Source organism: Pseudomonas sp. BF-B-26 (genome assembly GCF_019956495.1).
Lineage (GTDB): Bacteria > Pseudomonadota > Gammaproteobacteria > Pseudomonadales > Pseudomonadaceae > Aquipseudomonas.
In genome coordinates, this window is the sequence record NZ_JAHBDP010000100.1 from 1 (window position 1) to 40,512 (window position 40,512).

Annotated in this window: 47 protein-coding genes; 17 read left to right on the forward strand and 30 right to left on the reverse strand. The window is 58.1% G+C overall.

The genetic code is table 11. The features are described from left to right. Window positions 1–182 precede the first annotated feature (182 nt). Entirely contained in the window at window positions 183–584 is a 402-nt protein-coding gene (locus tag KGB03_RS22720; protein ID WP_218537206.1) for a DUF5329 domain-containing protein, read from the reverse strand. 564 nt (window positions 585–1,148) lie between these two features. On the opposite strand from KGB03_RS22720, the gene KGB03_RS22725 reads away from it, so the two are divergent. Both KGB03_RS22725 and KGB03_RS22730 read left to right on the forward strand, forming a co-directional pair. After that, window positions 1,149–1,346, forward strand: coding sequence for a hypothetical protein (locus KGB03_RS22725; RefSeq protein WP_218537207.1), 198 nt, complete (start codon window positions 1,149–1,151; stop codon window positions 1,344–1,346). A 115-nt stretch (window positions 1,347–1,461) separates the two neighbouring features. Beyond that, the gene (locus tag KGB03_RS22730; protein ID WP_223529096.1) at window positions 1,462–2,175 is read left to right on the forward strand and encodes a metallophosphoesterase; all 714 of its coding nucleotides are present in this window, start codon (window positions 1,462–1,464) and stop codon (window positions 2,173–2,175) included. A gap of 89 nt (window positions 2,176–2,264) precedes the next feature. Here the strand turns inward: KGB03_RS22730 and KGB03_RS22735 are convergent, their stop codons facing one another. Continuing rightward, window positions 2,265–2,462 carry a YbdD/YjiX family protein gene (locus tag KGB03_RS22735; protein WP_007900300.1) on the reverse strand — a complete coding sequence of 66 codons (198 nt, stop codon included), beginning with the start codon at window positions 2,460–2,462 and terminating at the stop codon, window positions 2,265–2,267. Window positions 2,463–2,476: 14 nt separating this feature from the next. Next, the gene (locus KGB03_RS22740; protein ID WP_024164521.1) at window positions 2,477–4,534 is read right to left on the reverse strand and encodes a carbon starvation CstA family protein; all 2,058 of its coding nucleotides are present in this window, start codon (window positions 4,532–4,534) and stop codon (window positions 2,477–2,479) included. 839 nt (window positions 4,535–5,373) lie between these two features. On the opposite strand from KGB03_RS22740, the gene KGB03_RS22745 reads away from it, so the two are divergent. Further along, window positions 5,374–6,741, forward strand: coding sequence for a cache domain-containing protein (locus KGB03_RS22745; protein WP_111452180.1), 1,368 nt, complete (start codon window positions 5,374–5,376; stop codon window positions 6,739–6,741). A 33-nt stretch (window positions 6,742–6,774) separates the two neighbouring features. Continuing rightward, window positions 6,775–7,407 (forward strand): response regulator, encoded by a 633-nt coding sequence (locus KGB03_RS22750; RefSeq protein WP_033057767.1) that lies wholly within the window; start codon window positions 6,775–6,777, stop codon window positions 7,405–7,407. A 220-nt stretch (window positions 7,408–7,627) separates the two neighbouring features. On the opposite strand, the gene KGB03_RS22755 is transcribed toward KGB03_RS22750, so the two are convergent. The 4 genes from KGB03_RS22755 to KGB03_RS22770 form a co-directional block, all read right to left on the reverse strand. Beyond that, window positions 7,628–8,974: a glutamine synthetase family protein gene (locus KGB03_RS22755; protein WP_192407835.1), complete on the reverse strand. Its 1,347-nt coding sequence runs from the start codon at window positions 8,972–8,974 to the stop codon at window positions 7,628–7,630. 24 nt (window positions 8,975–8,998) lie between these two features. Continuing rightward, a complete protein-coding gene (locus KGB03_RS22760; protein WP_008154577.1) occupies window positions 8,999–9,553 on the reverse strand; it encodes a helix-turn-helix domain-containing protein in 555 nt (184 codons plus the stop codon). 25 nt (window positions 9,554–9,578) lie between these two features. Continuing rightward, window positions 9,579–10,868 (reverse strand): NAD(P)/FAD-dependent oxidoreductase, encoded by a 1,290-nt coding sequence (locus KGB03_RS22765; protein ID WP_218537213.1) that lies wholly within the window; start codon window positions 10,866–10,868, stop codon window positions 9,579–9,581. A 352-nt stretch (window positions 10,869–11,220) separates the two neighbouring features. Beyond that, complete coding sequence (locus KGB03_RS22770; RefSeq protein WP_008154569.1) at window positions 11,221–11,439, reverse strand: hypothetical protein; 219 nt, start codon at window positions 11,437–11,439, stop codon at window positions 11,221–11,223. Window positions 11,440–11,608: 169 nt separating this feature from the next. Between KGB03_RS22770 and KGB03_RS22775 the strand changes: the two genes are divergently transcribed. Together KGB03_RS22775 and osmE are read left to right on the forward strand one after the other, a co-directional pair. Then, window positions 11,609–11,848 carry a hypothetical protein gene (locus KGB03_RS22775; RefSeq protein WP_033057722.1) on the forward strand — a complete coding sequence of 80 codons (240 nt, stop codon included), beginning with the start codon at window positions 11,609–11,611 and terminating at the stop codon, window positions 11,846–11,848. 13 nt (window positions 11,849–11,861) lie between these two features. Further along, complete coding sequence (osmE, locus tag KGB03_RS22780; RefSeq protein ID WP_218537215.1) at window positions 11,862–12,218, forward strand: osmotically-inducible lipoprotein OsmE; 357 nt, start codon at window positions 11,862–11,864, stop codon at window positions 12,216–12,218. Window positions 12,219–12,275: 57 nt separating this feature from the next. Here the strand turns inward: osmE and KGB03_RS22785 are convergent, their stop codons facing one another. Continuing rightward, complete coding sequence (locus KGB03_RS22785) at window positions 12,276–12,479, reverse strand: DUF2188 domain-containing protein (RefSeq protein WP_111452175.1); 204 nt, start codon at window positions 12,477–12,479, stop codon at window positions 12,276–12,278. Window positions 12,480–12,690: 211 nt separating this feature from the next. Between KGB03_RS22785 and KGB03_RS22790 the strand changes: the two genes are divergently transcribed. Continuing rightward, complete coding sequence (locus KGB03_RS22790) at window positions 12,691–13,053, forward strand: NUDIX hydrolase (RefSeq protein ID WP_134099629.1); 363 nt, start codon at window positions 12,691–12,693, stop codon at window positions 13,051–13,053. A 6-nt stretch (window positions 13,054–13,059) separates the two neighbouring features. Here KGB03_RS22790 and KGB03_RS22795 read toward each other — a convergent pair whose 3' ends face one another. Genes KGB03_RS22795 through benA form a run of 5 tightly spaced genes read right to left on the reverse strand, consistent with a single transcriptional unit; the run spans window position 13,060 to window position 17,472 of the window. Further along, a complete protein-coding gene (locus tag KGB03_RS22795) occupies window positions 13,060–13,758 on the reverse strand; it encodes an alpha/beta hydrolase (protein WP_218537216.1) in 699 nt (232 codons plus the stop codon). 42 nt (window positions 13,759–13,800) lie between these two features. After that, the gene (locus tag KGB03_RS22800) at window positions 13,801–14,574 is read right to left on the reverse strand and encodes a 1,6-dihydroxycyclohexa-2,4-diene-1-carboxylate dehydrogenase (protein WP_218537217.1); all 774 of its coding nucleotides are present in this window, start codon (window positions 14,572–14,574) and stop codon (window positions 13,801–13,803) included. A gap of 24 nt (window positions 14,575–14,598) precedes the next feature. Further along, window positions 14,599–15,612, reverse strand: coding sequence for a benzoate 1,2-dioxygenase electron transfer component BenC (benC, locus tag KGB03_RS22805; protein ID WP_033057713.1), 1,014 nt, complete (start codon window positions 15,610–15,612; stop codon window positions 14,599–14,601). 10 nt (window positions 15,613–15,622) lie between these two features. Further along, the gene (benB, locus tag KGB03_RS22810; RefSeq protein WP_218537218.1) at window positions 15,623–16,111 is read right to left on the reverse strand and encodes a benzoate 1,2-dioxygenase small subunit; all 489 of its coding nucleotides are present in this window, start codon (window positions 16,109–16,111) and stop codon (window positions 15,623–15,625) included. Beyond that, window positions 16,108–17,472 carry a benzoate 1,2-dioxygenase large subunit gene (gene benA, locus KGB03_RS22815; protein WP_223529099.1) on the reverse strand — a complete coding sequence of 455 codons (1,365 nt, stop codon included), beginning with the start codon at window positions 17,470–17,472 and terminating at the stop codon, window positions 16,108–16,110. Before benA ends, benB begins: the two co-directional genes overlap by 4 nt. A gap of 182 nt (window positions 17,473–17,654) precedes the next feature. On the opposite strand from benA, the gene KGB03_RS22820 reads away from it, so the two are divergent. The 5 genes from KGB03_RS22820 (at window position 17,655) to KGB03_RS22840 (ending at window position 20,965) form a co-directional block, all read left to right on the forward strand. Further along, window positions 17,655–18,140 carry an Hcp family type VI secretion system effector gene (locus KGB03_RS22820; protein ID WP_223529102.1) on the forward strand — a complete coding sequence of 162 codons (486 nt, stop codon included), beginning with the start codon at window positions 17,655–17,657 and terminating at the stop codon, window positions 18,138–18,140. Next, window positions 18,137–19,609, forward strand: coding sequence for a hypothetical protein (locus KGB03_RS22825; protein WP_218537220.1), 1,473 nt, complete (start codon window positions 18,137–18,139; stop codon window positions 19,607–19,609). The genes KGB03_RS22820 and KGB03_RS22825 overlap by 4 nt, the downstream gene beginning before the upstream one ends. Beyond that, a complete protein-coding gene (locus tag KGB03_RS22830; RefSeq protein WP_218537221.1) occupies window positions 19,606–19,992 on the forward strand; it encodes a hypothetical protein in 387 nt (128 codons plus the stop codon). The genes KGB03_RS22825 and KGB03_RS22830 overlap by 4 nt, the downstream gene beginning before the upstream one ends. Before the next feature lie 157 nt (window positions 19,993–20,149). Then, window positions 20,150–20,533 (forward strand): hypothetical protein, encoded by a 384-nt coding sequence (locus tag KGB03_RS22835; protein WP_223529105.1) that lies wholly within the window; start codon window positions 20,150–20,152, stop codon window positions 20,531–20,533. A gap of 45 nt (window positions 20,534–20,578) precedes the next feature. After that, window positions 20,579–20,965: a hypothetical protein gene (locus KGB03_RS22840; protein WP_111452165.1), complete on the forward strand. Its 387-nt coding sequence runs from the start codon at window positions 20,579–20,581 to the stop codon at window positions 20,963–20,965. Between the two features lie 39 nt (window positions 20,966–21,004). On the opposite strand, the gene KGB03_RS22845 is transcribed toward KGB03_RS22840, so the two are convergent. The 4 genes from KGB03_RS22845 to KGB03_RS22860 form a co-directional block, all read right to left on the reverse strand. Then, window positions 21,005–21,964 carry an AraC family transcriptional regulator gene (locus tag KGB03_RS22845; protein WP_317851242.1) on the reverse strand — a complete coding sequence of 320 codons (960 nt, stop codon included), beginning with the start codon at window positions 21,962–21,964 and terminating at the stop codon, window positions 21,005–21,007. A 206-nt stretch (window positions 21,965–22,170) separates the two neighbouring features. Then, window positions 22,171–23,100 (reverse strand): catechol 1,2-dioxygenase, encoded by a 930-nt coding sequence (gene catA, locus KGB03_RS22850; protein WP_223529107.1) that lies wholly within the window; start codon window positions 23,098–23,100, stop codon window positions 22,171–22,173. A 55-nt stretch (window positions 23,101–23,155) separates the two neighbouring features. After that, a complete protein-coding gene (catC, locus tag KGB03_RS22855; RefSeq protein ID WP_046047438.1) occupies window positions 23,156–23,446 on the reverse strand; it encodes a muconolactone Delta-isomerase in 291 nt (96 codons plus the stop codon). A 10-nt stretch (window positions 23,447–23,456) separates the two neighbouring features. After that, window positions 23,457–24,605 carry a muconate cycloisomerase family protein gene (locus tag KGB03_RS22860; protein ID WP_223529109.1) on the reverse strand — a complete coding sequence of 383 codons (1,149 nt, stop codon included), beginning with the start codon at window positions 24,603–24,605 and terminating at the stop codon, window positions 23,457–23,459. 127 nt (window positions 24,606–24,732) lie between these two features. On the opposite strand from KGB03_RS22860, the gene KGB03_RS22865 reads away from it, so the two are divergent. Next, window positions 24,733–25,617, forward strand: coding sequence for a LysR family transcriptional regulator (locus KGB03_RS22865; protein ID WP_008154539.1), 885 nt, complete (start codon window positions 24,733–24,735; stop codon window positions 25,615–25,617). Window positions 25,618–25,635: 18 nt separating this feature from the next. Here KGB03_RS22865 and KGB03_RS22870 read toward each other — a convergent pair whose 3' ends face one another. The 6 genes from KGB03_RS22870 to KGB03_RS22895 all read right to left on the reverse strand — a co-directional run bounded on the left by KGB03_RS22870 (window position 25,636) and on the right by KGB03_RS22895 (window position 29,450). Continuing rightward, entirely contained in the window at window positions 25,636–25,878 is a 243-nt protein-coding gene (locus tag KGB03_RS22870) for a DUF1652 domain-containing protein (RefSeq protein ID WP_111452160.1), read from the reverse strand. Between the two features lie 119 nt (window positions 25,879–25,997). Beyond that, window positions 25,998–26,897 carry a polysaccharide deacetylase family protein gene (locus KGB03_RS22875; protein WP_218537225.1) on the reverse strand — a complete coding sequence of 300 codons (900 nt, stop codon included), beginning with the start codon at window positions 26,895–26,897 and terminating at the stop codon, window positions 25,998–26,000. Between the two features lie 100 nt (window positions 26,898–26,997). Then, window positions 26,998–27,945, reverse strand: coding sequence for an ABC transporter substrate-binding protein (locus KGB03_RS22880; protein WP_223529111.1), 948 nt, complete (start codon window positions 27,943–27,945; stop codon window positions 26,998–27,000). Between the two features lie 273 nt (window positions 27,946–28,218). Continuing rightward, window positions 28,219–28,380: a hypothetical protein gene (locus KGB03_RS22885; RefSeq protein WP_008157331.1), complete on the reverse strand. Its 162-nt coding sequence runs from the start codon at window positions 28,378–28,380 to the stop codon at window positions 28,219–28,221. Window positions 28,381–28,440: 60 nt separating this feature from the next. Continuing rightward, entirely contained in the window at window positions 28,441–28,752 is a 312-nt protein-coding gene (locus KGB03_RS22890) for an AzlD domain-containing protein (RefSeq protein ID WP_165353329.1), read from the reverse strand. Continuing rightward, on the reverse strand, window positions 28,752–29,450 hold the full coding sequence (locus tag KGB03_RS22895) for an AzlC family ABC transporter permease (RefSeq protein WP_111452156.1): 699 nt from the start codon (window positions 29,448–29,450) through the stop codon (window positions 28,752–28,754). The genes KGB03_RS22890 and KGB03_RS22895 overlap by 1 nt, the downstream gene beginning before the upstream one ends. 177 nt (window positions 29,451–29,627) lie before the next feature. On the opposite strand from KGB03_RS22895, the gene KGB03_RS22900 reads away from it, so the two are divergent. Then, complete coding sequence (locus KGB03_RS22900) at window positions 29,628–30,587, forward strand: sensor domain-containing diguanylate cyclase (RefSeq protein ID WP_223529115.1); 960 nt, start codon at window positions 29,628–29,630, stop codon at window positions 30,585–30,587. 101 nt (window positions 30,588–30,688) lie between these two features. After that, a complete protein-coding gene (locus KGB03_RS22905; protein ID WP_223529118.1) occupies window positions 30,689–31,063 on the forward strand; it encodes a DUF2784 domain-containing protein in 375 nt (124 codons plus the stop codon). An 87-nt stretch (window positions 31,064–31,150) separates the two neighbouring features. Here the strand turns inward: KGB03_RS22905 and KGB03_RS22910 are convergent, their stop codons facing one another. The 6 genes from KGB03_RS22910 to KGB03_RS22935 form a co-directional block, all read right to left on the reverse strand. Further along, window positions 31,151–32,728 (reverse strand): sensor domain-containing diguanylate cyclase, encoded by a 1,578-nt coding sequence (locus KGB03_RS22910; RefSeq protein WP_218537228.1) that lies wholly within the window; start codon window positions 32,726–32,728, stop codon window positions 31,151–31,153. A 176-nt stretch (window positions 32,729–32,904) separates the two neighbouring features. Next, the gene (locus KGB03_RS22915) at window positions 32,905–33,672 is read right to left on the reverse strand and encodes an ABC transporter ATP-binding protein (RefSeq protein ID WP_218538753.1); all 768 of its coding nucleotides are present in this window, start codon (window positions 33,670–33,672) and stop codon (window positions 32,905–32,907) included. A 21-nt stretch (window positions 33,673–33,693) separates the two neighbouring features. Then, window positions 33,694–34,407: an ABC transporter permease gene (locus KGB03_RS22920; RefSeq protein WP_223529121.1), complete on the reverse strand. Its 714-nt coding sequence runs from the start codon at window positions 34,405–34,407 to the stop codon at window positions 33,694–33,696. Next, window positions 34,404–35,093: an ABC transporter permease gene (locus KGB03_RS22925; RefSeq protein WP_218538751.1), complete on the reverse strand. Its 690-nt coding sequence runs from the start codon at window positions 35,091–35,093 to the stop codon at window positions 34,404–34,406. The genes KGB03_RS22920 and KGB03_RS22925 overlap by 4 nt, the downstream gene beginning before the upstream one ends. A 93-nt stretch (window positions 35,094–35,186) precedes the next feature. Further along, a complete protein-coding gene (locus KGB03_RS22930; RefSeq protein WP_223529124.1) occupies window positions 35,187–35,975 on the reverse strand; it encodes an ABC transporter substrate-binding protein in 789 nt (262 codons plus the stop codon). Between the two features lie 39 nt (window positions 35,976–36,014). After that, window positions 36,015–37,184, reverse strand: a complete 1,170-nt coding sequence (locus KGB03_RS22935) for a M20 aminoacylase family protein (RefSeq protein ID WP_223529126.1) — start codon at window positions 37,182–37,184, stop codon at window positions 36,015–36,017. A gap of 85 nt (window positions 37,185–37,269) precedes the next feature. Between KGB03_RS22935 and KGB03_RS22940 the strand changes: the two genes are divergently transcribed. After that, window positions 37,270–38,259: a LysR family transcriptional regulator gene (locus tag KGB03_RS22940; RefSeq protein ID WP_223529129.1), complete on the forward strand. Its 990-nt coding sequence runs from the start codon at window positions 37,270–37,272 to the stop codon at window positions 38,257–38,259. 74 nt (window positions 38,260–38,333) lie between these two features. Here KGB03_RS22940 and KGB03_RS22945 read toward each other — a convergent pair whose 3' ends face one another. After that, complete coding sequence (locus KGB03_RS22945) at window positions 38,334–38,861, reverse strand: DUF3087 domain-containing protein (RefSeq protein WP_223529132.1); 528 nt, start codon at window positions 38,859–38,861, stop codon at window positions 38,334–38,336. Between the two features lie 211 nt (window positions 38,862–39,072). Here KGB03_RS22945 and ppnN point away from each other — a divergent pair, with 211 nt between their 5' ends. Further along, the gene (gene ppnN / locus KGB03_RS22950) at window positions 39,073–40,446 is read left to right on the forward strand and encodes a nucleotide 5'-monophosphate nucleosidase PpnN (RefSeq protein ID WP_111452147.1); all 1,374 of its coding nucleotides are present in this window, start codon (window positions 39,073–39,075) and stop codon (window positions 40,444–40,446) included. Window positions 40,447–40,512 lie beyond the last annotated feature (66 nt).

Here is a 40,512-nt window from a genome sequence, read left to right on the forward strand (position 1 = left end):
AAAAGCATACGAGGTCCCAAAATCGCCAAGTCCAAGGAATGGCTGGAGGGCAGGGCTGCAAATGCTCATGTGTCGACGGCTCGCGTGCTTAAGGCCCATAAAAAGAAAACACCTTGAAAGGGCTGGCTGTAAGAGCGAAACCGCCAGCCGCCGTTACCGCAGAAACGGATATGTACCCCCGCTCAATGGAGCTGACGTTGTCTCTGTAACTCCATCTTCAGCCAGGTGCTCGTAGGCTGGACGCCTGTCGGGCAACGCACTTCATAGGCTTTGCCACTCATGCTGCTTTTAGTGGCAGCAAGATCGATGAAATCTTCTGCGCTGCTTACCAGGTTCTTGCCTTCAAGATAATTCAGCTTCTTTTCGAGATGTGCCCGAGCCTGGGTCCCAGGGTACTCACTGCCGTTGCGCACGAACTTACACTCACTGCGCTCCACAAAATCCAGCAAGCCCTTTATCTCCTGGTTCGCCTGTGGCGAGGTTTGAGCCTGTACACCGCCCGCCACTGCAAAAAGACCGATAGAAACAGCGATCAGCCATCGGCGGATAATGGGTCGAATCACCACTACTTTCAAAATCCACATGATACTTCCCTGTCCTGAAAACGAAGACTGTAGCGCGGCATCGCCCGAGCAGCCAGCGCTCGGCCAGCCTGCACGCACTCCCCTGCGCGATGTTCTTTTGTTCGAAAGGATCAACCTGAGGAAGAGAAAGGGGATCAATGAGCCCAATGCCTCTGTGCGCGAGCAGTTGGCCAAAGTCGCAGTTACTTATCCCTGTATCGGCATCAGACTCATTGATCATTGCCCAGCTCAATGTTGGGCGATATCCATCTAACCGAATGGAGATGCATTGGTGCGTCAACAGCGACCATGCACTATTTTTTTAACAAAACAACTTCTGCACGTCTAATCACCTTTTCCCCAGCCGTACAGGCTCTTTATAGGCTCAGGAAATATCCCCTTAGCAGCCAGTAACCACCATTCGTCGCATCGGAAACGCTGCGCGATTTTTTTGACAGCGCCTGGCTCAAGGTTTGCACAAGACGCTCGTAGCAGCCCCAGAACGACGTAATTCTGACGCGGCAGCACTTTAATTAACGCTTAGGACGCCAGCGATGCGCTTGGTCAGTCACCGGGAGATGTAACGTGTCAACTCTCAATGAAATCGCAGCGAACCACGCGAGAATGGCTAAGGCTCTTGTCGAAGAGTCGACCGGGCTGAGTGAGCGCCACACCCAGATTGTGGAAAGTTTCGAAGTGCCATCCACCGATGCGCAACACGTGCCTCTGCACCTTATCGCCGGCGTGCAGGACAAACACTATGGTCAGGCAACAAGTTACTGACTCTAACCGCGCTTGATCCGGGCAGCCTGTTGGGCAGGCGGTAACGGTCGAATACCACTTCTTGGCCTAAACTCAACTGACTAGCCCGTTGGGGAGCTGCCGGAGTGGCATTCCCATGCTCGAAAATTTAGAGATGTCACGTGTCAAGCACTTCGCCGCAAACGTTGCCGGTCGAGATTTCGCGGTCGGTGACATTCATGGCCATTTCACCCGGTTGCAGGACGCTCTGGATGCAGCCGGATTCAACCGCTTGGTCGATCGCCTGTTCAGTGTTGGCGATCTGATTGACCGTGGGCCCGAGTGTCACGATGCGCTCGATTGGCTGGACAAAGCATGGTTCCACCCGGTGCGAGGCAACCATGACGACTACGTGGTGTACTTCGATACCTGCGACGTCGACAGCTGGATCGACAATGGCGGCTCATGGTTCTTGGGCCTGTCGCCGCTCGAGAAGCAAGCATTCGCGGCGCAGTTCGCCAAGCTCCCTATCGCGATCGAAGTCGAAACGGCCTACGGCCTGATCGGCATCGTGCACGCCGATTGTCCATTTCCATCATGGCAGCAACTGCGAAACGAACTGGAGTCGCCGGAAAGCAACAGGCGTCTGCAGGAGGTGCAGCACTACTGCATGTGGTCACGAAGACGGATCGATCAGCAGGAGGCGCATGGCGTTGAAGGCCTGCGCGCACTGGTCGTAGGGCATACGCCGCTTTATATGCCCCTCAGCCTTGGCAATGTGATTCACATCGATACGGGTGGCTGGAGGCCGGACCGTGGTTATTTCACCCTGCTGGATCTCGAAACGCTCGAAACCATCCCCGCAAGCTGACTCAACACAGTTCGGCCACTCAAAAAAAACCCGGCCTCATCAGCCGGGTTCTTTATTAGCTATTCAGGTGGCATCACTGCCACCGATCATCAACAGCACTTCGGCCCAGCCTTGCTTCCGTAACGAGCTTCCTGGCGTTCCCGAAAGAACACCTCATAACTCATCACCGGCTTGTCCGGGTGCTTGGTCTGCATGTGCTCGACGTAGGTGTCGTAGTCGGGCATCCCGACCATCAGGCGCGCCGCCTGACCGAGGTATTTACCGAGGCGACTCAGGTCATTGAACATGCTGCAATCCTCGATCAAGCGTCCGGCAGAGCCTGGAATGGCGCTTCTTTATCCGTACGTTCTTTAGTGCCCCAGGCGGCGATACCGACCTTGAGCGCAAAGAACAGGATGCTGAAGACCACCAGCAAGAACAGCGCCGTCAGCGTTGCGTTGGTGTAGGCGTTGTAGATCACGTGCTGCATCTGATCGATGCTCTTCGCCGGGGCGAGGATCTGACCGTTGGCCAGCGCATCGCTGTACTTCTTGGCCAGGGCCAGGAAACCGATCGCCGGGTTGGCATCGAACAGCTTGATGAAGCCGGCAGTGGTGGTGCAGATCAGCAGCCACACGGCGGGCAACATGGTGACCCAGACGTAGCGCTGGCGTTTCATTTTGATCAGCACAACGGTCGCCAACATCAGCGCGATACCGGCCAGCATCTGGTTGGAGATACCGAACAGCGGCCACAAGGTGTTGATGCCACCCAGCGGATCGATCACGCCCTGGTACAACAAGTAACCCCACATCGCCACGCACCCGGCGGTTGCGATCAGGTTGGCGGTCCAGGATTCGGTGCGTTTCAGCGCCGGCACGAAGGAACCCAGCAAGTCCTGCAGCATGAACCGTCCGGCACGGGTACCGGCGTCGACTGCCGTCAGAATGAACAGCGCCTCAAACAGGATCGCGAAGTGGTACCAGAATGCCATGGTGTTCTCACCCGGCAGAAGGTGGTGCAGGATCTGCGCGATACCGACCGCCAGGGTCGGTGCACCGCCGGCACGGGCCAGGATGGTGGTTTCACCGATGTCCTTGGCCACCGCTTGCAGGGCTTCCGGAGTAATCGCAAAGCCCCAGCTGCTGACGGTCTGAGCAACCGTAACAGCGTCAGAGCCGACAAGCGCCGCCGGGCTGTTCATGGCGAAGTACACGCCCGGTTCGATCACCGACGCAGCAACCATGGCCATGATGGCGACGAAGGATTCCATCAGCATGCCGCCATAACCGATGTAACGGGCATGGCCTTCGCTGGCCAACAACTTCGGCGTAGTGCCCGAAGCAATCAGCGCATGGAAACCGGAGACCGCGCCACAGGCGATGGTGATGAACAGGAACGGGAACAGACCGCCCTTCCATACCGGGCCGGTGCCATCGATGAACTGGGTCAGCGCCGGCATTTTCAGGTCGGGCATGGTGATCAGGATGCCGATCGCCAGGGCCACGATGGTGCCGATTTTGAGGAAGGTCGACAGGTAGTCACGCGGCGCCAGAATCAGCCACACCGGCAATACCGCGGCAACGAAACCGTAGCCGATCAGCATCCAGGTGATCTGGATCCCGGTAAAGGTAAAGGCCTTGGCCCAGACCGGATCAGCAGCAATCTGCCCGCCCAGCCAGATCGAACCGAGCAGCAACAGCACGCCGACAACGGAGATCTCACCGATGCGGCCCGGGCGGATGTAGCGCATGTAAATGCCCATGAACATCGCGATCGGGATGGTCGCCATCACCGTGAAAATCCCCCACGGGCTTTCGGCCAGGGCTTTCACAACGATCAGCGCCAGCACCGCGAGGATGATGATCATGATCAGGAAGCAGCCAAACAGCGCGATGGTCCCGGGGATGCGGCCCATTTCCTCACGAACCATGTCGCCGAGGGAACGGCCGTTGCGGCGGGTGGACATGAACAGGACCATGAAGTCCTGAACGGCACCGGCCAGCACCACGCCGGCAATCAGCCACAGCGTACCGGGCAGATAGCCCATCTGCGCCGCCAGGACCGGACCGACCAGCGGCCCCGCGCCAGCAATGGCTGCGAAGTGGTGACCGAAGAGGACGTGTTTATTGGTCGGCACGTAGTCCAGACCGTCATTGTTAACGACAGCGGGCGTGGCACGATTGGGGTCGAGTTGCATCACTTTGGTAGCGATGAACAGGCTGTAGTAGCGGTATGCGACGAGATAAATAGCGACTGCTGCGACTACGATCCAGAGGGCATTGATCGCTTCGCCGCGGCGCAGGGCCACGACACTTAGCGCAAACGCTCCCAGAACAGCCACGGCAAACCAGGCGAGGTGTTTAGCCAGACGGGGCATAGCGTGTCTCCTGCCGACAGCCAGTGGACTGCGGCGGTAATTTTTATAATTGTGTCCGCTGTGCGGAGCTGGCCCAATATCCCCGCATGCCGTCTACAAATAAATCCGCGTTACTACGTACGTGGCTTCTACGTAGTTCTACGTAGATGACGGTGAAATTCTTGCAGGAGCGGCGGTGCAGCGATCCAACTTACTCGCGAATGCAATCTGTCATTCAACATAGATGTCGTCTGATATACCGCTATCGCGAGCAAGCTCGCTCCCACAGGGGAATGGTGTACGCCTGCGAGTAATTGGTCGGCTGTCAGGCCGCCTTCGCGAGCAAGCCCGCTCCCACAGGGGATCGGCGTACGCCTTTCGCTTCTCACCACTCAACAGGCCGAGCGTTAGCTCGCCTGCAGCTCTTGATCTTGATCCACCCGCCCCTTCGGGAGGCTGAGTGGAGGTGTTCATCTGGGGGGTAGGCGCGCAGCGCCGTTCGACGCAGTCGAACACATCGAGAGGAGGTCGAAGCGAAGCCGACCGGAGGCGATGCCCCCAGATGAATACCGGAACGAAGGAACGCCGAGCCTAAGCGAGGGGCCGGACGCTGGGGCGAGACCTTTTGGTTCCTTTTGGGGCGTTTGCCAAAAGGGACTCGCCGTAAGGGCGAAACCATTAGCCGCCGTTACCGCAGGAATGGATATGTACACCTGAAAGAGATTGGTCGGCTGTCAGGCCGCCATCGCGAGCAAGCTCAGCTCCTACAAGTCATTCCGTCCAGCACTGCTACTGGACGCGCGTATCTTTGGCATATGATGCCGTGCCTTCGCCTTCCCTCGGTCCGGACAGGAGCAGAGATGCAGCTCAAACACAAAATCGTCGCGCTCGGGATTCTGCCGCTGGTATTGGCCATCGCCGTCATCTGCGCGCTGGTGATATCCATGAACCGCCAACTGGGTGAACAACAGGCGCAACTGATCGAAGACAGCATCCTGGCCAGCAAACGCGCAGAACTTAAAAACTACGTCGAAATGGCACAAAGCCTGATTGAGCCACTGTACGACGACGGCCACGGAGACGAACACGCACAGCAACAAGTGCTGGAAGAACTGCGCAAACTCAGCTTTGGCATCAATGGCTACTTCTTCGTCTACGACCACGAAGGGCGCAGCCTGATGCACGCACGCCAGTCGGAGCTGGTGGGCAAGTACCTGTGGGACATGAAAGACCCTCACGGTTTGCCCGTGATCCAGGCGTTGCTCAAAAGTGCGCAATCAGGCGAAGGCTTTCAGCGCTACGCCTGGAACAAACCCTCCTCCGGCCAAGTGACCGACAAGCTCGCCTATGTGGTGATGCTGGATCGTTGGGGCTGGATGCTCGGCACCGGCATCTACCTTGAAGACGTTGAACGCGCGACCCAGCAGGCGCGTGACGAAGTGGCCCAGGGCATTCGTAAAACCATGCTGGCGATTGCCGCAGTGGCCCTCGTGGCGGTGCTGTTTGTCTTCGCCAGCGGCATGACGCTCAACGTCAGCGAGCATCGTCTGGCCGACAAAAAACTGCAGCGCCTGACCCAGCGTATCGTCAGCTTGCAAGAGGAAGAGCGCTCACGGGTTTCCCGCGAACTGCACGACGGCATCAGCCAGCTACTGGTCTCGATCAAGTTTCAGTTCGAGCTGGCCAGCCACCTGCTCGAAAATGGGCAAGCACACGACAAGGGTTTGAGTACGCTGAGGGACGCTACGGAACGTCTGGGGGAAGCGATTGGCGAAGTTCGCAGCCTCTCCCACGACCTGCGTTCCTCGCTGCTCGACACCCTGGGCCTGCCGGCCGCAATCGGTCAACTCGCCGCAGAATTCGAGCAACGCAGCGGCCTGGTGGTGACTTTTAACGACAACGAATTCGACTGTCACCTGGTCGATGGGGCAGCGGTCTCGCTGTTTCGCATCGTGCAAGAAGGCCTGACTAATATTGAACGACACGCCCAGGCTAAAAACGTCTCCATTACCCTGCACGGGTCCGAAGATTCCATACGGTTGACGGTGGTCGATGACGGTATCGGTTTCAACGTCGCCCAGGTCGAACGTCGTCATGCGGGCATTGGCCTGCGTAACATCCGCGAGCGTGTCGAGCATTTTGGTGGACGATTCGACCTGATCTCGATGCCGGGAAGAAGCGAGCTGGACGTTTGGCTGCCAATGAAAATGCCCGGTACAACACGCTGACTCACCCCCTGACAACAAGAGTGAATACCCGCGATGAACCTGCCCTACCCGATCCGCGTCGCCCTGGTCGACGATCACGCCCTGGTCCGCGACGGGATCAAAGCGCTGCTGGCGGTCATGGCCCCCCTGGAAGTGGTGGGCGAAGCCGAGAGTGGCGCGGATGCCATTGAAATGGTCGGACGCTGCCAGCCGGACCTGTTGCTGGTCGACATCAGCCTGCGGGACATGAACGGGCTCGAACTGACCCGGGTGTTGCGCAGCCAGTACCCGTCGCTCAAGGTGCTGGTGCTCAGCATGTACGACAACAATGAATACGTGAGTGAGTCCGTGCGCGCGGGGGCCAGCGGCTATGTACTGAAGAACTCACCGTCGCGGGAAATCATCGCGGCGATCGAAGCCATCGCCAGTGGCGGCACGTTCTACAGCGCCGAGATCGCCCAGCGGCTCATCGCCGATAAAAACACCGACAACGAGCTGACACCGCGCGAGAGCCAGGTGTTGTACAAGATGGCTCAAGGGCTGAACAACAAGGAGATGGCCCGCGAACTGGACATCAGCGTTCGCACGGTAGAAACCCATCGACTGAGCATCCGTCGCAAACTCAACATCGACAAACCGGCCGCCCTGGTCAAATACGCGATCGATCACGGGATCATCTCGCGGTAGCGGATATACAGTTGTCGCGAATTTCAGGCAAAAAAAATCCCAGGCAGCTGATGGACGCCTGGGACTCAAAATGCATAAACCGTGGTGGTGAACGCGGGGCGAATATTACTTAATATTTCCGCCTGTAACAAGATATTTGGATTCACTATCCAGTTACTAAAGCTTCTAACTCATTAAATATCCACACATTTTTTATGGACGAGTAGCGACAAGGACTGATTTAGAGGTACCAGCGATACTCCCGCGCACTGATGTCCTGCAGGAATGCCAAATGGTCCTGGCGCTTGTTTTCGCAGTAGACATCTACAAACTCGGCCCCCAAACCCTCGCGCAGCTGCACGTTGTTTTGCATCGAACGCACGGCCTCCAGCATCTCCAGCGGGAAGTCGATTCCGCTGCCACGATCTTCGTTGAGGGATGCAATCGGTTCACGCCCCACTTCCAGCCCTTGCTCAAGCCCGACCAGAATCGCCGCCAATACCAGATATGGATTGGCATCCGCGCCCGCCAGGCGATGTTCGATGCGCAGATTCTTCGCGTCCGACTCCGGCACCCGCAGGCAGGCGTCACGATCTTCAAAGCCCCAACTGGCGCGCGTCGCAACATTCACCGTGCCGCTCAAGCGCCGCATTGCGTTGTGATTCGGTGCAAAGATCGGCATGCAATGCGGCAACACTTCAAGGCAACCGGCCACCGCATGGCGCAGCGCCTGCTGATTGTTAGCCGCCAACAGGTTGGTGCCCGCCTCGTCGTAAAGGCTCACATGCACATGCATGCCGCTACCGGGATGCTGCAAGTAGGGTTTTGCCATGAAGCTGGCACGATGGTTGTGCTTGAGGGCTACCCCCCGTGTGCTGCGGCAGAACAGGGCTGCCCAGTCGGCCGCCCGCAGGCCGTCGTCAAGGTGACCGAAATTGATCTCAAACTGGCCAGGGCCCAACTCCGCAGTGATCACCGTGGCATCGATGCCTTGCGCCCGCGCTGTCTCGACCATGTCATCGAGTACCGGTGAAAATCTCGACAGCCGTTCGATGTGCATATTCGGCTGATCATCGGCATCGTCCGTCAGCTGATCGCGAGGGAACTGTGGCAAGCCGTCACGCAGCTGGCGATCGAACAGATAGAACTCCAGTTCGAACGCGACCACGGGGAAAATCCCTTTTCGGCCGAGGCGCTCAAGCACCTGCGCCAACACTTCACGCGGCTCGAAAACAATAGGCTTTTCAGTACCGCTTGAGGTAATCAGCATCTGCCCCAGCGGTTGTTTTTCCCAACTCACGGGCTTGAGCGTGCCGGGCACCAGGCGGCGTGGAGCATCCGGGTCGCCGTCGTTGAAACAGTAGTCGCCGATTTTGAACAGACCGCCCTGCGTACCCAGCAACACACAGTTTTGCGGCAGCTTGAGCGCGCTGCCGGCGGCGACCTTCTCGAGCATTTCTATCGGGTAGCGTTTGCCGTAAAAATGCCCGGGAATATCCAGGGAAATCAGGTCAACGTAACGCACCTGCGGGAAGCGCTGGCGAAACGCGCGAACCTCGGCAACCAGATCAGAGCAGACAGCATCCATCGTTAGTGTTCCTTGTTGTTTTTATCAGGTGTAAACCCAAAGTACCCGGGCGAGCTGATCCGAGAGGTTGCCGTAGCGACAATGCGTATGACTGGCCAGTTGAAAACTGTCGCCGGTGCGCAATGTCACCGGTTTATCGTCATCCAGCCACAGCGTCAGCTCCCCCTCGAGGACATAGCCACCTTGCTCCGAGCTGTCGTTCATGTGCCGATCACCACTGCTGGCGCCGGGCTCCAGTTGGCTTTCAAGCATTGAGAAGGACGCCCTCATCTTCGGAGAGACGAGGATGTCGGTGATCCCGTCGGCGTAATACAGCGTGCGTCGCTCATCCGGACGGGTCACCCAAGGCAACGCCATGGGCTTGGGCAAGCTGTAGAAATAGGTGGTCGGCACGCCGAGTGTTTCGCTGATGGCGGTCAAGTCCGCCACCGTGGGACGTGACAACCCCCGCTCGACTTGCGAGAGAAACCCGACCGAACGACCGATTTTGTCCGCCAGCTCTTTGAGCGTGTATTTTTTGTGTTTGCGCAGGTCCTGGATCAGGATCGCCAGCGCCGAGATTTCTTCTTGCATGTCCATCTGAAGGTTTCCAGAAATTGATGTTTCAAAGGCTGTCGCGCAGCCGATACCAGGCCTTGCCGATGGCTTCCAGTGGGGCGGCCAAATACTTTCCACCGGGAAAACTGCCGTTGGTCAAACCCTGGTACAACGCCAGCTCATCCGGCTGGCCAAGGATCGCGTCGGACACGGCGCGCGCCCCGGCCAATGTCGGCAGCACGCCATGCCCTGAGTAACCCTGTAACCAGTAGAGATCGCCACGTCGACCGATGTCAGGTGTGCGCTTGAGGGTCAGATCGATGTGTCCTCCCCAGGCAAAGTCCAGTTCGACGCCCCTGAGCTGGGGAAACACGCGCTCCAGATAGGGCCGTGTCGCAGCAGCGATGTCCTTCGGCATGCCGCCCAGATAAGTGCAACCACCGCCGAACAGCAGGCGGTTGTCCGGCGTACGGCGGAAATAATCGAGGACAAACTGGTTGTCGGTGACGCACACATTGCTCGGTAGCAGCGCGGTCGCCTGTTGCACCGAAAGTGGCGCGGTGGCCACCTGATAAGTGCCAACCGGTAACACACAACTCGACAGCTTCGGATCAAGCCGATCAAGGTAGGCGTTGCACGCCAGCACCAGCACATCGGCGCGAATGCGACCACGTTCAGTGGTGACCACGTAACGATCGCCGTCTTCGCGATAACTCAATGCCTTGCTCTGTTCATGAATACGTCCACCGGCCTGTTCAATCGCGGCGGCCAGGCCGAGCGCCAGTTTCAGCGGATTCAAATGCCCGCCTTCAGGATCGAACAGGCCTGCCTGGTAACGCTCACTGGCGACCCAATCAGGCAGCGCCTCGCGCGCGATGAACTGCAAACCATCGTGACCCCACTTGTGGCTGGCCTCGTGTTGCCATTCTGTCAGCAGACTCACCCGACGCGGCATCACCGACGTCCAGAGGTGGCCGGGCCGATAGTCACAATCGAAACCATGGCGGCCAGGCAAGTCTCGCAACTCCCGGGCAGCCCAACGCATGCTGTCCCATAACCGGCGCGCACGCTCATAACCCAGCGCCGCCTCCAACGGCGGCATGTCACACGACCAGCCGAGAATGGCCTGACCGCCATTGCGCCCCGAGGCAGCCCAGGCCACCCGACTGGCTTCCAGCAACGTCACACGCTTACCGGCCAGGGCCAGACGCAACGCCGTATGCAACCCACTGAAGCCGGCCCCGATGATCAACACCTCGGTGTCCTGCTCGCCCTCAAGGACAGCTCGATCCACCAAGCGATCCGCGCAGGTGTGGGCGTAATAGCTGGCAACGTGCTGGGTAGATTGCTGGAACATACGGCCTCATGAAATTTTATATTTATAATTTCATGAAAAAATACACGTTAAATTTCACGACGACAACCGCTCAAGGCACAAAAAAATCCCGCCCAGGAAACCCTGGCGGGATTTTTTCTCAGCGGCAGCGTTATCAAAGCAGCACTACCTGGGTTTCAGGCGACAGGAATCATCGGGCCGGACGAAAAGCGCCAGCGTAATTATGCGCAGGTGGACAACTGGATAAGCGATCGTAGGGAAAAGAAAATCAGTGCGAGCACGCCCCCAATCAATTTGCGCATAACGCTTCCTTATCCCGAAAAAAGGGGAAGGTAGCGTGTCGCTGCCCCGACATCCATCCGTCGCACTGAACTCAGCAAGGGGCGTTTTGATCGCCGGGATTGGGATACGACCTCTCGTTCAGATAAGTCATCCATCTTTCGTACGCTTCATGCTGCCATTGAGTGACCCGCTCCCATTCCGGGCCGCTCAACTGATGTGCAGAAATCAGTTTCATCATTTCCGTGGTGGCCGCGTCCAGATCAACGATCAGCTCATGGGCATGAAATCTAAAGTCATCAGTCGCCGTCATTTGAAGTTGCCTCGCCCTAGCAAAAATTCACTACCTCACTACGACATCAAATCTGCGGGTTCGCGTTCATTTTCCCGACAAAAGGTTGCGTCAACGGTCAGACGAACAAAACGCCCTGGCCCGGGAAATGGGACTAAAATTTCGTAGCGGAGATTGGCAGGAGGTCATCATGTGGCTTAACGAATCTGAAAATGAACTTCGGCGTGACCTGCAAGGTCTTGCGTCGGATTTGAGATGGTCAGCCGTAGAACTTTTACGCATCGCAGAGCAACTACGCCTGGCTGGCAATGACGTGGATGCGCAAGCGACCCTGAAGCTGTGCGAGTTGTTTCAGGGAGATGAAGAACGACTGAAGGGGTATGCCGAGGAAGTGAAAGCCAAAATCATCACTCGAACGAAAGCTCAATAGCAGGAGCATTGCCATGCACAAGCCTCTATGCGCGCTGGTCGTTGTACTGGCCGCGTCGGGTGGCTGCAGCACCGAATCGCGTGTCTATAGGGATCAGCCGCTGGTCGCAAAGGTCGAGACCGGCATGACCAAGGATCAAGTCCAGCAGATTGGCGGCCAGCCTTTATCCATAACGGATCGCACCGTTGAGCCTGGCACTTGCTTTGATTACAAGCTGAAACAGGCCGGCCATCAGCAAACGTACAACGTCAGTTTCGATGGCAGGGGCAAGGTCGACCATAAAAGCTTCATGACCTGCGCGGAATGGAGTAACGCGCAGCAAAAAGCCCGAGAACCCTCCCGCAGCACCGGTGGTGGCGGCGGTTATTAGCCTGGGACCTCAGCGCCCAGCAAAGAAAAGCCCCGGCGAACCGGGGCTTCAAGCGCGTTATTTATCTGATTTCTGGCTGCGTGCAGGCCGACTTGCCCTGGCCTTGTAGCCGGGAAGCGCAGCCGCAAAAGCCAGTGCTTCCTCTCTACTGCCAAAGGCTCCAAGCCGGTCACCTTTGGTGCACACCCGCCACGGGCCGTTGTTCACGCTGAGTACGTCATAACCATTCATGTGCATTTTGGTCAGCATCGGAACGCTCATAGTCACCTCCATTTCGGCAGTGATGATCCTGAATTCACTTGAATACCTTACACCCGACCTTCCATGAAGTGCCAACCAGACGTCGCGCCAGGATTTCGGCACCCGGTTGCACTTTCAGCCTCGTCCACCACTCCAACCATTGAGACAGACATCTCGGCGCGAATATTGCATTTTTATGACTGTTTTATGACAAACAGCAATCAGGTAACACATGAAAGTACGCGCGACCGTCATTTGCGAGCAGGACCGGCACATTCTCCTGGTGCGCAAGCCTAGGAGTCGCTGGATGCTGCCCGGCGGAAAGGTTGAGCGAGGTGAAGCCATTGCCGACGCCGCCACGCGAGAGCTTGAGGAAGAGACTGGGCTTGGGGTCGACGGGATGCTGTACCTGATGGAGTTGCAAACGGGCAGCACCCGACACCATGTGTACGAGGCCTCAGTGGCGAACGCGGATGAGGCCCGCCCGCAAAACGAAATTTTCGATTGCATCTGGTATCCGCTGGATGCGGTCCAGAACCTGAACACAAGCGACGCGACGCTCAGAATCATCAAAGCGTTTCAGCGTCGCCTGTAAGGTTCTCTATCCTGCGGCCAACGCCGTCGCGGCCTTATCGATGAACGCTGCAATCTCGACCGGCATCGAAGCCAGGGACGCATGGCTGGCGTTCAGGGTCAGGATCTCCCTGGCGTTCAGCCGCCCCGCCATCCATTGCTGATTTTGCGGTGCGATCATCCTGTCATCCGCAGAAACCTGATACCACGACGGCTTCTTCTTCCACGCCACCGTGGTAATGGTGTCGCCGAAGGTGGTAGCCAGCGGCGCTTTCTGGGTGATGCCCATCACCAACCCTTCGGTCGCGGGCAGGTCCTGGCAGAAGCTTTCGTGATAGAGCTCAGGTTTGACCCACAAATAACCGTCGCTGTCGGGAGCCAGGTTGGCCGCCGCAGCGGGTGGATGCCGTTGCGTGATGCCGCCGGGACTTTCACCGGCGTCCGGCGCGAAGGCAGCGATGTACACCAGCCCCACCACGTTCGGCTGATCGCCGGCCTCGGTGATCACCGCGCCGCCATAGGAATGCCCCACCAACAACACAGGTCCCGACACTTGAGCGACCATCTTGCGCGTGCGCTCTGCATCGTCTGCCAATGAAGTCAGCGGCATCTCCACCGCGCGGATGTTCGTAATGCCCTTGTGAATCAACTCGGCGATGACCTTGTTCCAGTGGGCAGCGCCGCCCCAAAAACCATGGACCAGCACGATCGTGGGTTTGTCGCTCATTGCGATGACTCCGATTGAGGATGGGGTTGTTGGCAAGTCGCGTCAGCCCTGGTCGCCGCCACCGACCGGCATGATCATGCCGGTGATATAAGACGCTTCGTCGCTGGCCAGAAACAGGATAGCGCTTGCCTGCTCATCCAGCGTGCCATAGCGCTTCATCAAACTGCTGTCGAGCGTCTGGTCGACAATCTGCTGATACCAGACCTTCTCTTGCTCGCTCTGATCGGCGCTGTTGCGTGGAATGACCCGCGGCGGCGCTTCGGTACCACCGGGCGCGGTGGCATTGACCCGAATCCCGCGACCGGCGGTTTCGAAGGCCAGGCACGCGGTCAGCGCGTTGACCCCACCCTTCGCCGCACCGTACGGCACACGATTGACACTGCGCGTGGCGATGGACGAAACATTGACGATGGCGCCACTGCCCTGCTCAAGCATGAACGGCAGCGCGGCATGACAGCACCACAGCGTCGGGAACAGCGAACGGCGCACTTCGGCCTCGATCTGCGACGTTTCGTAATGCTCAAAAGGCTTGGTCCAGATCGTCCCGCCGACATTATTGACCAGCACATCCAGACGCCCGAAACGCTCGACGGCGGTTTGCATGACGCGGCTGCACTCGCTGTATTGCTCAAGATCGGCGGTCAGCGCGAGCACCTGGCTGCCCTGCCCCAATTGCTGCTGAACTTCGAACACCCGCTCGGAGCAATCGACCAGAATCAACCGCGCCCCTTCCGCCGCCATGCGCTCGGCAACGCGCCGACCGATGCCTTGGGCTGCGCCGGTGATCAGCGCGACTTTTTCGTGGAACCTGTTCATGTCTCTCTCCCACAACAGCGCGGCTCAGGCCGCGCTGGCGGCAAATTTCTCGTAGTAAAAGTTTGTCGGTGCGATGCCTTTTTCGCGGATGAACTGGCTGACCGCTTCGACCATCGGCGGCGGGCCGCACAGGTAGACATCGACGTCACCTTCGTTCAAATGCTGCGGCTCGATGTGCTGGGTCACGTAGCCCTTGAGCGGGTGCTGACTATCCGGGTTGGCGACGCAGGCACTGAAGCTGAAGTTCGGGATTCGCGCGGCAAAGGCTTCGAGTCGATCCATTTCCACCAGATCGAAATCGTTGGTCACGCCGTAGATCAAATGCAGCGGATGTTCACTGCCCTGCTCGGCGATTTTTTCCAGCATCGCGGTGAACGGTGCCAGCCCCGTACCGCCGGCCAGCAGCAACAACGGACGGCGAATGTCGCGCAGGTAGAAACTGCCCAACGGCCCGGCCAGGCTCATGCTGTCGCCGGCTTTGGCCATGCCGGTGAGGAAGCTGCTCATCAAGCCACCGGGCACGTTGCGGATCAGGAAACTGACCTCGCCATCGCGCTGCAACGAGCTGAACGAATAGGCGCGGGTCTGCTCGCTGCCGGGAATCCCCAGGTTCACGTATTGCCCCGGCAGGAACGCCAGTTTGCTCAGGGCTTCGCCCTTGATCGACAGCGCGATGGTGCTGTCGGACAACTGCCGCACGGCACTGATGGTCGCGTCGTAGCTGGCCTGACGGGTGCGGCACACCTCGGATGAGGTCGGCACGCGCACCACGCAATCGCTCTGGGCGCGCATCTGGCAGGTCAGGACAAAACCTTGCTCGGCCTCTTCCGCGCTGAGCGCATCTTCGATGTACTCTTCGCCCAAATCATAACGGCCGGCCTCGGCGAAGCACTTGCAGGTACCGCAGGCGCCGTCGCGGCAATCCAGTGGAATATTGATGCCCTGGCGATACGCGGCATCGGCCACGGTTTCGCCGACATTGGCGTCGATGAATCGGGTGACGCCGTCTTCGAAATTGAATGCGATGGAATGAGTCATGACCGCTGCCTCACAGGTGGTAGACATCGATGACCTGGCGAACGTAATCGTTCTTCAGGATCACTTTCTTGGCCTTGATCAGCGGGTTTTCACCGCGCACATCGAGGGTGTAGAAACTGCTGCCGAAATAGCTGTCGACGGTCTTGTAGCGAAAGCTCAGGGTGTGCCAGTTGAAGCGCACGTTGCACAAGCCATCGGCCTGTTCAAGCAGCTCGATGTTGCTGATGTTGTGCGAGGTGCGGGTGTCCGGCATGGTGGCGCTGGAACGCTCGGTCTTGATGCGGAAGACGCGGTCTTCCAGGCCGGTGCGGTTGCCGTACCAGATCAGCGAGATTTCCCGTTGCGGGTCTTCGGTCAACTCGTCGTTGTCGTCCCAGGATGGCATCCAGTACGTCGCGTCCGGGGCGTACAACTCCAGCCAATCGTCCCACTGCCGGTCGTCGAGGTAGCGCGCTTCGCGGTAGAGAAAATCACGCACGGCGTCATAGGTGATGGTCATTGCACGGCCTCCACAGGAATCAGTTCGGACTGCTCGGCGGCCAAGGCCTTGAGCATGGTCTGCTGCCAATACTTGTGTTGCAGCACGAACAGGCCTTCGTCTTCGGTGCGCACTCCGCTGAGCAGCGGATGCAGGTCTATTTCCTTGGCCGCCTCATCAGCGCCTTCGATCCAGTGTTCAGCGCCACGGGACATGTCGTTCCACGTCGTGACGCTGCCCTGATAACTGGTCTGGCAGGAACGAAACTCTTCCAAATCATCCGGGGTAGCCATGCCGCTGACGTTGAAGAAGTCTTCGTACTGACGAATCCGGCTCGAACGGGCGTGGTCGCTTTCGCCTTTGGGGGCGATGCAGTAAATGGTGATTTCCGTGCGGTTGACCGAGATTGGCCTGGCGATACGGATCTGCGAACTGAACTGGTCCATCAGGTACACGTTCGGGTACAGGCACAGGTTGCGCGAGTTCTCGATCATCCAGTCGGCGCGAGCCTTGCCGAAGTCCTGGGCCAATTCATCACGACGCTCGTACAGCGGGCGATCTTCAGGGTTGGCCCAACGGGTCCAGAGCAGCATATGGCCCTTGTCGAAGGAGTAGAAACCACCGCCCTGCTTGGCCCAACTGCCGGCACTCATGGTCGGGTTGCAATCGCCGGCTTCGCGCTGCTTGCGCTGGTTCTGGGTGGCGGCGTAGTTCCAGTGCACGGAGCTGACGTGATAACCGTCGGCGCCGTTTTCGGCGGTGAGCTTCCAGTTGCCTTCGTAGATGTAGCTGGAGGAACCGCGCAGCACTTCCAGGCCATCGACGGACTGGTCGACGATCATGTCGATGATCTTCGCCGACTCGCCCAGGTGTTCAACCAATGGCACGACATCGGCCTTGAGGCTACCAAACAGGAAACCGCGATATGACTCGAAACGCGCGACTTTGGTCAGGTCGTGGGAGCCTTCGCAGTTGAAGCTCGCCGGGTAGCCCGCTTCGGCCGGATCCTTGACCTTGAGCAGCTTGCCGGAGTTGTTGAAGGTCCAGCCGTGGAATGGGCAGGTGTACGAACTTTTGTTGCCGGACTTGTGCCGGCACAGCGTCGCGCCGCGATGGCTGCAGGCGTTGAGGAACGCATTGAGCTCACCGTCCTTGTTGCGCGCGATGAAAATCGACTGGCGCCCCATGGTGGTGGTGTAGAAGTCGTTTTTGTTGGGGATCTGGCTTTCGTGGGCCAGGTACAGCCAGTTGCCTTCGAAGATGTGCTGCATCTCGAGATCGAACAGCCGCGGGTCGGTGAACATCTCGCGCTTGCAGCGGTAGATGCCTTGTTCTGGATCGTCCTCAAGCAGGGATTGAAGATATTCGGGTCGCAGGGTCATGGCCGCCGCCTCCATTGTTATTGTTCAGGCAAGGCTCATGCTAGGACGGGGCAATGGGGTGGACTATCCACTGGGTGCAGACCTTTATCCGTTTAGTGCAGAACGCATTTTCGGAATCGGACTACATAACTGCTTACAACTTCTGCCATAGACTGCCCGCCTGACTACAAGGAGTGGTTTCTATGGCTAATCACGGTTACATGACCCTAAACGGAAAAGCCCAAGGATTGATTTCAGCGGGTTGCTCAACCCAGAACTCTATCGGCAACAAGTATCAGGTAGCGCACACCGATGAAATCATGGTGCTGTCCTACAGCCACAACATCACTAATATCGGGAACATCAAAAAGTCGACGCATAGCCCGATCATCATCACAAAGGCCGTCGATAAATCATCACCGCTGCTTGCTCAAGCGCTTTCAAACAGAGAAGAAATCAACTGCACGATCAGTTTCTATCGCGTGTCGGCTTTTGGCATGCAGGAAAAGTTTTATACCGTGTCGATCAATGGCGGAGTTATTGCCGACCTGACGCTTGAAATGCCTCATGCCATTTTTCAAAACGACGCCGAGCCTCAGGAACAGGTGGCTATTCGTTACCGCGACATTACCTGGACCCACCACCTGGCAAAAACCGCGGGTTACAGTTCGTGGGGCGATGAAGGATGAGTCCGAATCGTCATGAGTATTGGGACGTCAACAGTGCCGCGGGCAAACTGGTGGGGCAAGCTCGCACTCTTGCTACTCGTCATCTTGCGCAAGGTATGTTGCGTGAGCGGTTCAATCGGGAAGTCGCCTTCTATGCAAAACGCGTTGCGGACGATGTTGCGCAGGGCAACAAAACGCCGGAGCAAGGCTTGCAGGCGCTTGTGCAAGAACAACGAGACCTGCTTAGCCAATCGCAAGCCGTTAGGCGAAAAGCTCAGGGCGCGATCAATGAACGGGTTAAAAGAATCCCGAACTCAACGCTCACACAGCCTTCATTAAAACCTGACCCGGAACGCTTATTGCGCTTTGTCCATGCTCAAAGCCTCGAGTCGACGACCGCGAATTCGCCCGACGCATTGAGGGCAACCTCCTCGCCACATCCAGTCTCGGACTTGAAGTTTTTTCCTCAAGAGCAATGGCCTGCGGCCGTCCCACAAGAAGAACCAGGGTTCTACGTCGTCCCCAGGAGCACGACCGCTGACAAACTGGAAGCTCAGCTTTTCACTTCAGCCTCCCCCGCCGTCATCGCCAAATTCAAGGCCCTGAATCCGAATCTGGATCAGGTGAAAGCCGGGACGATGATTGTTCTCAGCGATCCGAACAATCATCTATGTACCTTCGAAGAAGCGCAGTTGATGCAAGCGGCGGGTAATGTAAATAAAGCCCTGGAGCCTCTCAGTTCAGAGGAAGCCGATTTCATGGCGCGTCACTATGACGAAATAGCCTTCTTTCTTTCCAAGGGTTCAGTCGGTGCCAGCTTCGGACTGTCCATGTTCGCGAAGAACCTGGACGACGTGAAGGTCATTCTGCGTGACATCGAGAGTTTGCATACACGAACTTTTCAAGCCAATGGCCACCTCAACTCCGCCGAGTTTTATGCGGAACGCAAACGCCTGCTGGCTCAGTTGAATACCCAACTCACCAAACTGACAAAAAAGAGCATTGGTTTTCCGGATCATCCCAATCTGAATGCCGTATTGGGTATATCGACTAAAAGTCTTGTTCATCGCTGGAGAAAAGCCGGGGCTGTTGGACAGATTCCTGGTTATGCCACGCATATTGAAGGCGTTTCTAAAGCGGCGAAGTATGTCAAGTATGGCGGTTGGATTGGTACTGCGGTGGGTGGTGGAGCGTCAGTTATCAAGGTTCAGGGAGTTTGTGCGGAAGGGAATGCAGAGGCATGTAAGAAGGTGAAATTTACCGAAGCTGGTGGTTTTTCCGGCGGAGTGGCAGGCGGAGCCATGGCTTCAGCAGCAATTACCGGCTCGACTATAGGTTGGGTCTGCGCAGCACTTTCCGTACCGACTGGCGGGACAGCTGCTCTTGTATGCGGTCTAGTGGTAGTCGGTGTCGGTTCTATTGTCGGAGGCGTCGGTGGAGGCAAAGGGGGAGAGTTAATTGGAGAGAAAATTTATGAGATCACTAAATGAGCGCCGAGACCGTTGATTTATTAATTGCCTGCATCGGACTAATCTATTTTGCAGCTGCATTAGTTTGGATAGGCGTCGCATTACACATGGCCTACACAAAGATGGATATGATGCTAGATCTTTATAAAAACTGTAAGGCGATCATGGTCCGAGCACCTCTCAGACACGGTGGCCCATGGGGAAATTTAATGCTCATAGGAGGTATTTCTGGAATTGTAACCTTCCCCAACTTTTATCTAAAAAGAGGAGAGTTAAGTTTAGAAGACTTGAAAAACACTCCGACTAGCTTGAGGCGTAAACTGGCCATTTTGCAGTGGAGCGTATGGGGCCTTTTATTAGTAATGTCGGGATTCGCGATCATAGCTATATTCGACCTTGCTTGAACATACGATTGGGTCTGCGCGGGCTTAGCAATCCCGACTGGAGGAACGGCCACTCTCGCATGCGGCCTGATAGTAGTCGGGGCAGGTTCTTTTGCAGGTGGGTTTTTAGGGGGGGATAGGGGAGAAGCATTAGGCGAATTAATATATGAGAATACAAATGGACAGCATTGAAATAGTTATCGGTTATTCATCCGGGGTGGTGATTATCGCGATGTTTATTTGGATCGTCGTAATGCTACATGTGGCATACACAAAAATGGATTTTATCCTGGATCATTTGAAGAACTGCTCAGCCATCACGGTTCGTACTTCGCTCAGGCACGGTGGTCCGTGGGGGAGCTTGATGCTTATAGGAGGAATTTCAGGAATTATCACGTTCCCCGGATTCTATCTCAAAAGGGGCGAACTAAGCCCAGAAGACTTGCAAGCCTTCCCTCGCTTACTAAAACGTAAGTTAATAATTATGCACTGGAGCGCACTGGGGCTTTTCGCAGCACTAATTTCACTTGTATTGATCGGAAATTCCGGACTGTTCTATTGATCGGCGAGCCCACTCCAGCAGAGAAAAAATCTACGAGACCATTAAATGAGCATAAGCACCGCTGACAAAATATTTCTTTGTGTTGGTTTAATCGACTTTGGAGGCACATTCATAATAATTGGCATATCACTTCACCTCGCCTATACAAAAATGGACGTGATGTTGAATCACCTGCAAAACTGCCCGGCGGTTATGATTCGGGCACCTTTCAGAAACGGTGGGCCTTGGGGAAATATGTTTTTACTGGGCGCCATAATGGGCGTGATGACTACACCTCGGCTCTACCTACGCGATGGAGGTGCCTGCGCTGAAGACCTAGAGAACTTTCCTGCCGACCTTAAGCGAAAGCTGGTTATTTTGCAGTGGACAGGTTGGGGGTTGTTACTTGTGATGGTCGGCCTTGCCGCCGTTGCCGAACTTGAGCTTGTCTGAAAAAAAATCGCTGTCGCGAGAGAACCTTTTGCAGGCGAATCAAACCCGCCGCTTCAGCGTATCCGACGGCAACTCCCCAAACTGCTTACGGTAGTTATCGGAAAACCGTCCCAAATGCAGAAACCCATAATCCATCGCCACTTCCGTAACATTACGCACGTTGCAGGTCGGGTCACTCAGGCAGGCGTTGATGCGCTCAAGGCGTTTTTGCCGGATGTAGTTTTTCGGTGTGGTGCCGGCGTTGCGTTCGAACAATCCATACAGCGACCGCAGACTCATCCGCGCCTGGCGCGCCAGTTCTTCGCTGTCGATGTCCTGTTTGAGGTGGCCCGCGATGTAGTCGGCAATCACCTCGAACGTGGCCGTCTGTGAGCCGAGACTGATCCGGCTGACGTTGGTCTTCATCAGGCTGAGCATCTTGCTGACGATGATCTGCGCGTAGTGCTCCTGCACCTTGGGAATCTGTTCGGTGGCCTCGGCCTCCTGGCAAATCATCGCCAGCAGAGCGACAAAGCCTTCCAGTTCATTGAGTTGATATCGGTTTTCCAGAAACCGCACGCCCTGCCCCGGATACCGCCAGCGCTGTTCATCGCATACGGATTCCAGCAACTGGGTGGGGACTTTGAGGATGAATTTTTCGCAATCGTCGGAATACGTCAGGTCCACCGGATCATCGGGATTGATCAGCAGCAACTCGCCGGGTGCGAAGTAGTGTTCCTGGCCATGGCCGCGCCACAGGCAGTTGCCGCGCAGCAGCACTTGCAGGTGATAGATGCTTTCCAGCGCACCGGAAGTGACGCGCACGCTGCCGCCGTAACTGATGCGGCACAGGTCGAGGCTGGCAAACTTGCGGTGATTGAGGCTGGCCAACGGTCGCCCGGCCCGGGGCATCAGAATGCAATGGTTACCGACATGCTGATTGACGTACCCCGACACCGCGTAAGGGTCGGCGTGGTCGAATACGGTGCTGCGCTGACTCAACAGTTGCGCTTGCATCATCGGGTCACTCTCATTGTTGTTATAGGTTGCGTCGGGCCAATCCAGGGCAGTGCTTGCAAGGGTGTGTCAGTGGAGTCACCTGTGGGAGCGAGCCTGCTCGCGAAAGGGCCATCAGCTTCAACATCAACGTTGACTGGCACTGCGCTTTCGCGAGCAGGCTCGCTCCCACAGGTTATCTCGTGGCCCGGTTCCGTTGTTCGAGGATATCAGTCCTCGAGCGCGCGGACCCGCTCGTGGCGTTGCTGCTCGTCGGGTTGCGCGGAGGTCTGCAAGGTGAAATCGAAGTCGATTTCGGCAAAACGACCGCTGACACCGTGCGCCGCTGCGCGCTGTGGATCGTCGCTGAAGGTGATTTTGGCAATCAGCTCGTCACGGGTGGCATAGGCGAAATCGTCGTGCAGGTATTGATCGCCATCGAGGTTGATCTGGGTGGTCAGGTGACGATGATCCGGCGCGGAAATGAAGAAGTGAATGTGCGCCGGCCGTTGACCATGACGGCCCAGTTGATCGAGCAATTGCTGGGTCGGACCGTCCGGCGGGCAGCCATAGCCCGACGGCACGATGCTGCGAAAGCGATAACGACCCTCGGCATCGGTGACGATACGACGACGCAGGTTGAACTCCGATTGAGCGGTATCGAAGTAGGAGTAAGTGCCGCCGGTGTTGGCGTGCCAGACATCCACTACCGCACCGGCCAACGGTTCGCCGGCGGTGTTCTTGACCTGGCCCTGCATGAACAGCACCACACCCGGATCGATGCCGTCATCCAGTCGCGCTTCGCCTTCCGACAGCGGCGCACCCGCCACGTACAGCGGGCCTTCGATGGTCCGCGGTGTGCCGCCAGCCTTGCCGGCCTGTTCATCTTCAGCGTCCATCAACAGATCGAGATAATGTTCGAGACCGAGCCCGGCCACCACCAACCCGGCCTCTTGACGCGCACCCAGCACGTTGAGGTAGTTGACGGCTTTCCAGAACTCTTCCGGGGTCACGGCCAGGTCTTCGATGATGTTCACCGAATCACGCAGGATGCGGTAGACCAAGGCCTTGACCCGCGGGTCGCCGGCCTCGTTATGCAGGCCGCTGGCCTCTTCGAGAAACTTTTGGACGCTGGCAGTGTGGGAAATCTTGACGTTCATTTTGGTGGGTTCCTCATCTTGTAATTATTAGCGTAGCGAACTGAACAGGCTGGGTTCAGCGGTCATCTTCGCGAATGGAAGAAGGATGCCGGCACATCGCATCGACCTCGATCGCCATGTATGGAAACAGCGGTAATTGCATGAGTAAGTCGTGCAGTTCCTGCACGCTGTCGACGTCGAAAACGCTGTAATTGGCATAGTGCCCGGCGATGCGCCACAGGTGACGCCACTTGCCTTGCTCTTGCAGGCGCTGGGCCAGGGCTTTTTCGTCAGCCTTCAGCTTCGCGGCTGCTTCGGGATTCATATCGACCGGCAGGTTCACGGTCATTTTTACGTGGAACAGCATAATGCTCTCCTCAGGCTTGATGAATGGCAGTGGACGTTTTGTCACGACGGAAGAACGCCAGACGTTCTTCATCGAGGTTCAGGCCCAGCCCCGGTGTTGTCGGCACGTGCAGCTCAAAATCGCGATAGACCAGCGGCTCGCTGAGAATGTCTTCAGTCAGCAGCAATGGTCCGAACAACTCGGTATCCCACGCCAGCTTATTCAGCGTGACAAAAGCATGGGCCGAGGCCAGGGTGCCGATGCCACCTTCGAGCATGGTGCCGCCATACAGGCCGATACCGGCCGCTTCGGCAATCGCAGCGGTTCGCAACACGGCGCGCGGGCCGCCGTTCTTGGCGATTTTCAGGGCGAACACCGAGGCCGCGCCTTCACGGGCCAGGTTGAACGCATCCTCCACGCATTCGATGGATTCGTCGGCCATGATTGGCGCCGGGCTCATGGCATTCAGGCGCGCCATGCCGGAGCGGTTATTGCGCGAGATCGGCTGTTCGATCAGGTCGATACCGTTGGTTCCCAGGATCCGACAAGCGCGCAGCGCGACCGCTTCATCCCAGGCCTGATTGACATCGACCCGCACACTGGCGCGGTCGCCCAAGGCTTTCTTGATTGCAATGACGTGGGCCAGGTCGCGGTTGACTTCACCGGCACCGATTTTCAGTTTGAAGATCCGATGGCGGCGCAGGTCGAGCATTTTTTCCGCTTCGGCGATGTCCTTGCCGGTGTCGCCACTGGCCAGGGTCCACGCCACTGGCAGGGCATCGCGAACGCGGCCGCCCAGCAACTCGCTGACCGGCAGCCCAAGGCGTTTGCCCTGAGCGTCGAGCAAAGCGGTTTCGATACCTGATTTAGCGAACGTGTTGCCCCGGATGCTGCGCTCCAGGCGCAACATCGCGGCATTCACGTTGGCGCTGTCCTGGCCCAGCAGCAGCGGCGCGAAGTGTTTGTCGATGTTGGTCTTGATGCTGTCAGGGCTTTCGTTGCCGTAGGCCAGGCCACCGATGGTGGTGGATTCGCCAATACCTTCAATGCCGTCGGCACAGCGCACGCGAATGATCACCAGGGTCTGGTTCTGCATGGTGTGCATCGCCAGCTTGTGCGGGCGGATGGTCGGCAGATCGACGATGATCGTCTCGATCGATTCAATGGCTGTTGCAAGCATGTCGATACCTGTCAGGTTCTTAAAGTTCTGGAACCGATTCTGGTACGGCTTTTTTCGGGAAGCCAATATAGAATTGGTCTGACTTGATACCTTTAAGGTATGCAACCGATTTGCGACTGGAGGCCCCATGGAACTGCGTCACCTGCGGTATTTTCAGGTGTTGGCTCAAACCCTCAATTTCACCCGTGCCGCTGAACTGCTGCACATCGCCCAGCCGCCACTGAGCCGGCAGATGCAGCAACTGGAGGATGAACTCGGGGTGTTGTTGCTGGAACGCGGGCGGCCGCTGAAGCTGACCGATGCCGGGCGGTTTTTCCATGAGCACTCCACCGCCCTGCTCGAGCAATTGAGCAAGGTGTGCGACAACACGCGACGGATCGGTCTGGGCGAAAAGACCTGGCTGGGCATCGGTTTTGCCCCGTCGACGCTCTACGGCGTGCTGCCGGAACTGATTCGCCGTTTGCGCAGCGGCGAGCCCCTGGAGCTTGAACTGGGGCTCTCGGAAATGACCACGCTGCAACAAGTGCAGGCGCTCAAGGCCGGGCGCATCGATATCGGTTTCGGCCGAATTCGCATCGACGACCCGGCGATCATCCAGACTGTATTGACCGAAGACCGACTGGTCGCCGCCCTGCCCGCCGGTCACCCATTACTGGCCGGGCCGATCAGCCTTCGCGAATTGGCAAAAGAACCCTTCGTGCTGTACCCCGGCAACCCGCGCCCGAGCTACGCCGACCATGTGATCGCGTTGTTCGAGTCCTATGGCGTGAGCATCCATGTGGCGCAATGGACCAACGAGCTGCAAACAGCCATCGGTCTGGTGGGAGCGGGAATCGGCGTCACCCTGGTGCCGGCCTCGGTGCAGTTGCTGCACCGCGACGACATTGGTTTCACGCCGTTGCTGGAAGACAACGCGACCTCGCCGATCATTCTCAGCAGACGCGTGGGCGACGTATCGCCGGGGTTGAATCATTGTTTGCAGATGATTGATGAACTGCAACCGCGGGCCTGATCCGCAATGCGACCTGCTTCAGCCGGCAAAGGCCCGGCGACCGGCGCGCATCTCGATGCGCAACTCGCCAATCAGATTGGCGATAGCGCGAATGCTGGTCAGCCGTTCGGGTGATACACCGGTAATCAACAGAACAATGCGCCCGGTGGCGGGTTCGTAGACTTTGATCCGTAACGTTCCGTCGGGATTCACTGTGCAGGCGCAGGAAAGCGGTTGAAAACCGGACTCGACAATGCGGCAAAGCTCAGGAACTGAAACCATGACTGGCGCCTCCGTGGCTGGTAATCGGATCCAACTTGCTCAGCATAGATGGGCTTTTCCCATCCTGCGCCCGCCAATGCTCAAAATAAGTGTTAGCTGTTTCTCACTTTGGCGACCTTTCAGTGAGAATCCGCACCCCAGATCCAATTCCAGAGCCCCGGTAACTCAACCGGCTGCGAACTGTCGCGAACAGTACGCGCCATGGCGGCCCGTTGCAGCGCTGCCGTGTCGTCGTAAAACGGCTTTTCCGCGGTTTTCACACCGGTCGCCTGTGCGCTGTCGAGGAGGATTTGCAGGTACTCCCGCGTATGCCGGGCGGTATAGCGATTGAGATCGTGGAACGTCACCACCACCGGAATCACCCCGTCCACCACCGGTAACTCGCCACGGGCGATGCGTTCTCGCACTTCGGACATTGTGCGCAAGAAGTGGGCCCGCCGCCGGGGGCTGGCGTTGAAGCCCCAGATCTTGCCGTCATTGGCGCTCAAGTCGGTCAGCAGCACATGCAGGCCGTGTTGCTGATAGGCCGCGAAGGTGCGCTTGTCGTAGTTCCAGAATGGCGGGCGCACCAGGGTCGGTGGCGCACCAGTGATCGCAGCGATGTCGGCGCTGCCGTTGGTGAGGGACTGTTCCAGTTCTTGCGGATCCAGGGATCGATGATTGGTGTGCCCGGGCGTGGCCGTGTGGAAGCCCAGGATCTGACCTTCGGCCTGTTCGCGGTGCATGACCTGGCGCCCTATTTCACTGCCGCCGGCTCGTGAGGCACGGGTCTGCACGAAGAACACCGCTTTGAGGTTCGGCTGCACCGGGTTCGTCGTCAGACTGTCGAGCACCGTCATCGTCGGATTCCAGAAACTCGAGGCGCTGGGACCGTCGTCGAAGGTCAGCAGAAAACGGATCGGTGGTTGCGCGCTCAGACGCTGTTCGGTCTGCGGCGTCATTTCGATGGGTGAAGCGATGCACCCCACCAGCCCTGTGGCGATGATGAGTGCAGAGAGAACCTTGACCAGCCGTTTCATGTTTTGCCCATTTATCCTTCGTCGGCCCCGCAGGTCGCTGCGGGCCGAGGTTGGATCAGGGTACACAGGGTTTGGTTCCAGTGCTGCCCGGCATCGTGGGTTACTGGGCAAACGCCTGCTGAAACGAGCTGTCGATAATTGGCGCAGTCGCCAACGCAGCCGGTAGCGCTTTTACCTTGAACAGGAAGTCCGCGGTGCTTTGCAGATCCTTTGCTGCCAGCGCATCCACCGGGCCAACGGTCATGTGAGCCTGGCGCAACCAATGGCGCGAAACGTTCTGGTCAAGGTTGGCTTTCTTCGCCCAGAGATCGGCGTACTCGTCGGTGTGGTTGTCGACCCAGGCCCGGGCCTTTTTCAGTCGCACCAGAAAGTCGGCAATGGCTTCGCGTTTGCTGTCGATCGACGGCGTCGAGGCCGCGATGGCGCTCAGGCCGGGCATCAGGTTCTTGGCGGTGAGGATCGGCCGGGCGCCGGAGAACAGAATTTGTTGGGAGATGTAGGGTTCCCAGACCGGGAACGCGTCAATGCTGCCCTGAGGCAACGCGGCGGCGGCATCGATCGGCATCAGTTTGATGAAGTCGACATAGTCTTCCGGCAGGTCGGCTTTTTCCAGGGCGCGCAGGGTCAGTTGCTGGCTCCAGGCACCGGGCCAGTAAGCGACTTTCTTACCCTTCAGATCGGCGATGGTTTTGACCGGCGAATCCTTGGGCACCAGCAAGGCGATGGTGTCGGGGTTCTGTCGCGACACACCGATCAGTTTCACCGGCGCCTGTTTGGCGGCGAGGAACAGAAACCCCGAATCGCCGAGAAAACCCAGATCCAGCGCACCGGTATTCAGCGCTTCAGCCAGCGGCGCGGCGGCCTGAAAGTGCTTCCAGTCGACGGTATACGGCGCGTCTTTCAGCACGCCCGATGCCTCCACCGAAGCGCGAACGTTGTAGTAGTTCTGATCACCGACATGCAAAACAACGGGCTCGGCGGCGTACGCCAATGGTGCGGCGAACAGTGCGCTGGTCAGCAGACTACGCACGAATCGGGACAGGTTCATCGGAGGCTCCTTGAGGGTCATTGCGATAGACCATAACGCTCTTACAAGAAGCTTTTGAAATTCGATTAATGCATAAGCTCATGACCCGCAGCGAACAGTGTTTGCCTGGTAACAGGGACTGAACAGACTGTTTCCTCCTGAACAGAGCAGCACGCATCAAAGCGTAGCAATTGGGTATTACACACAATCGTTGGAATGCGATCTGATTTAATAATCGCCCAATGAAAAAGCCCCACATTGATAGCGCGGGGCTTTTTTGTATGTGCAGCGCGGTCAAGGTTTCAGCGGACGTTCCTGGTCGCGATCTGACAGCTCTTTACCGTCGTCGGGGTGCTTCCAGTCCGGCGTCGAACGCCGTTGCCGCTCAATCTCTTCTTCCGTGGGTTCGTCATCCACATCTTCATCCGGATACGGACGCTTTGGATCATTAGCCATGCTCACCTCTCTTCCTGTAGGGGTCCTCTTTAAGCGTAGAACAATTTCGACGGGAACGACTTAGAGCCACCAACGCAGCAAAAAGAAGAACCCCATGCTCAACAACATGCTGAGCAACGTATTACGGGTGTAAAGCACCAGCCCCACCGCCACCAGCGAACTGATCAGGTACGGGTTATCCCACTGCAGATTCAGCTGCTTGTCCGGCATGAACACGATCGGCCCACAGATCGCCGTCAGCATGCCCGGCACCGCAAACCCCAGGAACTGCCGCGCATTGCTGCTCAAGCGCACGGGCAGCCGCGGCTCCAGAAACACATAGCGGTTGAGGAATACCAATAGCCCCATGCCGAAAATCACCGCCCAGACCATCATGTGCGTCCACCGTAGAATTTGTTGCAGATAAAGCCTGCGGTCATGCCCGCCAACCCCGACAGCACCAGCGCCGAGCCCCATTGCCAGTAGCTGAACAGCACCGAGCAGAACAACGACACCGCCACGCACACCACGGTCGGCACGTTCCGCACCACCGGGGTGATCAGGGCGATAAAGGTCGCTGCGATGGAGAAGTCCAGTCCCAGATGTTCCAGCCCCGGAATGCTGCTGCCCAGCACGATGCCGGCCAGGGTGAAGAGGTTCCAGGCGATGTAGAACGTCAGGCCGACACCCAGCGCGTACCAGCGGTTGAACTGTTGTTTGTCATGCGCACTGGTCAGGGCGAACAGCTCGTCGGTGAGCAAAAAACCGAGCCCCACACGCCAGCGCCCCGGCAATGGCGAAATCACCGAACGCATGCTCATCCCGTAGAGCAAATGCTGGGAGGTCAGCAGCAGCGTGGTCAGCAGAATCGAAAAGATCCCCGCACCGCCCTTGAGCATGCCGATCGCCACCAGTTGCGCGGCTCCGGCGAATACGATGCTCGACAACCCCTGGCCTTGCAGGGGCGTGAGATTGGCCTCGATGGCCATGGAACCGGCCAGAAGTCCCCAGGGCGCGGTCGCCAGTGACAACGGCATGATCGCCACAGCGCCGCGAAGAAAGGCATTGCGCGGCATGAGTGAATTGGACATAACGCTCTACAACCAGGGAAAGACCTCAGACTGTGCCAGCAGTCATGGTCGCTGGCTTGAACAATCTTGCGCACTTGTGCCGCGAACTTGTTCCACTCATCGGCTGCACGCTTGATTCACTACAGTAGTAGCAACATGATGGCGCAGTTTTTTCATCTTTGAGATCCGGCCCCCCTCATGAGCGCAATCGAAAGCGACAGCGACAGCGACAGCGACAGCGACAGCGACGTCTACAAAACCCTGCTTGAGTCGACCAAAGCAATCCCATGGCGGATCGACTGGAAGACCATGACTTTCAGCTACATCGGTCCGCAGATCGAGCGCTTGCTGGGCTGGAAGCAGGACAGTTGGGTGGGGGTCAATGACTGGGTCGAGCGCATGCACCCGGATGATCGCGACTACGTGGTGGAGTTCTGCGTCTCGCAATCGCGGGCGGGTGTGGATCACGAGGCGGACTATCGAGCGCTGACCCGCGACGGCGACTACGTGTGGATCCGCGATGTCGTGCACGTGGTGCGCAAGGACGGTGAAGTGGAAGCGCTGGTCGGTTTCATGTTCGACATCAGCGAGCGCAAGAAAACCGAAGAACACTTGAGTCGCCTGCAAAAGCAACTCGAAGAATATTCGTTCCAGGACGGACTGACCGGCATCGCCAACCGGCGCATGTTCGACACCGTACTGGAACGGGAATGGAGCAACGCTCAACGCACGGGATCACCGTTGTCGCTGCTGATCCTGGATATTGATTACTTCAAACAGTTCAACGACCACTATGGGCACATCAAGGGTGATGAATGCTTGCGGCGTGTCGCTCAGACCTTGTCCCTGGCGGCCAACCGGCCACGGGATTTCATCGCGCGGATCGGCGGTGAAGAGTTCGTCTGGCTGCTGCCGGAAACCGATGCCGAATCCGCAAGACTGGTGGCAAATAAATGCCTGCACCTGATTCGCCAGCAGCACATCCCCCACGAGTTTTCTGCGGTATCGAAGCGGCTGAGCCTGAGCCTGGGTGTCGGCACCACCACGGCATCGCTGCACGCGACGGCGCTGGAATTCGTCGAGCAGGTGGACAAGTTGCTCTACAAGGCCAAGCACAACGGCAGGATGCGTGCGGAGCTCGCTGATTTTCGCGATTGACGAAAGGCGTGCTCGCAGCGCCGAACAGCAGCAATCGATAGAGCACCAGCGACCCGCCCGGGTACCATGGAGCCATTCGCATAACGCGTCAGGGAGTCGACATGCTTTACCGAATCGCCGCCGACGGGCTGGTCCTGTTCCACCTGTTGTTCATTCTGTTCGTGCTGTTCGGCGGGCTGCTGGTGCTCAAATGGCGCCCCCTGATCTGGTGGCACCTGCCTGCGGCTGTGTGGGGCGTGTCGGTGGAAGTCTTCCACCTGACCTGCCCACTGACACAGTGGGAAAACCTCATGCGCGACGCGGCCGGGCAAACCGGTTACAGCGGCGGTTTCATCGAACATTACGTGTGGCCGGTCATTTACCCGGCGGGCCTGACGCCGGCAATTCAGCTGGGACTGGGCAGCGTGGTGCTGGCGATCAACGTGCTGGTCTACTTTAGATTGATCAGGCTGTGGAAGTTACGTCGGGCCACCTGAACCCGATTCAAGGATTGCGCCCATGTTAACGATTGAAGGTCTCACCTGGCTGGAAGCCATCCGGGCAGTTGGCAGCCTTGTTTGAATTCAATTGGCAATGACGCTCATGTTCCGGCCACTGGCCTTGGCCACGTAGAGCGCCTTGTCGGCGGCGCCCACCAGGTCGTTGGGCTGGGCTTGTGACGCCGGATTGTAAGCGGCGACCCCCAGGCTGACCGTCACCGTGCCTTCAGCCCCTTCACTGTGCCGGATGCCGGCCAGCTGAACCGCGCGACGGATTTTTTCCGCCACCAGAAACGCTCCCACGTAGTCGGTCCCCGGCAGTACCACCGCAAACTCTTCGCCGCCATAGCGGGCAGCCAGGTCGCCGGGGCGCTTGATGTTGTCCCTGATGATCGTGCTGATGTTGCGTAAACACTCATCGCCGGCCACATGGCCGTAAAGATCATTGAAGCTTTTGAAGTGATCGACATCGATCATCAGCAGTGCGAGGTGGGTCTGGTTGCGCCTGGCGCGGCCCATTTCGGCGAGGATGAACAGATCGAACTGACGCCGGTTGGACAGCCCGGTCAGTGCGTCCTCCAGCGCCAGCAACTCAAGACTGCGGTTGACCTCGATGAGTTTTTCCTGCGCATCCAGCAATACGCCCTGCACGTGATTTTGCTGCTTCATGAGGCGAATGAGGCGATAACCGAGGACGCCCAGAAACCCCAGGAACAACGCGACGATCCCGGCACTCAGCAGTACCTCCTTACGCCAGGCGGCCAGGACTTCATCTTTATTCAGCGCCGCAAAGATGATCAGCGGATAACCGTCGACCCGGCGAAAACCGACCACCCGCTCGACCCCATCCACATAGGACGGGACCGTTGCCGTGCCTGAATCGCCCTTGGGCAACAGTTGCGTAAACAGCGGCCCCTTGGCGACGCTGGTGCCGATTTCAGTTTCTTTGAACGGCCGGCGAACGACGATGGTGGCGTCGTCGGCGATCAGGTTGATCACGCCGTTATGGCCCATGTCGATGCTGTCGTAGAGCCCGAGGAAATGGTTGAGATAAATCGTTGCCAACGCCACACCGGCAAACCGGCCATCCGGATGATTGACGCGACGGGACACCGTCATGATCCACTCACCGCTCGAACGGCTCTTGATCGAAGGGCCGATGTGGGGACCGCGGTCGGGATGATCGCGATGGAAGATGAAATATTCACGATCGGAGTTGTTGGCATCGGGCACCACGGCGCCGTTGGAATTGGCAACCCAGCGCCCTTCTTCGTCAAAGATAAACAAGCCATGGAGCTGGCTCAACTCACTGCGCTGGGTCTTGAGCAACCGCTCCAGCCGGGGTACCCGGGACGGATCGATGCCGTCGTTTTCGAGACGATCCACCAGGGTCAACAGCAACGTATCGGCTTGCTTGATCGACGCCTGCGCTTGCGAGGCCAGCGTCTGAGCCAGGTTGGCCATCGCCACTTCTTTGTCGTGCAGATGGTACTGGCGCGAGTTCCAGGCTTCCCAAATCACGATAGCCGTCATGGACAGGCACACCGCGACCAGCAGAATCACCGCAGAACGAACCTTGAGTGTGACCCCGGTTTGCTCGGCGACCCAAGACACGCCATGGCGGGATTGTTCGATTTGGTTGTTAACGGACGGATGACCCATGACGCTCCCTGAATATTGATCACAGGGCGAATCTTCCCGTTCGCCCTTTTTATGACCCCTGACGGGTATGAGCCGCCTGGTGGAGGCGACTATGCCTCATCAAACACCCGATAGGTGATTTGCGCGAGAACTAATCTCACCTCCGGTTCGCCCAGGCTGCGGTTCAGCGTTTGTCGTTACTTGAGGCTTCCCGCTAAAAACTGCTGCAACCGCTCGCTTTCAGGCTTATCCAGAACAGTAGACGGTGCCCCTTGTTCTTCAACCCGCCCCTGATGCAAAAACATCACATGGTTCGACACCTGCCGGGCAAACGCCATTTCATGGGTGACCACCACCATCGTCCGGCCCTCTTCGGCCAGCTGCTGCATGACCTTGAGCACCTCACCCACCAGCTCGGGGTCCAGGGCGGAGGTCGGTTCGTCGAACAGCATCACTTGCGGTTCCATGGCCAGCGCACGAGCAATGGCGACACGCTGTTGCTGGCCGCCGGACAGCTGGACCGGATACTGCGTCTCGACCTTTGCCGGCAAACCCACCTTGGCGAGGTAATGCCGCGCCCGCTCCAGAGCCTGCGCCCGGCTGACACCCAGCACGCTCATCGGGCACTCGATGATGTTTTCCAGCACCGTCATGTGGCTCCACAGATTGAAGTGCTGGAACACCATCGACAGCTTGCTGCGCATGACCTGCAACTGCGCGGGATCGACCGCACACAGATCCCCCCTCGAATTCTTGCGGGTGAGCAGCTCTTCGGCATTGACGATGATGCGCCCGGCGGACGGCTGTTCGAGATGGTTGATACAGCGCAAGAAGGTACTTTTTCCCGACCCCGAAGAGCCGATGATGCTGATCACGTCACCCGCCCTGGCCTTGAGTGAGACACCCTTCAATACCTCATGGCTGCCGTAGTTCTTATGCACATCTTCAACGATCAATTTATACATTCGAGCATGTCCAGTTAGGGGTCAGTGCGTCCGCGGTTTGAGGTAGCCGAGCCAATGCAGTTCGCCGCGACGAAACAGCCAGATCAGGAAAAACGCGCTGCCGGCATACAGCACCCCGGCGATCCCGAACGCGGCAAAGGATGCATAGGTCGCCGAGTTGACGTCCCGGGCAATCTTCAGCAGATCGGGGACCGTGGCGGTAAATGCCACCGAGGTGGAATGCAGCATCAAAATCACTTCATTGCTGAAAAACGGCAGGGCCCGACGCAACGCCGACGGCAGGATGATCCGGCGATAGAGGGTGAACCGGCTCATCCCGTAGGCGCTGGCGGCCTCGATTTCGCCGTGGGGAGTCGCCCGGATGGAACCGGCGAAAATCTCGGTCATGTAGGCGCAGGTATTGAGCGCGAACGCCAGCACCGTGCAGTTGAACCCGTCACGGAAAAACGCGTTGAGAAAGTCCTGGGAACGCACCACGTGCAAGCTGTACACCCCGGTGTAGAAAAACAGCAGCTGGATGTACAACGGGGTGCCGCGAAACACGTAGGTGTAGCACCAGACCGGCAGACGGATCAGCGGGCTGCGGCTGACGCGGGCAATCGACAACGGCACCGCGAGCAGGAAGCCCGCCACCACCGAAAGAATGAGCAGCCACAAGGTCACTGCCAACCCGGAAAAGTGTGGCCCGTCACTCCACAGATACGCCTGCCAGTAGTTTTCGAGAATGCCGGTCATAGCGCAGCCTTCCTGACACCCACCGAATAGCGGTGCTCAAGCCACATCAAGACAACGTTGGACACCGTGGTGATGGCGAGGTAGATCAGGCCGCCGACCAGCGTGAAATAGAAGAACTGCAGGGAGCCCTTGCCCGCATCCTGCGTGGCTTTGATGACATCCGTCAGGCCGATGATCGATACCAGCGCGGTCGACTTGATCAACACCTGCCAGTTGTTGCCAATGCCCGGCAGTGCGTGACGGAGCATTTGCGGGAACAGGATTTTGCGAAAGGTTTTGCCACGGGTCATGCCGTAGGCCCTTGCCGCTTCGATCTGGCCAGCCGGGACCGCCTGGAAGGCGCCGCGAAACGTCTCGGTAAAGTAAGCCCCGTAGATGAAAGCCAGGGTGATGACGCCGGCCAGAAACGGGTCGATGTCGATCTGAGCGATGCCCAGCCAATCGGTCATTCGGTTGAGCAGCATTTGCAGGCTGAAGAACAGCAACAGCATGATCACCAGGTCCGGCATGCTGCGAATCACCGTCGTATAACCGGTGGCCAGCGTTCGCAGCAAACGGTTGGAGGACAACTTGGAACTGGCGCCGAGCAGCCCGGCCAGGACCGCGATCAACAATGACCATAACGCCAGTTTGATAGTGGCCAGGGTGCCCAGCAGGATCTGCGGGCCAAAGCCTTCCAGAAGCATTTCACTCTCCTTGTTCTTATTAGGTCGAGGTGAAGGGGGATGCTGCGATGAAGCGGCCAGGCGACCGCCCTGCTTTCAAAGGTCGAAGGGGTGTTACTTCGCGCCGTAGACGTCGAAATCGAAGTACTTTTTATTGATCCGCGCGTAAGTGCCATTGGCGAGAATCGTCGCCAGGGCTTTGTTCAAGTCTTCGCGTAACTCGACATCGCTCTTGCGCAAACCGATGCCGTCACCGACGCCGAAAAAGGCTGGGTCATCCAGAGTGGCGCCGGCAAATTCATAGTCCTTGCCCTGCGCGGTGTTGAGGAAGCCGTAGCTGGCTTGAATGGCCCCTTGCAACGAGGCATCGAGTCGGCCCACCACCAGGTCTGCATACACCTGGTCCTGATTTTGATAGGAGAGCACGTCGATGCCTTTCGAACCCCAGACGGCTTTGGCAAACGCCTCCTGAGTCGAACCCTGCTCCACGCCAATGCGTTTGCCCTTGAGCGATTCGAGGGTGGGCAGCAGGCCCGATCCACGTTTGACGACCAACCGGGCCGGCGCATTGGAGACCTTGTCGGTGAACGCAATCTGTTCCAGGCGCTTGGGCGTCACGGTCATCGACGACGCCACCGCATCGAACTTGCGCGCCAGCAGCGCCGGGATCATCCCGTCCCAGCTGCTTTCAACCCAAATGCAGCGGGCCTTCAACTCGGCACACAGCGCCTCGGCGATGTCGACCCCGAAACCGGTCAGTGTGCCGTCCTGGTTCTTGTATTCCAGCGGTGGATACGTGGGGTCGACCCCCAGTTTCAGGACTTTGCCAGACCAGTCGGCCGCGCCGGCCAGACCAGACGCCGTCAACAACACCAATGAAACAGCCGCAATCATCTTGTTCATTATTTTTGTTCCTCTCAGGCCCAACGAAAATACGACGACTCAACCCAGAAAACGCTCGACCAACCTGACCCAGTAACTCGCACCGATCGGCAGGCAGGCATCATTGAAGTCGTAGCCGGGGTTGTGCAGCAGACACCCGCTATCACCCTCGCCATTGCCGATCACCAGGTAACTGCCGGGGCATTTTTCCAGGACAAAGGCAAAATCCTCACTCGCGGTGAAGGGCCGCAAATCGTCGATCAGTTGCCCTTCTCCCAGCCAGTCGCGAGCGACTTCACGGGCAAACGCGGTGGGCTCGGGATGGTTAATCAATACCGGATGACAATGCTGATAATCGATGTAGGCCCGGGCGCCGAAGCTGGCCGCCTGACCGTTTACCAATTCGGTAATCCTGACTTCGAGCAAGTGGCGAACCTCGGGGGTCAGGGCACGCACGCTCAGGCTCATCTCGGCGCTGGACGGAATGACGTTCGAAGCGCTTCCGGCATGCAGGGAACCCACCGTGATGATCGCCATTTCCTGCGGATTGACGTTGCGCGAGACGATGCTTTGCAGGGCGATCACGATCGAGGAGCAGACCAGCACCGGGTCGACCGCCTTGTGCGGCACCGCGCCATGGCCACCGTTGCCGATGATTTTGATATTCACCGTATCGGCAGACGCCATGAACGGACCGCTGTAGAACCCCAGATGTCCGACGGGATAACCCGGCACGTTGTGCATGGCGAAGATCGCATCACACGGGAACCGTTCGAGCAGGCCGTCCTCGAGCATTTTCCGGGCACCGCCCAGGCCTTCTTCGGCCGGTTGAAAAATCAGATTCACCGTGCCGTTGAACGTCCGGGTCTGCGCCAGGTGTTTAGCGGCGGCGAGCAGTGTTGCCGTATGGCCGTCGTGGCCGCAGGCATGCATGACGCCGTCGATGCGGCTGGCATAGGGCAAACCGGTGGTTTCCTGAATTGGCAGTGCATCCATGTCGGCGCGCAGACCAATGGACCGCCCCTCGCCATTTCTCAGGGTGGCGACGACGCCGGTCTTGCCCACGCCAGTGCTGACCTCAAACCCCCACTGCGTCAAACATTCTGCCACCCGCTCGCTGGTGGCGAATTCTTCAAAACCCAACTCGGGGTGCGAGTGAAGGCTGTGGCGCAACGCGATCATTTCCTCTTGGATGGCTGCAATACCCGGCAAGACTGGGTCGGCGATCATTGTTGTATTCCTTCGATAAGACCTGAGCGGTTGCTGAGTCGGATCTTAGGGAACGGGCTCTGGGCTGGGGAGGCCCAGTTTGGTTATGATGACAACCATGAGTTGTCACCAGGGTGAGCAGATGAAACTCCATCAATTACAAGCACTGATTGCCAGCGCCGAAACCGGCAGCATCCGCGCCGCCGCGCGTTCGCTGGACATCTCCCAGGCCGCCGTGACCAAAGCATTGCGCGAACTGGAAACCAGTCAGCAGTTACCGCTGTTCACCCGAACCCCTAGCGGCCTGAACTTCACGGAATACGGCAAAGTATTGCTGACCCACGCCCGACTCGTGATCAAGCAACTGGAGCATGCACAAACCGAGCTCGATCACATGCGTGGCAAGGCCCAGGGGCGGCTCTGTGTCGGGGTCACGCCCTGGATCGCCCTGACCTTCTTGCCCGAGGTGGTCCTGGCGTTTCGCGAGCGCATGCCGCAAATCCGCCTGGAGCTGTACGAAAGCCTGATGGCCGTGGCCCAGCCGTTGTTGCGTGATGGCAGCATGGATTTTGCCATTGGTCAGTTGCACCCGGCGCAATCGACCCAGGAGTTTGCCTGCGAAACCTTGCTCGATTACCAGACATCGGTGCTGGTCCGTCAGGGTCATGCCCGGCAGGACGCTCGGTCAATCCATGAGTTACTGGAGCAGAACTGGACGCTGAACTACGCGCCGGACGGACACGACGGGCTGATGCAGGCGCTGTTCTGGAAACACGGTGCGCAGATCGATGAGAACCGAATCGTTCGGGCTCATTCACTGGCCATCCTGCAGATGATGGTCGAACGGGCCGACATGTGCACCTGGGGCCCGTCCATCGTGAGCGTCGCCCCGCCCTTCCTCGGCCGGGTGGTTGCCCTGCAACTGGCCGAGCAGTTCGAACCCCGGCAGCTGAGCATAGTGACCCGCCGCAATGGTTCCTTGAGCAATGCCGCGCTGTGCTTTACCGACTGCCTGTTGCAGGTCATTCGACGCCATGCCCGCTCGGCCAAAAAAGAAGACCGGGAACTGTTTGAAACCCTGCGCCTACGGGTTTAAGCGCCATAACACGATCCGTGTAGGTTTGCGTTGCGGCTGAAATGGCTTAACTGATCGGCATTAGATCCAATGCTTTAGCGTGGCGTCTGCTTCACGGCCTCGATCCAGGCCGGATTCAATTGCATCTGATCAGTCCCGATGCCCAGCGCTTCCATCCGCGCCTTGTGCTGATCCATCTCGCGGGTCAATTGGCTGTGATCACTGGAGTTGCCGTCCAACTCGTGCATCTGGCTCAAGCCCAGATGGTAGAAACGCAGCAGCTTCATGGCCGTCGGATCCTCCTTCTCCACCGCCGCCGTCACCTGATGCATGACGTTGGTGATGCTCATCAGGCTGCGCTTGAGCTGCCAGCCGTAAACCGCCGGGGCCATCCATGGCTGGGTCCAGAACATGCCGCGCATCAGCCCTGCCATCAGCAGCACCGACACAAACACGCCGCCGACGTTAAATCGCAGATTGTCGCCACCGGGTTCGCCGAACAGCGCCACCGCCGTGGTGGACAACACCATCGCCAGGGCCAGGAAAATCAAGGCTATGATTATCGTGCTGCGTCGCGTCTGGCTTCGATAGCGTTCGGGGTTCTGCGGCTGGATTTCGAACATCGCGACGGGGTTCCTTGAGGGCATGGGTAAAAAGGCTGCGGGGCATTATCGCCTCTGCAGGGGATTTAGCTATGCTGGGGCTCCTTTTCATCTTTTCATCGTCAAACGGGGAAATGGCGATACAGCGCAGTTCGTGCCATCTTCTTTCATGGATACATACTATTCGGATGCCATTTGCCTGTATGAATGGCATCGTTTTAAGGATCATTGAATGACCCAACGACAAGTAATCAACGCCTCGGTCAGCCCAAAAGGCAGCCTGGAAACCCTTTCTCAACGTGAAGTACAGCAACTGAGCGAAGCCGGATCCGGCAGCACCTACACCTTGTTCCGCCAGTGCGCCCTGGCCATCCTCAATACCGGCGCCCATGTCGATAACGCCAAAACCATTCTCGAAGCCTACAAGGACTTCGAAATCCGCATTCACCAGCAGGACCGCGGCGTACGCCTGGAACTGCTGAACGCCCCGGCCGACGCCTTCGTCGATGGCGAAATGATCGCCAGCACCCGGGAAATGCTCTTCAGCGCCCTGCGCGACATCGTCTACACCGAAAACGAACTCGATGCCCAACGCATCGACCTGAGCACCTCCCAGGGCATCAGTGACTACGTGTTCCACCTGCTGCGCAACGCCCGCACCCTGCGCCCCGGCGTAGAGCCGAAGATCGTGGTGTGCTGGGGCGGCCACTCGATCAACACCGAAGAATACAAATACACCAAGAAAGTCGGCCACGAACTGGGCCTGCGCAGCCTCGACATCTGCACCGGGTGTGGCCCTGGTGTGATGAAAGGCCCGATGAAAGGCGCGACCATCGCCCACGCCAAACAGCGTATCCATGGCGGCCGCTACCTCGGCCTGACCGAGCCGGGCATCATCGCCGCCGAAGCGCCCAACCCGATCGTCAACGAACTGGTGATCCTGCCGGACATCGAAAAACGTCTAGAAGCCTTCGTCCGCGTCGGCCACGGCATCATCATTTTCCCGGGCGGCGCCGGCACGGCCGAAGAGTTCCTGTACCTGCTCGGCATCCTGATGCACCCGGACAACGCAGGCCTGCCCTTCCCGGTGGTCCTCACCGGACCGAAACATGCCGCGCCGTATCTGGAGCAACTGGATGCGTTTGTCGGCGCCACCTTGGGTGAAGCTGCGAAGCAACACTACGAGATCATCATCGACGACCCGGCTGAAGTCGCGCGTCAAATGACTGAAGGTCTGAAAGCGGTCAAACAGTTCCGCCGCGAGCGCAATGACGCGTTCCATTTCAACTGGCTGCTGAAGATCGACGAAGGCTTCCAGCGCCCGTTCGATCCAACCCACGAAAACATGGCCAACCTGAAACTGAGCCGCAACCTGCCGGCCCACGAACTGGCCGCCAACCTGCGCCGCGCGTTCTCCGGCATCGTCGCCGGCAACGTCAAGGACAAGGGCATCCGCCTGATCGAAGAGCACGGGCCGTACCAGATCCGTGGCGACGCGGCGGTGATGCAACCGCTGGATCAACTGCTAAAGGCCTTCGTTGCCCAACACCGGATGAAACTGCCAGGTGGCGCGGCGTATGTGCCGTGTTATCAAGTGGTCGCGTAGCAGGCCATCCCCCCCCTGTGGGAGCGGGCTTGCTCGCGAAGGCGGTGTGTCAGTCGACATTTATAG

What these genes read in the sequence shown, in the direction of transcription:
- KGB03_RS22770 (WP_008154569.1), bottom strand. Translation starts at nt 11,439, where the DNA reads ATGACGGCGACTGATGACTTTAGATTTCATGCCCATGAGCTGATCGTT.
- KGB03_RS22840 (WP_111452165.1), top strand. Translation starts at nt 20,579, where the DNA reads ATGAGCATAAGCACCGCTGACAAAATATTTCTTTGTGTTGGTTTAATC.
- KGB03_RS22845 (WP_317851242.1), bottom strand. Translation starts at nt 21,964, where the DNA reads ATGATGCAAGCGCAACTGTTGAGTCAGCGCAGCACCGTATTCGACCAC.
- KGB03_RS22885 (WP_008157331.1), bottom strand. Translation starts at nt 28,380, where the DNA reads ATGGCTAATGATCCAAAGCGTCCGTATCCGGATGAAGATGTGGATGAC.
- KGB03_RS22795 (WP_218537216.1), bottom strand. Translation starts at nt 13,758, where the DNA reads ATGAGCGACAAACCCACGATCGTGCTGGTCCATGGTTTTTGGGGCGGC.
- KGB03_RS22755 (WP_192407835.1), bottom strand. Translation starts at nt 8,974, where the DNA reads ATGGATGCTGTCTGCTCTGATCTGGTTGCCGAGGTTCGCGCGTTTCGC.
- KGB03_RS22940 (WP_223529129.1), top strand. Translation starts at nt 37,270, where the DNA reads ATGATGACAACCATGAGTTGTCACCAGGGTGAGCAGATGAAACTCCAT.
- ppnN (WP_111452147.1), top strand. Translation starts at nt 39,073, where the DNA reads ATGACCCAACGACAAGTAATCAACGCCTCGGTCAGCCCAAAAGGCAGC.
- benC (WP_033057713.1), bottom strand. Translation starts at nt 15,612, where the DNA reads ATGACTCATTCCATCGCATTCAATTTCGAAGACGGCGTCACCCGATTC.
- KGB03_RS22765 (WP_218537213.1), bottom strand. Translation starts at nt 10,868, where the DNA reads ATGTTCCAGCAATCTACCCAGCACGTTGCCAGCTATTACGCCCACACC.
- catC (WP_046047438.1), bottom strand. Translation starts at nt 23,446, where the DNA reads ATGCTGTTCCACGTAAAAATGACCGTGAACCTGCCGGTCGATATGAAT.
- osmE (WP_218537215.1), top strand. Translation starts at nt 11,862, where the DNA reads ATGCACAAGCCTCTATGCGCGCTGGTCGTTGTACTGGCCGCGTCGGGT.
- KGB03_RS22865 (WP_008154539.1), top strand. Translation starts at nt 24,733, where the DNA reads ATGGAACTGCGTCACCTGCGGTATTTTCAGGTGTTGGCTCAAACCCTC.
- KGB03_RS22905 (WP_223529118.1), top strand. Translation starts at nt 30,689, where the DNA reads ATGCTTTACCGAATCGCCGCCGACGGGCTGGTCCTGTTCCACCTGTTG.
- KGB03_RS22945 (WP_223529132.1), bottom strand. Translation starts at nt 38,861, where the DNA reads ATGTTCGAAATCCAGCCGCAGAACCCCGAACGCTATCGAAGCCAGACG.
- KGB03_RS22800 (WP_218537217.1), bottom strand. Translation starts at nt 14,574, where the DNA reads ATGAACAGGTTCCACGAAAAAGTCGCGCTGATCACCGGCGCAGCCCAA.
- KGB03_RS22760 (WP_008154577.1), bottom strand. Translation starts at nt 9,553, where the DNA reads ATGGACATGCAAGAAGAAATCTCGGCGCTGGCGATCCTGATCCAGGAC.
- KGB03_RS22925 (WP_218538751.1), bottom strand. Translation starts at nt 35,093, where the DNA reads ATGCTTCTGGAAGGCTTTGGCCCGCAGATCCTGCTGGGCACCCTGGCC.
- KGB03_RS22750 (WP_033057767.1), top strand. Translation starts at nt 6,775, where the DNA reads ATGAACCTGCCCTACCCGATCCGCGTCGCCCTGGTCGACGATCACGCC.
- KGB03_RS22735 (WP_007900300.1), bottom strand. Translation starts at nt 2,462, where the DNA reads ATGTTCAATGACCTGAGTCGCCTCGGTAAATACCTCGGTCAGGCGGCG.
- KGB03_RS22935 (WP_223529126.1), bottom strand. Translation starts at nt 37,184, where the DNA reads ATGATCGCCGACCCAGTCTTGCCGGGTATTGCAGCCATCCAAGAGGAA.
- KGB03_RS22880 (WP_223529111.1), bottom strand. Translation starts at nt 27,945, where the DNA reads ATGAACCTGTCCCGATTCGTGCGTAGTCTGCTGACCAGCGCACTGTTC.
- KGB03_RS22790 (WP_134099629.1), top strand. Translation starts at nt 12,691, where the DNA reads ATGAAAGTACGCGCGACCGTCATTTGCGAGCAGGACCGGCACATTCTC.
- KGB03_RS22890 (WP_165353329.1), bottom strand. Translation starts at nt 28,752, where the DNA reads ATGGTCTGGGCGGTGATTTTCGGCATGGGGCTATTGGTATTCCTCAAC.
- KGB03_RS22820 (WP_223529102.1), top strand. Translation starts at nt 17,655, where the DNA reads ATGGCTAATCACGGTTACATGACCCTAAACGGAAAAGCCCAAGGATTG.
- KGB03_RS22835 (WP_223529105.1), top strand. Translation starts at nt 20,150, where the DNA reads ATGGACAGCATTGAAATAGTTATCGGTTATTCATCCGGGGTGGTGATT.
- KGB03_RS22785 (WP_111452175.1), bottom strand. Translation starts at nt 12,479, where the DNA reads ATGAGCGTTCCGATGCTGACCAAAATGCACATGAATGGTTATGACGTA.
- KGB03_RS22875 (WP_218537225.1), bottom strand. Translation starts at nt 26,897, where the DNA reads ATGAAACGGCTGGTCAAGGTTCTCTCTGCACTCATCATCGCCACAGGG.
- KGB03_RS22745 (WP_111452180.1), top strand. Translation starts at nt 5,374, where the DNA reads ATGCAGCTCAAACACAAAATCGTCGCGCTCGGGATTCTGCCGCTGGTA.
- benA (WP_223529099.1), bottom strand. Translation starts at nt 17,472, where the DNA reads ATGACCCTGCGACCCGAATATCTTCAATCCCTGCTTGAGGACGATCCA.
- KGB03_RS22900 (WP_223529115.1), top strand. Translation starts at nt 29,628, where the DNA reads ATGAGCGCAATCGAAAGCGACAGCGACAGCGACAGCGACAGCGACAGC.
- KGB03_RS22825 (WP_218537220.1), top strand. Translation starts at nt 18,137, where the DNA reads ATGAGTCCGAATCGTCATGAGTATTGGGACGTCAACAGTGCCGCGGGC.
- KGB03_RS22730 (WP_223529096.1), top strand. Translation starts at nt 1,462, where the DNA reads ATGCTCGAAAATTTAGAGATGTCACGTGTCAAGCACTTCGCCGCAAAC.
- KGB03_RS22870 (WP_111452160.1), bottom strand. Translation starts at nt 25,878, where the DNA reads ATGGTTTCAGTTCCTGAGCTTTGCCGCATTGTCGAGTCCGGTTTTCAA.
- KGB03_RS22910 (WP_218537228.1), bottom strand. Translation starts at nt 32,728, where the DNA reads ATGGGTCATCCGTCCGTTAACAACCAAATCGAACAATCCCGCCATGGC.
- benB (WP_218537218.1), bottom strand. Translation starts at nt 16,111, where the DNA reads ATGACCATCACCTATGACGCCGTGCGTGATTTTCTCTACCGCGAAGCG.
- KGB03_RS22895 (WP_111452156.1), bottom strand. Translation starts at nt 29,450, where the DNA reads ATGTCCAATTCACTCATGCCGCGCAATGCCTTTCTTCGCGGCGCTGTG.
- KGB03_RS22830 (WP_218537221.1), top strand. Translation starts at nt 19,606, where the DNA reads ATGAGCGCCGAGACCGTTGATTTATTAATTGCCTGCATCGGACTAATC.
- KGB03_RS22915 (WP_218538753.1), bottom strand. Translation starts at nt 33,672, where the DNA reads ATGTATAAATTGATCGTTGAAGATGTGCATAAGAACTACGGCAGCCAT.
- KGB03_RS22860 (WP_223529109.1), bottom strand. Translation starts at nt 24,605, where the DNA reads ATGCTTGCAACAGCCATTGAATCGATCGAGACGATCATCGTCGATCTG.
- KGB03_RS22740 (WP_024164521.1), bottom strand. Translation starts at nt 4,534, where the DNA reads ATGCCCCGTCTGGCTAAACACCTCGCCTGGTTTGCCGTGGCTGTTCTG.
- KGB03_RS22720 (WP_218537206.1), bottom strand. Translation starts at nt 584, where the DNA reads ATGTGGATTTTGAAAGTAGTGGTGATTCGACCCATTATCCGCCGATGG.
- KGB03_RS22775 (WP_033057722.1), top strand. Translation starts at nt 11,609, where the DNA reads ATGTGGCTTAACGAATCTGAAAATGAACTTCGGCGTGACCTGCAAGGT.
- KGB03_RS22930 (WP_223529124.1), bottom strand. Translation starts at nt 35,975, where the DNA reads ATGAACAAGATGATTGCGGCTGTTTCATTGGTGTTGTTGACGGCGTCT.
- catA (WP_223529107.1), bottom strand. Translation starts at nt 23,100, where the DNA reads ATGAACGTCAAGATTTCCCACACTGCCAGCGTCCAAAAGTTTCTCGAA.
- KGB03_RS22920 (WP_223529121.1), bottom strand. Translation starts at nt 34,407, where the DNA reads ATGACCGGCATTCTCGAAAACTACTGGCAGGCGTATCTGTGGAGTGAC.